The following is a 43,550-nucleotide window of genomic DNA, read 5'->3' as shown; positions in this document are numbered from 1 at the left end:
GGAATGACCTGCATGCAAGCGGCCCTTATCGCATGGATTACGATTAGGCTCTGGACACACTTTCTTGCCTATAACCCACGATGCCGCGTAGCGCGAGCTGCAGGCATAAAAAAATGGGACGCGAACGTCCCAAAGAAAGACAAAGGGTTCTGCCCCCTCCAAAAAACAGAACCCTTATCTTTACCGAAGCATCAAAGCCTCTGTAAATGCACGGATTATTATACCACCCCTCTTCACGAAATCACAACATATATTTTCGGCGAGCAACGAGTGGGGAACTGAGCTGGGGCGACGATGCCGACGAGCTCGTATTCGGCTTGGTGTGACCGAGATCAACCCTTCGTCAGGCGCAGGATGTCCTCGCGCGAGGAGACGTCGAGCTTGCGATAGATGTTGTGGATGTGGGTGCGCACCGTGTTCGGCGAGATGAACAGCACGTCGGAGATGTAGGCGCCGCTGTGGCCTTCGGCGAGGTAGGCGAGGATTTCCTGCTCGCGCGCCGTGAGGTTGTGCGCGTCCGCCAGCTGGGCGCAGCGGTCGGGCGAGCTTGCGGGCGTCGCCTCGTCCTCGGCGTGCTCGGCGGCGCGCTGTTCGTCGTGCGCATCGCGGGTGCGGCGCATGTACGACGAGAGCACCATGACGAACGCGTACAGCGTGGTGGTGACCGTCACCGCCACATGGACGAGGTCGTCGTCGAGCACGCTCGCGAAGCTCTGGCCGGCGAACGAGGCTGCGCAGAACAGCAGCACGGCGGTGGAGAACACGAGGTCGGCCGAGAACTCGCCCGCGTTCGCGATGGCGCATAGCGTGGCCAGCGTGAGGATGGCCGCCAGCGCGTACAGCGCGTAGGTCAGAAACGACACGAGTCCCGACCCGCTGCCCACCGATGCCGAGATGCTGGTGGCCGCCAGCAGCACCATGGCCATGAGCGGCAGGAACGTCTGGTGCATGCCGCCTCGCAGCGCGAAGCGCTTTTTGCGAAGGGTCGTGTACGCCAGCAGCGTCGCGGCATCGAGCGCGAGCGCGGCCAGGTAGGCGTTCTGGCTCTCGTTGAACGCGGTGCGCATGACGGCCATCGCGAACGCGAACACGAGCGGCCCCAGCCCGGGCGCGACGACCACGTCGGCCAGCGAGGCCAGGGTGGCGCCCGTCGTGCGGCCCTCGGCGCGTTCGGGGGCGGTCTGCTCGGTGCTGTCCGCCGTTCCCGAGAACGCGAGAGGGACGATGACGGCCGCGATGGAGCTGAGCACGAACAGCACCGTCACGCCCGGCAGGGGCAGCACGGCGTACAGAAAGCAGATCCCGGCCGACAGCATGCTGGCAAGGGAAACGGCGACGAGCGCGCGCTTGATTTTGAAACGCGCGCAGATGCGCCCCCACGTGAGCGCCAAGCACACGTCGCCGAGGGTGGCGGCCACGGCAAGCGCGATGAGCAGCGCCGTACCCAAGCTGCCGAACCAGGAGAAGTACGCGAACGCGAGCGCGCAGCACAGGCACAGCATGCCGCCCCCGGCGCCCAGCAGCATGGACGGCAGGCGCTTTCCCGCCAGCGACAAGCCGAGGAACAGCGCGCCGAACAGCGTGGCCGCCAACAGGGTGGTTTCGGCGAAGGTGCCCACGAACAGCAACGTATGCTCGAAGCGCAGAAACGAGATGACCGTTCCCGAATAGATGAGCAGCGTGGAGAACAGGCAGGCGACGCCAACGATGAGCGCTGTCATCGCAGGCAAGGAGAGCCCTTCGCCCGCTCGCCCGCGTTCGAGCTTGCCCGTTGTTTCGCGTTGCGTCTCGATAGCCGCCTCCTTCCCTCGCCGTGCGTCGCATTATAGCATTCGCGCGTCTCACCTGCGTAAACAATCGACGTTGAGGCGTCTACGTAAAATCGTTGAGAAGCATTCGCCATCTGCGGAAACGCAAATCAACGTTTTTTCGGATGGAAGCGTGCGTCGGTTCGGGCAAAGATGGGGTCGCAGGGTACGAAGCACAACGCAAAGGAGATGGGGAACATGGAACTTTCTCGCAGGAACTTCTTGGTGGGCGCCGCCAGCGCCGGCGTCCTCGGCGCGATGGCCGGGCTGACCGGATGCGCGCCGCAGGCGTCGTCCGCGTCGGCTAAGAACGGCGACGCGTCGTCCGCCGACGCGGCGGTCGCGCGTCCGACCTATTACATGTGCGACGAGGATTGGCTGGGAAGCGCGCCCGAGATCGCCGACGCCGACATCAAAGAGACGAAGAGCTTCGACGTCGTGGTGGTGGGCGGCGGCCATGCCGGCACGCAGGCGGCGCTTGCGGCGGCGCAGGAGGGCGCGAAGGTCGCCGTCATCGAGAAGCACAACGACGGCGAGATCGTTTACCGCGGCGACGACATCTGCTCGTACAACTCCAAGATGCTGGAGGCGTGGGGCTTCGGCCCGTACGACCTCGACGAGATCGTCAACGAGTACGTGCGCCGCGCCAACGGCCGCTGCAACACCGAAGTCATCCGCTCGTTCGTGTACAACTCCGGCGAGATGATGGACAACCTGGCCTCGCTGATCCCCGACACGTCGGACGTGTTCGACTACGAGGGCGGCCAGTGCATCGTGCAGATCGCCTACGACAAGCCCAGCGGTGCCGATTACCCCGTGGAGGTTTCGGGCTACAAGATGTGGGCGTCCACGGTGCAGACGGTGGGCACGAAGAACGAGCAGCCCGTGGGCAAGAAGCAGAAGACGGGCATCTCGCGCCTGTCCGAAATCGAGGAATACTGCCGCGACGCGGCCGAGGATCTGGGCGCCGAATGGTTCTGCGGGCAGACCGCGGCGCGCTGCGTGCAGGATGCCGACGGCGCTGTTAAGGGCATCATCGCCGAGGACGCCGACGGTAACTACGTGAAGTTCGAGGCGGCCAAGGGCGTCATCCTGGCCACGGGCGACTTCGGTGGCAACACCGACATGGTGTGGGAGCTGTGCTCCGAATGCGCCGAGAACGCCGAGCGCCACGGCGTGGACCGCGCCGAGCTCATGGGCATGACCGACTGCGACGGATCCGGTCATAAGATCGGGTGCTGGGCGGGCGGCGCCATCGAGAGCCATCCCCGCCCGGTTGCGGGCGACGCGCCCTCCATCTCGTTCGGCCCTTGGGGCTCCACGCCGTGTCTGTGGATGAACTGCAACGGCCAGCGCTTCATGAACGAATCGTTCGCGGGCCTCGTGCTGGCGCAGTCGTGCCGCCAGCCTATCAACCCGGAGGCCAAGATGGTGGGCAACTTCGCCATCATGGACAGCAAGTACATGAGCTACATCCAGGCGGGCGGCCTCGATCACGGCGCTCCCAACTGGGGCTTCCCCGAGGGCATTGAGGAGTTCCAGGCGCAGATGGCGGCGGCGGATCCCGCTGCCGGCACGGTGGAAGTGCGCGGTTTGGAGATCGCGAACCGCACGAGCCCGTTCGTGAACGAGATATTCGTGGGAGCCACGCTCGAAGACGCGCTGAAGAACGCCGGTCTCGAAGGCGAGGCGCTCGAGAACGCCAAGGCCAGCGTCGAGCGCTACAACGAGCTGTGCGCCGCAGGCAAGGACACCGACTTCGGCAAGCCGGAGAACCTGCTGATCCCCATCGACGAAGGTCCGTTCTTCGTTGCCACGCAGGGCACGAACAAGCTGTACGGCCCCGGCCTGAACACCCTGGCGGGCTTGTGCGTGAACGGCGATTACCAGGTGCTGACCGCTTCGAAGAACGAGGTGATCAAGGGTCTGTATGCCGTGGGCAACACGATGGGCGAGCGCTACGGCAACGCCTACAACTGCCCCTCGGCCGGCAACAACATGGGCAACGCTATGACCAGCGGCCGCGTGGCCGGCAAGCACGCCGCAACCGCGTAGCTCTTCAACCTGCCATACCCTCCCTCCCTCGGAAGCCGCGCCTTTTGGCGCGGCTTCCGGCGTGTTTGCGTGCGGGGGTTCAGTGGCAGTCGCCGTCGAGCTCGATCATGTCGAGGAGCGCCTGCTGGGAGTGCACGCCGAACTTGCGGTAGATACGCTTGATGTGGGTTTTCGCCGTTTCCTCCGAGATGACCAGCTGGGTGCTGATGAAGCTGCAGTTGCGTCCTTTCGCCAGCAGTTCGAGCACCTCGGTCTCGCGCGGCGACAGTCCTCTCATCTCGGCCAGCTTCTTGAGCGAGCGCCTGAACCGCGGGGCTGGTCCATCCTGGCCAGGCGGATCGAACATGCTCCATCCCGATTCGGGGAAAGGGCTTTCGAAGGCGAACAGCGACACGAGCAGGATCACGAACACCGAGCATGCGGCCACGACGGCCATCGTGTAGGGGTCGTCGGCAAGCAGCACGAGCTGGGCGCCTGCAATAGAGCCGGCCAGCTGGCCGGCCATGAGCATCATCATCGACAACGATGCGAAACGGGCCACCGGCTTGTCCAGCTTGCGCGCCAGCAGCGCCCATAGCGCCCAGATGATGATGTAGAAGTACTGGTAGCCCATCTGATGCAGCGCGAACCCGATGAGGTCGAGCGGATAAGTGAGCGAGAAGAAGATGAAGCCCGCCGCCATGAGCGGCAAGGCGACCTGGTAAGTCATGTGCCGGAAATCCATTCGGAACACGCTGGTGGTGACGAGGATGGCGGTAGCCCCCAGGATGAGCGCCACGATGTTGAGGTAGTCTCGCACGGTGATAAGGTTGTCGCTGCTCAGCGCGAAGAAGCCTTTCATGAGTCCGTATGAAAGGCCGAAGAACAGCGATATGCCCGCGATCTCCAGCAGCGCCTTGCGCGTCGTGGTGAGGCGGGGCTTGCGGCCGGATGGGGGCGCGTCGGGACCGGCGACTTCGTCGGAGGGCTGGCGCGCGGTCCGCACGATGCTCTGCTTGCGCGTGAACAGCCACATTTCCGCAGCGGGAAGTCCTACCGTCAGAAAGCGCGCAACCTGATCGGGCAGAAACGACAGCAGCAGGTAGAACGCGCTGCCGATGACGGTTGCCAGCATGCTGTACACGATGGTCTGGCGTGCGCCGAGTATGGTGAGAAGCTCGCCCCAGAGGATCACCTCGACGGCGCTTCCGACTCCGGTGATCAGCGCTCCGAACAAGTAGGCGAACGAGCTCGCTTCGTTGAACGAAGCGGCCGACGGATACGAAACGAGCAGCGTCCCCATAAGCGTAAGGGCTCCGGCTACGAGGGGGACGGCCGAGCTGCGTCCGAATACCGGCCGCTTGCGGCTCATGACGAACAGGGCGCCGTAGCCTAGCACGTTCGTTAAAAGCGAAAGCAGCCAGAGCGGTTCGAGGGGCACGCCTACCGTGGCCGGCCCTGGCGCGGGCGAGATGGAGTAGAAGGTCGAGCTCCAAAACGTTACCCAAACCCACGTCCAGTGCAGCGCGAAACCTAACGCGATGGTCGGCTGGACGTCGAAGCTGAACACGGAGAGCTTGATGCGCTTGCCCAGCGCAGCAAAGCCGAACTTTCCCATGCTTCCCCCTTCCCCCGTTCTCTATTGTATCGGGTTTGCCGGGGAAAGGCTGCAAGCGCAGGGGGCGATCCCCGCAAAACGTATCCCCCTGACAGGGGTATTTTCGGGTTGCCCCCGTTCCGTCGCGGTGAAACGGGTGTAAGGGCTGCTAGATTTCGACCAGAGCCAACGGAGAGGCCGGCCGCGCGAAACGGCGGCCGCCAGGGGACGGGGGAAGTTATGGAACGTATGCATGCAGATGAGAGCTCAGCGCATGGAGGCGCTGAAGTTTATTTGGACAACGCGGCGACCGCGCCTATGCATCCGCGCGTGATCGAGGCGGTTTCCGCCGTCATGCGCGATGCGTACGGAAATCCGTCGTCCCAGCATGCGAAAGGGCGTGCAGCAAGGGCGTTGCTCGACGAGAGCCGCGCGGTCGTGGCTGAGGCGGTGGGCGCGTTTCCCGACGAGATCTATTTCACCTCGGGCGGCACGGAGGCGAACAACCTCGCCATCACGGGATCGTGCTCTGCGTACGCTCGCGATCATGGCCGTGCGGGGGCGGTGGTCACGTCCGCGCTCGAACACCCTTCGGTCACGAAAACGGTGCGCGGCCTCAAGCGCGACGGCTGGACGGTGTTTTACTTGGACGCTCGCGACGGCGAGCTCGATCTTTCCGGACTTGATCGCATATTGGACGAGGTTCCCGACGTAGTGTTGGCCACGGTGATGAGCGTGCAGAGCGAATTGGGGTACCGCTTCCCGATCGAAGACGTCGTCCGGCGTTGCCGCGCCGTCGGCTGCGCGAGAAAAACGCGCGGGCCGCTCGTGCACACCGACGCGGTGCAGGCGTTCGGGAAGCTGCCCCTCGACGTGCACGAGCTGGACGCCGACCTGCTGTCGTTCTGCGCGCACAAGGTGGGCGGTCCGAAGGGCGTCGGCGCGTTGTACGTGCGGCGCGGCACCCGGCTGTTCACCACGGCGTTCGGCGGCGGACAGGAGCGCGGGCTGCGCTCGGGCACCGAGGCGCTGCCCCTTATCGCCGGCTTCGCCGAGGCCGCGCGCATCGCGCATGCCGAGCAAGCGGCAGCATTCGAGCGCGCTTCGACCTTGCGCGCGCATGTGGTCGGCGCGCTGCGCCACCGCTACGCCGACGTCATCGTGAACTCGCGCGACGGCGGGTCTCCCTTCATCGTGAACTTCTCGCTGCCGGGCACCGACAACCGCGCGGTGCTTGCGGATCTGAGCGACGCGGGCGTGTTTCTCTCGGCATCCATGGCGTGCAGCTCCAACCACACCACGGTGCCTCCCGGCACCTGGCGCGAGAAGCATCCGCTGGCATTGCAGCTGGCGGGCGTGCCCGCCTCGCTCACTCGGTGCACCTATCGCCTCAGCTTCAGCGACCGAACCACGGTTGCCGAGGTCGATCGGTTCCTGGAAGAACTCGAGGAGGTGGTGCCCGCCGATCAGGTTGCACGTTCTGCATAGTCATCGTACGAGGAGGAGGAAACCAATGGAGAACCGCTCCAATATCGCTGCACCGGGCGGCATCACCCGCCGCAGCTTCGTCAAGGGGGGTGCGGCGGCAGCCGCTATAGGCGCGACCGGCGCGCTCGTCGGGTGCGCCCCGCAGGGGGACGGCAAGGCGTCGGACGCCGCGGCGCCGGCCGAGGACGAGGGCGTGTGGCTGCCCTCGCAATGCAACATGTGCTTCAACGCTTGCAGCATCCTGGGCCATGTGGTGGACGGAAAGCTTGTGGAGATCAAGGGCGACGACCGCAGTCCTGCCGGCTGGGGCCATCTGTGCGGCAAGGGCACGGCGGGCATCATGCAGCTCTACGACGAGAACCGCATCACGAAGCCCATGAAGCGCACGAACCCGAAGAAGGGCGTCGGCATCGACCCGGGGTGGGAGGAGATCAGCTGGGATGAGGCGTACGATCTCATCTTGGAGAAGCTGGACGAGCAGAAGCAGAAGAACAAGCCCGTCATCGTGTTCGCGCTGATCACGAGCATCATCTCGTGGATCGACTCCATGAACTGGCTGGGCAGCAACGGCAACATTCCTATCCCGTTCAAGGCCGATATCTGCGGAGCGCCCACGCATCCCATTTCGGCTCTGCTGACCGGTTGCGGCAACGCGCTTCCCGACTACGCGCACTGCAAGTACCTCATGCAGTTCGGCACGCAAGCGGGCGTGGCCACGCGTCATGGCACCAGCATCACGGCGAAGGTGTTCGCCGACGCGCGCGCGAACGGCTGCAAGCTGGTGAACTTCGACCCGCATATGTCGGGCGCGGCCGAGAAGGCCGACGAGTGGGTGCCCATTCGCCCCGGAACCGATGCCGCGGTGGCGCTCGCCATGGCGAACCTGCTGGTGAACGAGTACGACCTATACGACAAGGAGTTCCTTGCCGCGCGCACGAACGGGCCGTCGCTGGTTGATCCGGCCACGCAGCGCATCGTGCGCGACGCGTCGAAGGGCAACAAGGCGCTGTACTGGGATCTGTCCGACAACACGGCAAAGCCCTACGACGAAGTCAAAGAGCCCGCGCTCGAAGGCGATTTCGAGGTGGACGGCATTCCGGTGCGCACGGCGTTCAGCATCTTCAAGGACTCCGTCGCGAAGTACACGCCCGAATACGCTGAAGAGGTCACGACGATCCCTGCCGACACCACGCGCCGCCTGGCCAAGGAGTTCGGCGAAGCGGCCTGTATCGGCCAGACCGTCGAGGTGGACGGGCTCACGGTGCCCTACCGCCCCGTGGCCGTGGACACGTTCTCTGGCATTGCGCGGCACAAGCATGGCTTCATCACGCACTGGGCCATCCTGCAGCTGAACACGCTCGTGGGCTCGACGTTCTCGCGCGGCGGCTACCTGGGCTTCTACACGCGTAACAAGTACGGGTTCTACGAGGGCGACAAGGATCACGCCTGGGAGTTCACCATTTGGGAAGAGGACGGCCTCATCGAGGACCTCAACATGGCGCACGGCTGGCCGTCGAACGGCTCGCATTACAAGCATATCCGCGAGGCCAGCTACACGCCCACGTCCGAGGCGATGGAGGAGCTGCAGCCCCTCACGATGGATCAGCATTTCGGCTACATCGCCCAGGTGCAGCCGGAGGTGTACGGCACCGAGCCGTCCGAGGTGGCGTTCTGCATGGCGTCGAACCCGCTGAAGAACTGGTGCAACCACGACTACCAGGCCAAGGTGCTGGAATCGTTCGACTGGATCTTCGGCATGGACATCTATCTGAACGATTCCTCCTACTACTACGACCTCATCATCCCCGAGCCGTGCTACCTCGAGCGCTTTGACCCGCTGCCGTTGTCGTTCAACAACCACCGCGTGCCCGGCCTGCCCGAGGTGCCCTATATCGTTGCCGGTCGCATGCCCATCGTTGAGGCCAAGGACAACTGCCCGTCGGCGCTGGACACGTTCGGCGCGCTCGCGGCGAAGGCAGGCAAGACCGCCGAGTACTCTGCAGCGCTCAACGACTACTACAAGCTTGCCGACGAGTACAAGCTTGACGGCAAGGAGCAGATCACGGCTGAGCGCGTGTGCGACGCCGCGCTCAAGTCGTTGGCGGGCAAGGATCGCGGCATCGACTGGTTCCGCGAGAACGGCGTGCTGACGCGCGAGCGCAAGGCCGACGAGGTGTACGTGTTCGCGGCGGGCATGGAAGGGCGCATCCCGCTGTACTTCGACTTCATGCTTGAAGCGAAGGAGAAGATCGAGGCCGAGGTTGACAAGCTGGGCATCTACTGGGAGACGGACGATTACATCCCGCTGCCCGAATTCATGCCGTGCCTCGACCACGAGGTGGAGGAGGAAGGCTTCGACCTGTTCCCCGTGTACTGGACGAACGCCATCAACACCGATACCTGGCAGGTGGAGAACGCCTGGATCAACGAGATCAACGAGCTGGACGATACCACGTACTTCTTGGAGATCAACGCGGCGACCGGTGCCGCCAAGGGCATCAAATCGGGTGACAAGGTGCGCCTGTCGAACCGCGACGGCGATGTGGTGGAAGGCGTGGCCGTGCTCACCGAGTTCGTGCATCCCGAATGCGTGGCGTCGGTGGGCGGCCATCTGAACGCGAAATCCGACTACCAGCCCATCGGCAAGACGAAGGGCACGGCGGTGAACCACTTGGTGCCCGCAGGCGATCCGAAGCGCATGGAGTACGTCGGATCCGGCGTGGACCAGTGCGTGCGCTGCAAGCTCGAGAAGATTTCCTAATCCCCGGAAAGGAGGATGAGTTTCATGGCCTATGGGTTCGTTATCGACCTTGAGAAATGCGTTGGCTGCCACGGATGCTCGGTGGCGTGCAAGGGCGCGAACGGCACGCCCCCGACGGTGACTCGCTCGCGCGTGGACCGCGGCACCGAAGGCTCCTATCCGAACGCGGTGCGCACCATCCGCCCCATGCTGTGCATGATGTGCGAGAACCCGCCGTGCGTGGCGGTGTGCCCGCAGGGCGCCACCACCATCCGCGACGAGGACGGCATCGTGGTCATCGACAAGGAGAAGTGCATCGGCTGCAAGAGCTGCATGGAGGCTTGCCCTTACGGCGCGCGTTACCTCGTTCAGAGCGAGGATGGCTATTTCGGCTCCGAGTTGAACGAATACGAGAGCGTCGCCTATGAGAACATGCCGAAGATGACGGTGGACAAGTGCGACTTCTGCATCGAGCATTCCGGCGACGGAAAGCCCGATCCCGTATGCGTGAAGGCGTGCATGGCGGAGGCGCGCTTGTTCGGCGACCTCGACGAGATGAAGAAGCTCGTGGCCGAGCGCGGCGGCGAGGCGTACCTGCCCGAAGAGGGCACGGAGCCCCGTGTGTTCTACCTGCCGACGATCACTGCGTAAGCGTTTCGCGTTTCCCTCCCTCCATTGGAAGCCGCGCCTTTTGGCGCGGCTTCCGGCATGTTTCGTTATGCAACGCAAACGGTTTCGTTGTGTTGCTAAAAACAACGATTGCGGGATCGGCGCGGCTCTGCGCAGCGTTTTATCGACCTGGCGCTTCTGCGTGCGTCCTGCCTCTCCTTCCCGGTGCGGGCGGCGCTTCGTGCTATACTGTGCGCCGAACGAACGGGGGAGCGCATGGTCAACATACCGAGCCCCGCCCTGGCTATCGTCGGGCGGCATAATTCAGGCAAGACGACGCTCATTGAGCAGCTTATCGCCGAGCTGGTGCGACGCGGGCGCGACGTGGGCAGCGTGAAGCATCACAGCCACGTGGGTTTCGACATCGACTATCCCGGGAAGGATTCGTACCGCCACCGCGCCGCTGGCGCGCGCGAGACGGTGATCGCCGCGCCCGGGCAGATCGCCCGCATCAAGTCCGTGGAGGGCGAGATCGAGTGCTCGGACATCGTGCGCAGCATGCCCGGCCACGACATCGTGGTGGTGGAGGGGTACCGCAAAAGCGGGCTGCCCACCATCGAGATCATGCGCTCGGGCAACGACGCCGACGCGCGGGTGGCCGACGTGTTCGCCGAGGGCGCGCGCTGCGGCTGGCCGTTGGGCACCGACTTCACCCAGTTCACCCGCGGCACCGTGCCTCCGGCCGACGACGATGCGGCGCGCGAGGAGCTGAGCCGTGCCGCGCAGCGGGTCGAGAGGGCTTCAGGAGACCATTTCAAGACGCAGCATCCCGACTACGCCGACATATCGAACAAGCTGCCGACGTCGGACACGGTGGCCGTCGTCACCGACATCGAGGAGGCGCGCCATGCCGCCGAGCTGTACCACGTGCCGGCGTTCGCGCTCGACGACATTGCTGGCCTCGCCGACTTCGTGGAGCAGCGTTTCGTGCGGCCGCGCGTGACCGTGGTCATCCAGGCGGGCGGCGAGAGCAGGCGCATGGGGCAGAGCAAGGCGACCGTGCCGTTCGCGGGCCGGCCGCTGATCTGCCGACTGGTGGAGCGCCTGGGGCCGGTTGCCGACGACCTCGTGATCACCACGAACGAGCCGGAGCGCCTGGCCTTCCTGCACGCCGAGTTCCCGCAGTACCGCATCCAGCTGGTGTGCGACGCGTTCAACGTGCGCGGCGCGCTGCCGGGCCTGTACACGGCGCTGGAGGCTGCGCGCAACCCGTATGTGGCCGTGGTTGCCTGCGACATGGTGTTCGCTTCCCCGTCGCTCGTGGTGGCCGAGGCGCTGGCCATGAACGAGACGGGCGCCGATGTGGTGGTGCCGGTGAACAAGCACGGGTTCGAGCCGTTCCATGCGATGTACCGCCGCGCGGGCTGCCTGCCGGCCGTGAGCGCCGCGCTCGACCGCGGCGAGAAGCGCGCTCAAGGGTTCTTCGCGGACGTAGAGGTGTGCGAGTTCCCGCAGGAGCGCGTGCTGGAGGCCGAGCCCATGGGCGGCTGCTTCATCAACGCGAACACGCCCGAGGAGCTGCGCGCCATCGAGGAGACGTTTCTCGAGAAGTAGCGGAAGACGAGACGAGGAATTGGCATGCCGAACCTGGTAGACATCGTGGAAGTGGCCGAGGCGCTGGAGTCGAAGGCCGTGTACCTGGCGAGCGATCGCTGCGTGGTGGTGCGCAACCGCCATGCGTCGTGCGCGAAATGCGCGGACGCCTGTCCGACGGGCTCGGTGTTCGCGGCCAACAACGTGTTGGAGCTTGACGGCGAGGGATGCGTGGCGTGCGGCGCCTGCACCACGGTATGCCCGGTGGAGGCGCTCATCCCGTTGCGCCCGCTGGACGAGGACCTCGCCTCCAGCGTGGCGTCCGCCGTGGCGGCAACCGGCGGGAAGGCCGTGTTCGCATGCGCGCGCATAGCGTCGAAGCGCCTGGCCGACCCGGCGAAGTACGCCGAAGTGCCCTGCCTCGCGCGCATGGAGGAAAGCGTGCTGCTGGGTCTTGCGGCGCGCGGCGTGGAGGATATCGTGCTGGTGGACGGCACGTGCGCCACGTGCAAGTTCCGCTCGAACGTGCCGGGCATCGACGCCACGGTGGCTTCGGCGAACGAGCTCATGGCTGCGCAGGGCTCGGACGTCCGCGTGCGGCGCGCGTCGGCGTTTCCCGACGAGGTGCTGCTCGAAGACAAGCGCACGCTGCTGGGCGAGTCGCGCCGCGGCTTCTTCACGAGCGCGCGCACGCGGGCGAAGGACGCCGCGGGCAAGACGGCCGAGGTGATGGTGTTCAAGAACGACAACGCTGCGCCGTCGCTGCGCGAGCGGCTGCGCATGTCCGACGCTGGCACGCTGCCGCAGTTCAACCCGCAGCGACGCATGCTGGTGCTGGATGCGATGGACCGGTTGGGCGCGCCGACGGTTCCCGAGATCGACACGCGGCTGTTCGGCTCGGTATCCATCGACACGCAGGCGTGCAGCTCGTGCAACATGTGCACGGTGTTCTGCCCGACGGGCGCGCTGCGCAAAAGCGAGCTGGTGCCTGCGGAGGGGGAGGGCAGCTTCCTGGAGTTCTCGGCGGCCGACTGCGTGCAGTGCAACCTGTGCGCCGACGCGTGCTTGAAGAGCTGCCTGACGGTGAACTCGACGGTGTCCACCGAGGAGCTGTTCGACTTCGAACCGCGGCTGATCCATCTGCCGAACCCGCCCGCGCGGCCCGGAATATTGTCGAGCTTGAGGCGATAGCGGTCGGAAGGGCTCATCATCGGCCCAAAGACACGGAATTCGGCTCGGAAGCGTGTTTTCGGGCCGATGATTCGCCCTCGCCTGTTCTTTGCGGGTTTTTCGGCTCGATTTCTCAACTGTATCTTTCTTTTGTACAAAAGTTACTGTATAAAGAAGTGAAACAGTTGATTTGTCATAGACGGAGCAGCATCATGAACAGCGATTTCATTGTTGCGGTGCACGCGCTGGTGTATCTGAACCATAAGGCGGACATCGTTTCCAGCGAGGCTTTGGCCAAGAATATCTGTACGAACGCGGCGCGTGTGCGCAAGGTGATGGCTCCGCTCAAGCGCGCCGGGTTCGTGACCACGCGCGAAGGCAACGTGGGCGGCTACCGTTTTGCAGGGGACGCTTCGGCGGTCGACCTGCACATGGTGGCCGATGCGCTCAACATCAGATTTGTGCAATCCGGTTGGCATAGCGGCGATATGGACATGAAATGCCTTGTGGCATCCGGTATGGCGGGCATCATGGACGACATATTCCTCGATTTAGACGAGCGTTGCCGTGAACGTCTTGCGCAAATATCGATCGCCGACATCGACGACCGCATATTCGGCTCCGACGGCGTCGTGCCTTTCGATGGTCGGCCGGCATCGTCCGGCGCAGAGGGCTAGGAGGAGATCATGGGCTTCTCCCTCGAAACGAGCATTCCCGTGCTCACCGTGTTCGTGCAAGGCCTGCTGAGCTTCTTCTCGCCGTGCGTGCTGCCTCTGATTCCTCTGTACGTGGGCTATCTGGCAGGCGGCGCGGCGAAGACGAACGATGACGGGACCGTCGAGTACCCGCGTAAGAAGGTGTTCGTGAACACGCTGTTCTTCGTCGTGGGCGTGAGCTTTGCGTTCTTCCTGCTGGGCTTCGGATTCACGGCGCTCGGCCAGTTCTTCACCGGAAACCAGCGCGTGTTCTCGATCGTCGCCGGCGTCATCATGGCGGCGTTCGGCCTGTACATGCTGGGCGCGTTCGGCAAGACGAAGGCGGTGGAGAAGGAGCGTCGTCTGCCGTTTCGGCTGAATAGGTTCGCGATGAACCCGCTGGTGGCGCTGGTGCTGGGCTTCACGTTCAGCTTCGCGTGGACGCCGTGCGTGGGTCCGGTGCTGGCCAGCGTGCTGCTGATGGCGTCGTCGAGCGCTTCGGCCGCGGCAGGCTTCGGGCTGGTGGCCGTGTACACGATCGGCTTCGTGCTGCCGTTTTTGGCGGTGGGTCTGTTCACGGGCGAGGTGCTGCGCTTTTTCCGTACGCACGGCAACGTGGTGAAGTATACGGTGAAGGTGGGCGGCGCGCTGCTCATCGTCATGGGCGTGATGACCGTGACCGGGTGGATGAACGGCGTGACCAGCTATCTGTCGTCGTTCGGCGGCGCGCCCGCTGCGCAGGAGCAGCCGGCCGACCAGGGCGCGGATGAGGCGAAGGGCGACGGGGCGAACGGCGGTTCGTCCGATGCTTCCGATGCGGGCAAGGATGCCGGCTCGGGCGATGGCGCTGCGAGCAAGGCCGATGCGCAGGCGGCGCCGCTGGCCGACCTCAAGCTGGTCGACCAGAACGGCGAAGAGCACTCGCTGGACGAGTACCGCGGCAAGACGGTGTTCCTCAACTTCTGGGCCACCTGGTGCGGGCCGTGCCAGCGCGAGATCCCCGACATCGAGAAGCTGTACCGGGATCGTGGCGAGAACGAGGGCGACCTCGTGGTGCTGGGCGTGGCGAATCCTAAAACCGACAGCCGTCCCAACAACAGCGACGTGTCCGAAGCCGACGTGAAGGCGTTCATCGACGAGCGGGGCATTACGTATCCCGTGCTCATGGACACGACGGGCGAGATGTTCAGCGGCTATCGCATCTTGTCGTTCCCCACGACGTTCATGATCGACAAGGACGGCAACATCTTCGGCTATATCAGCGGCATGCTGACCCCCGACATGATGGACAGCATCGTCGAGCAAACCATGTCCGGTGTGAGGAAGTAGCGCTACGCCGCCCGCCCGCCGCTTCGCGCGGCGCCTCCGTAACGCGGATGTTTCACGTGAAACATCTGTTCGTAAAAGGGATCCTGCGGGATCCCTTTTCGCGCTCTGCTGCTCGACGCGGCGTATTCGCAAGCTCTTACTTTACAACGTAAATAAAACACGTTACCATTCACTTTACGTTGTAAAGAAAAACGAACAAGGAGGGACTATGGGAGAGTACGACGTATCGCGTCGCTCGTTCCTGAAGGGGATCGGCTTGGCGGGCCTTTCTGCTGGTACGCTGGGGACGCTGGGCGCGACGGGCATCGCCTTCGCCGACGATGCGCCCGTCGCCGAATCGGTGGACGCGTATCGGCAGCTTGCGTGCGAGACGGCGCTTGTGCCGGTGAAGAAGGCGGCATGCCCGGGGCCGCGCGGGCCGGTCGGCTTCGAAGACCGCGACATCGCCGCGAGCGACATCGCTTCGACCGAGGATTGCGACATCGTGGTGGTGGGCGCAGGTATCGCCGGGCTCATGGCCAGCCTCAAGGCAGCCGAAGAGGGCGCGAAAGTCATCTGCATCGAGAAGATGACGAAGGGCCGCGGCTGCTTCGAGTGCTTCGGCGCCGTGGGGGCGAAGTGCCAGGAGGGCACCGAGATCGACAAGGTGGCGCTGTTGGACGAGATGTACCGCAGCGCGTACTGGCGCGTGCGCCCCGAACCCATACGCACCTACGTCGACCGTTCGGGCGAGGCTACCGATTTCTGGCAGGCCGAACTCGACAAGGGACAGAACGGCTTCGTCATCTCGAAGGTGGAGCAGGCTCCCTCCACCTGCGGCATGCCGGCGCTGACCCCGCTCATCGACACGGAGCTGGGCTTCTACGACAGCCCCTCGCTGCCGCCCGACGCCGGAGTGCGCTCCGGCTATTCGGGCATCTACGTGTGCCTCGAGATGCAAGAGGTGGCGAAGGCCTACGACAACCTCGACCTGCGCTTCAGCACGCCGGGCGTGCAGCTGGTGCGCGACGGTTCGGGACGCGTGGGCGGCGTCATCGCCAAGAGCGGCGACGAGTACGTGCAGATCAACGCCGGAAAAGGCGTGATCCTGGCCACGGGCGGCTACGATGCGAACCCTGAGCTCATGGAAGCGTGGACGCGTCCGGAGGATTATGCCTCGTCGAGTTGGTGGAACCCCGGTTGGGGCACCACGGGCGACGGGCATCTCATGGGCATCAAAGCAGGCGCGCAGATGGATCCGTGCCCTCAGCCGGTGATGAACTTCCGCTGGGGCAATCCCGATTCGTTCTACGACGCGCGCACGTGGAACGCCGTGTACTTCGCCCTCATGGTGAACGGCGACGGCAAGCGCTTCGTGCGCGAGGATCTGCCCTTCCAAAGCGTGTCGAACGCGCAGAACGCCCAGCCCGACTTCGGGAAGAGCTGCTGGCAGGTGTTCGACGATACCATGTTCGAGGGCATGGAGGACGCGGTTGAGGAGTTCAAGCAGAAGGGCTGGCTGTTCGAGGGATCAACGCCCGAAGAGCTGGCCGCCGCCTGCGGCGTCGACCCGCAGGGCCTCGCCGACACCATCGCGCGGTACAACGGGTTTTTCGAGGCCGGCGTGGACGAGGACTTCGGACGCGACCTGGCGGGAACCATCCCGTTCACGGGCACGCGCTTCTTCGCGCTGACCACGAACAGCTGCGTGCTCGCCACGGTGGGCGGGCTCACCATCGACGGTTCGTGCCGCGTGCTCGATACCGACGACCGGGTGATCGAGGGGCTGTACGCCGTGGGCAACGCGTCGGGCAACTTCTTCGCCGGCAACTACCCCCGTCATATCCCTGGAACGTCCATCGGACGCGCCGTCACGTTCGGCTACGTTGCCGCCGAGCATGCGGTGAAAGGAGCGTAAAGCCATGTTGAACGTCAAACGATCCACGGTAGGCGCGTTGTCGACGGTTGCGCTTGTCCTTTGCCTGACCTTGGGGTTGGCGGCATGTGCGCCGCAGACATCAGAACCCGGCGCCGATGCGGACGGCTCGTCGGCCAAGACGACGCAGACCGCTGCCGGCGACGGCACCGGTGCGTATGTGTCCGACGAGCAGTGCTTGAGCTGCCATGGAGGCTCGTACGAGGCGCTGGCCGAGACCACTTCGTCCTACGAGCAGAGCAACCCGCACGACTCCCTCCACGGAGGGTACAACTCCTGCGTGAACTGCCATGCGCGCGACAAGGAGATCACCGACAACCAGTGCATGCACTGCCACGATTGGCCGCATAATCCCGCGGCGTAACGCCGATCGGCCTGTTCGGAAGAGGAGCCGGAGCGAGCGCGCTTCGGCTCCTCTTGGTTTTCGCATGCGAAGGAGGCGGGAGGGCTCGCGGCCGGGCATGCTCATGCTATGCTGGGCGAAACGAGGTGCTGGCAGGAGGGACGCGGCGTGGATGCGGAAACCGAAAAGAAGCGGAAGAGCGGGCTGACCCGGGACGTCATCGTGGATACCGCGTATCGCATGATCGATCGCGACGGCATGGGCGCATTCACGATGCGTGCCCTCGGCGCGGAGCTGGGCGTGTCGGCCATGGCGTTCTACGCGCACTTTTCCTCGCGCGAGGAGGTGCTGGTGGCGGTGCTCACGCGCTTCATGGAAACGCTCGACACCGATCCGGTGCCGGGAGAGCGGTGGGACGACACGCTGCGGCGCACGATGACCTCCATCCATCGGGAGTACTGCGCGCATCCGCACATGAACGATATCGACCTCGATCCGAACATCTCTTACGCGGGTTTGGCGGCCCACACCGAGAAGATCGTGTCGCTGCATCTCGACCAGGGTATGCCCGAGCCCGTGCTCACGAAGGCGTGGGCCATGGTGGACGCCTTTCTCACCGGGTTCAACGGAAGCGCGATCGCCGCCCAGAAGCGACGGCTGGCAGACGAGGCGGCGGGTGGCGCGACGCGCGACATGCCCGTGTGGCAGCGCATCGTGGATTCGGCGTACTCGGAAGAGTCGTTCGCGAACGGCGTGGAGATGATCATCATGGGTGTGCGTGGCTTGGCGGCACCCGACCCGTGCGAGTGGCATACCCCGAAATAATGCCGCGCCCCGGGGAGGTCGGGGCGCGGGTAGGATGCTGCGCGCGGGAGGGGAGGGCGCGCAGCTTATGAGGGGAACGCGTTACTTGGCGGCCACGAGCTTGACCACGTGCAGGGCCTCGGTCATCGTGCGGCCGCAGGCGACGCCGTGCATCTGGTCGGGGTAGTTGCCGCTGAAGAGCGACCCCGAGCAGTCGCCGGCGCAGTACAGGCCCTCGATGGGCTCGAAGTCGGTGTTGAGCGCCTGGCAGTCGGCGTTGATGCGGACGCCGTCGATGGTGGTGAGCAGCGTGCCGCCCAGCGTGGCGCCGAAGAACGGCGGGGTGCGCAGCTCGGAAAGGCGGTAGGGCTCCTTGCCGAAGTCGACGTCTTCCTGGTTGTCGTACAGCTCGTTGTAGCGCTCGCAGGTGGCGAGGAACGTCTTCTTGGCGTCGGCGTCGAAGCCAAGCTTGTCGGCAAGCTCGTCGAGCGTGTCGGCCTTCTGCAGGCGACCGTCGGCCAGCTCCTTCTCGAAGTACTTGTCCAGGTCGTACGTGCCGTCTTCCTTCTTCACGCCCAGCACGCCCGTGCGGGTGCCGGCCGAGCAGCCGAGGGTGTGGAAGCGCTGCACGTCGTCGCCGAAGTTGCCGTCCCAGACGCTGATGTACACGCCGCCGGGCTGCTGCGCGGCCGCATGGGGCAAGTAGTCGTAGTCGGCGGACTCGAGGGCGAAGCGCTCGCCGCGCAGGTTCACCTTGAGGAAGGGCTGCGTGCCGGGGTTGAACTGGCCGTTGCCCGGCCACTGCGGATTGCCGGCCTTGACGGACTCCTCGGTGTAGCCCGCGGTGGTGCCGGGCGCGACGAGGCCGCGGTCGAAGATCATCGTGGCGCTGGTGATGTCTTTCACCGCGCCTGCCCACAGCGCCGCCTTGATGCCGTCGCCCGTGTTGTTCTGGTTGTAGCCCAGCGCGGTCACCGACGCGGTGGTGATGGGGGACAGCGACGAGAGCATGGCGGGGTTCGCGGAGTAGCCGCCCGTGGTCAGCAGCACGCCCTTCTTGGCGTTGATCTGCGTGTAGCCGTTGTCAGTCTTGAAGATGGCGCCGGTAACCTTGCCGGAATCCTCGGTGACCAGCTTCACCAGCTCGTGCTTGTAGGAGATCTCGTAGCCGTTGTCGTTCATGACCTTCTCGAACAGCTCGTTGCGCACGGGGACGCCGTCGCGGCCGCCCTCGGCGTTGCCGTAGTGGTGCTCGCCGCAGGGGGTGTAGAAGGGGGTGGCGCCCATGCCGCCCGGCATCTCGAACTCGTCGGCGATGACCACGGCGCCGGCTTCGCTCATGTACTTGTCGACGTACTCGAACATGTCGTTGCTCTCGTTCATCCACATGTTGATGAGGTTGTGGTCGCACGTGCCGCTGGAATAGCGAGCCCACTCGCCGTGCAGGCGGGCGCGGTCGGTGTGGTAGCCCTGGTCGGTGAAGGGCTTGGTGTCGACGGCGTTGAACCAGTGGCGCGTGGCGCCCACCTCGGTGCCCTTCTCGCATAGGATGAAGTCCATCTTCTGGTCGGATGCGTACGCGCCGGCGATCATGCCGCCGTTGCCTGCGCCCACGATGAGCAGGTCGGTGTCCTTCGTCTCGGTGATGTCGCCGATCTCCGGCGGGGCGCCCAGCCAGTCGACCGTGATGGCGGCGCTGCCGTCGTCCACGGCCACCGCGTTGTTGTCGGCCACGCCCGTGGCTGCGCTGGCAGAGCTGGAAGCGCTCTCGGCTCCGGTTGTACCCGCGGCCTTGGGCGAGCAGCCGGCCAGGCCCATGGCGGCAAGCGCGCCGACGCCTGCGACGCCGCCCAGGAAGCTGCGGCGGGAGATGCCGCCTTCGTTCGTTACGTTCGTTCCCATGATGATCCTCCTAATGGTGCGATTTGTTTTGCGGCTCCGGATGAGGAGCCGCTTCCCTCGACGTGCACTCTACGGCGTTCGGCGAGGCTTGAAACCACCCCGTCGGGGGTGTTTCGGCTGGCGAAAGGCGAGTTGGCGCGCTCCCCCTGCGAGGGTGATTTGAGGGCGATAAGGCTGATGAACGTGGTGGATGCGGGGTGCCGTGATCGGATGGCGCAGGTTTCGCTTACAATGGGAGCAAGCGATGAGGGGGAGGGAGCCTTGCAAGCGATGGTGGAACGTATGCGCGATTCGAAGCACGGCGAAAGCGCGGCTATAGTGGTGTGCGTGATCGCCTTTGCGATCATGGGCTGTGTCGGCGGCATTCTGAACGCGAGCGTGTATTCTCGCGTGGCCGAATACTACGGCATCGCTCGGGAGATTTCCACGATGACGTCGGGCTTTCTGTTCTTGATCTTGTTTCTGATCGCCACGCGCAAGCCTTCGCTGCTCGATCGGCGCTTATTAACCGTGGTGGCGCTGGGCTGTGCGATCACGGCGGCGTTCGTGCTGGAGTTCGCTCTGCAGATGGCGAACGGTCCGCTGACGGTGGCGGGCTTCCTGTTCTACAACACGGCCTCCGCGTGGGCGTCGATCATGATGGTTTCCGCGTTCTCGTCGTTGCGTTCGTCGAAGGCGGCGCTTGCGGGGGTGGTGTGCGGCATGGCGTTGGGCGAAGTGGTGCGCGTGGCGCATCCTCCGGTTTCGTTCGAGCTGGGCATTGTCGAGGCGACGTGCTCGTACGCGCTGATCATCGTGATGCTGTATCATCGAGGCGGGCGACAGCTGGACGCGATCGCGCGCGAAGCGTCCCCGGCCAGCCTCGAACTGTCCAATCCGGAATCGTTCTTGCGGCCTGCTCACGCACTGTTTTTATGCGTAGGATTGTTCAGCGTTGCGACGGGTTACGGACTCACGCTCAACGAAGTGTCCCATGCTCCTATCAGCGTCGATGTTTCGGCGGTCGTGCTGGTGGGGGTGGCCGCATGGATGCTGCTGTCGCGCAGCGAGAGCAAGGAGGACATGCTGTTCTCGTTCGCGATGCTGCTGGTGGTGGCCGGCTTCATCATCGCGCCGTTCACATTTTTGACGGATCTGCCCTCGGCGAACGCGCTTTTGCGCATCGGCGTGCGCAGCTTTGACATGCTGGTGTGGCTTGTGGTGTTGGCAGTGGGGCGGCAAAACCTGTTGGCTTTGTTGCCGACGTTCGCGCTTGTGCGTTTCATGAGCGCGGTTGGAACCGACGTGGGCGCGATTGCCGGGCATACCACGAACGATATCGTGGGTACGAATGACGATGCAGCCATGCTCATCGCCGAGGTCGTTTTGTTCGCGTTCGTCGCGTTTCTGTGGTTGGGATTCAGGAAGTTCAGTTTCGCCGACACGATCCGAGGCGTGGTGAACGTGGGTGAGCGCGAGGCTGGGCCGGTTGGGGCTGCTGCTGCCGAGGCAGTCGGCGAGGTGAGGTTTGGCGGCGCTGGCGAGACGGTGCGGCAGCTCAGCATCGAGGAGCGGTGCGTTGAGCTGGGTGCGCAGCACGGCTTGACCGAGCGCGAGACGGAGATCTTCGCCATGTTGGCCCGCGGGCGCAACGGGCAGTTCGTCATGGAACACTACGTGGTGTCGCGCAACACGGTGAAGAGCCATGTCAAACATATCTACGCGAAGTTGGATGTGCATTCCCAGCAGGAGTTGATCGACCTGGTGGAGCGCGCGGGGGAGTAGTGCGGGGTAACGCTGTACTGATAGTGGTACATGCTGCAAGCGTTGTGCGCCGTCGCGAAGAAGCCTGTACGTTGTTTGCGGGGTCATGGTGACCCCGTAAGAATCAAGAGGTTAGCTAACCGCCCAATCGAGGTGTTGTCGGCAACATTGCTCGATAAGCGCGGTTATGTAAAGTCGAGCGCGGGGGTCGGGGATGCCGAGCCTTTACACGATGGGCGTGATGGAGACGATCTCCCATTTCTTTCCCTGCTTCGGCAAAGGTTGGTGCAGCATCATCGCCACCACATGCTCGGTGCCCTCTCTGTCTGAAAGCGTTTGCTTGCAGATGATCATGTGGTTCGTGCCTGCCACGATCTGCTTGCCGCAGTACAGAACCGGGCGGTATTTCGCGCCCTTGAGGTTCTTCGTGGCCTCGCTGAAGCCGTTGGCAACCTTTTCAGGCAGGCTTGACTTTTTCATTTTCGCGATTTCCCATGTTCCGAGCATCGTGCTCTCCTTTCGCTCCGTCGTTTCGAGACCCTCGGCCTCGACTTGTTCAGCAATCGTGTCGCGCGGAACCCCGTTGACACCTTTCTCGAAAGAATGCGCCTACCCGCGCCAAATGTCGGCAACGGCATCGTCGACTTCGTTGGCCGGATAGCCTACGGCCTTCATCTTGTCGATGATCACCTGGCGATGCGTGTACTCGCTTTCGCCCGGATGCAGGGACGTAGAATACTGGGTAGCGCCCATGATGGTGTCGCGCGGAGGGAATCCGGCGAAGGCCAGAGCCTCCACCACATCCTCGAGCGGACCGTTGGGCGAGAGAGCGAAAAGATCCCTGCCCGTCTGCTCGCCGCTAACGCCGTTTTGCCTGTTGCGAACCGCTATTTCTTTGAAATCCGACATGGTGCCTCCTTTGAGACGATCGGTGCGTGCCGCCCGGCAACTTAATTATGAGTTGCCTAGTTCGCATTATAGAAAGTTTTTTATCGTTTTCCATTAATATCCGGGGCGTCGTCACGAACGACGCGTTTGACAAAACGAACGGGAAGGTCGATCGGCAAGCGGCGATATTTTGATTGCGAAAAGCGTTTGAAACGTCGGCAGGAAAAACGATCGGGTTTGCCATCGAGGCGTAAACCGCTTATGCTGGAAGCTGCGATTTCGAAACTCACGATCCACGGGAAGACGGTATGGCGGATCTGCGCAAGAGGTTTGGAGAAACGGAGGCTATTGCCGAAAAGCTAGATAGCCTATAATGAAGTATATTCAATTTAAGATATTGTGCTATTCAATAGTAGTGTTGATATATACAAAAAATTGCATAAATACGAAATAATATGCAAAGGAGATAATCCCGATGACCACTCCCTACCAAACGCTCGCTCTTCCTGTCGACAGCATCCAGTCGCACCCGGAGAACGACTTCACCATGGATGAAAGCGAGATGCAGGAGCTCGTCGCGTCCATCCGCTCCGAGGGCCTCGGGCAGCTGCCGCTCGTGCGCAAGCTGCCGGATGGCGCCTATCAGATGATTGCCGGGCACCGCCGACTCGAGGCGTACAGGCGCCTTGCCCGCGAGGACGCGGCCTTCCGAACCATCCCGGTCACGCTCGTCGATGACTTGGACGACGCCCGCGCCCGCGTGCTGCTCAACGTTACCAACCTCGTGACGCGCCGGCTTTCGCAGGAAGAGCGCGGCGCGCGCTACGCGGCCATCGGCAGGGAGGTGCCGGCTTTGCGCGAGGCAGACCCGTCGCTCAAGGGCGTGCGCACGAACGACATCATCGCACGCATCGTGACCGAGGAAACGGGGCAGTCGGTGTCGCCCGCCACGGTCAAGCGCGCTATCGCGGCCGAGAAGCGTCTGCGCGAAACGCGCGAGCAGGCGGAGCTCCTCACCGGCGACCTGAACGAGAACTGGCAGGTGGAGGCGCAAGCCGGGGTCGTCGACCCGCTCACGTTGCGCGCCATCTCGCAGCTTCCGAACCAGAAACAGCTGGATCTGTTCGTCGAGTACCAGCGCCAGGAGATGACCCTCGGCCAGCTGAAAGCCCACCTCAAAGCGTCGCGGCCCAAGACGACGGCCGATGCGTCCCGCGCGTTGCAGGCGGCTATCCGCAGCGTCGAGGAAGCTCGTCGAATGGATCGCGAGGGCGTGCCGCTCTCGCAGGGGCTCATTCGCAAGCTGAAGAGCCTGGTGGACCAGCTGTAGGATTGGCGGGGCGCGGGGGAGGGGCGTAAAGCCGTGCATGGCCCTGCTGGCGTTCGGGGAAATCGGAGAGCTTGAACGCGGCGGTGTCGACGAGTTCGACGGGGTCGGCCTCGAGCGCCCGGCAAAGCTTGATCATGTCGGGAACGCTCGGAACCACGCGGCCTCGTTCGATGTTGCTGATCCGAGAATGCCCGGTGCCTATCATCAGCCCAAGCCGCTCCTGCGTCAAGCCCTGCGCCTTGCGCAACTGACGAAGGTTCTCGCCGAGGATGAAGGCGTATTGCTGCACAAGGGGGTCGTGATATGCCGGCGTGTTCTTTTCGGAGGATTTTCCCATGTCGCAAGCGTAACCGGTTGAATACGCACCCTTGTATCCACCAGAGTACATATGGACGATTTCTTGGAAAGATGACGCATCTTGCACGTTTCCGCCGACGTCGGTGCGTCTTCGGTATAATCAAACCTTGCTTTCAAAGCAGATCGATGAATCCCTGCAGCGAGGAGGCCCTATCGCTCGACGGTCGACACGAATGAGAAATGCGGCTCGCGCCCTCGTCACGTTGGGTTTCGTCGGCATCTGCGCGGCAATCTTCTACCTTACCGCGCAAGGCCCGACGGAAAGCGTAGCGCTGTCGAGCCGCTTCGACGCGTTCTTGAAATCCGTTGTCGCGCATACAGGGTCGGATGGTTTGCTTGCGCAGCTCGTCCAACAGATACCCGTGCGCAGGATAGGGCATACAGGCGAGTTCTTCGCGTTCGGCGCGCTCGCCTCTATGCTGGTCATTGTCTGGTTTTCGCAAAGAATGAGCGTGGGAGCCATGATGCTCGCCTCGTTGGGAGCGTGCATGGCGGGGTCGCTTTTCGACCAGACGCACAAGCTGTTCGTTCCGGTTCGGCACTTCGATTGGAAGGATCTCCCGTTCGACGCCTTCGGATACCTTGCGGCCGTCGTCGTGGTCTTCGCCGCTTACGGAATGGCGAAAGCGTTGGCGAGGCGGAGGGAAGGTTAGAAGCCGCCCGCAATGGCGAGGCCGCCTAGTTGTCCCAACCGCGTCTCCCGTCCGGTGATCCTTGGCGGCGCTTTCCCTCCCGCGGCGCAGGGATCCCGGCTCGGGTGCGGTATGCTATGCATCATCTTGGTTCACGTTGCGCGTCCTGCGCTGAAAGGAGCTTTTCGCCATGGCCAAGGAGATTCCCTGGAAGACCCTGTCCGAAGCCTATGCGTTCATCGGCAACTCGCTGCTCAAGCCGATGACGATGACGTCGACGGTGGGGTTGGATCCGGCGTTTTGGGAAGCGTTTCCCTCGTTCGACGACGAGGCCGTGGCGGAGGCCGTCGCGGCATGCGCGCGCTATGCCGAAGGAGCCGTCCAGCGCGCGGAAGCAGGCGAAGACGAGCCTCAGCGCGCGGCCGTCGAATACACGAAGCTGTTCGTAGGCCCGCCGTCGCCCGCGGCTGCTCCATGGGAGACGATGTACCGCGGCAAGAACGTGACGGTGGGGTTCGGTCAGGCCACGTTCGAGATGCGCGAGCTGCTGCGCGAAGCGGGGCTTGAAGTGCGGAACGTCAACAACCAGTACGAAGACCACCTGGGCATCGAGCTGCTGTACCTCTCGTCGCTGTGCGCCCGCGCAGACGCGGACGCCGCCGATGCCCCCGTGCCCGAATCCGTGGCGGACTTCATCGAGAAGCATCCGCTCAGCTGGGTCGACGCGTTCCGCGCGCGCATCGCCGAGGCGGCACCCGACGGCTACTTCGTCTCGCTTGCGGGGTTGGCTCGAGCTCTGCTCGCCTGGCATGCCGAAGCGCTGCGCGTGTAGGAGGCTCGCATGGATTACCTTGCAACGATCGATTCGCCCGTGGGTTCGGTCACCGTCGCCAGCGACGGTGAGGCGATCGTCGGGTTGTGGCTTGAGGGGCAGAAGCACTTCGAAGCGACGCTCGAAGCTGCCGAGGATCGTCCCGAGCTGCCGGTACTCGTCGAGGCGCGCGCATGGCTCGAACGCTACTTCGCAGGCGACGACCCCGGCGCGCTTCCGCCCGTGAACCCGCGCGGCACCGCGTTCCAGCAGCGTGTGTGGGCGCTGCTCGCCGAGATCCCGTACGGCCAGCTGACCACGTACGGCTGGATCGCGCGTCGCATCGAAGAGCAGACGGGAGCTCGTACGTCGGCGCGCGCCGTGGGCAGCGCCGTCGGCCGCAACCCCATCTCCATCATCCTGCCGTGCCATCGCGTGGTGGGGTCGACCGGCAGTCTCACCGGCTACGCCGGCGGCCTGGACAAGAAGATCGCCCTGTTGGGAATCGAGGGCATCGATGTAGATGCCCTCAGTATGCCGAAGAAAGGCGTGGCGCTGTAGCCGTCCGCCGCCTGCGCTCAGGATGACGGGCGAAGCGTCTTAGAAAAGCAGCGCTCCGTCGATGGTCATCGACGTCACGTTGCCGTCGGCATCGCAAACGAGCAGCACGTTCGTCACGGTCGCATTGCCTTCGCCGTCGAGGATCGAAACGTCGTTGGCGTACTGATAGCCGCCCTCCGTCGGCGTGACGCTCGCCGTGGTGGGGTCGAAGCTCTGGTACGTGTAGTACGTGTTGTCGGCGATGAGCCCCGGCAGTGCCGCTTCCACGGCGGCGACGGCCTTGGCCTGCGGATCCTCGGCGGGCTCGGGCGTTGCGGGCTCTGCCGGGGGCTCGGGCTGCGGCTCCGGCTCTGCGGTTACCGGGGTTTGATCGAGCAGCCAGGTAGCTTCGGTGGCGCCGTCGTTCCAGAACAAACGCTGCGAGGAGTAGCGGTCGTCGAACGTGAGCGTGCCGGAGGCCGTCTCTCCCGCGGGCACCGAGATGGTGTTGTTTGCGAACGTCGAGCTGACGGGAGGCATGCCGAACGAAAGAAGGCATTCGGTGGAAAGCTCTTGCGCGCTCGAATGCGCCTTGACCTCGATCTGAACATTGAGCTGGTCGTTTGCGCGATCGATCGACTTCACGGCCACTTCGTAGTCGCGCCACACGGCCGATTCGCCAACCGAAAGCGACTTGAGTTTGGACGCGTCGGTAACGGTGTAGCCGCTGTTCGACGCGCTGGCGTTCGGGTTCGGCAGGTTCGGTTCTTCGGCCTTCGAGCCGCATCCGGTCAGCGCGAGCGCAAGAACCGCGCAGGCGGCGGTCGCAATGATCTTCTTGTTCAAAGTGGATCCCTCCATACGGTGCGCGGGCGCGCGAACGCGACCCGATAGCGTTTGGGTAGTATCATACCAGTTCGGTCAACATGTGTGAGCATCCTGTTGCGACATGCGTCGAACATTCGCCCTAGCGCAAAACCTGCAGGTGTGGTTTCATAAGCGCAGATTCCGAAAGGGGCGTATGGACACCACATTTCTGCAGCAAGCGTTCTCCGATTCGCAGGTGCTCACGGTGCCGTGGAGCATCGATTATTTCTCCGTCGTCGTTGGCGTGTTGACGGGCGCTCTGTTCGCGTGCGACCGCAAGCTCGACATCATCGGCACGGTGGTGCTGGGCTTGGTCACCGGGTACGGTGGCGGCATCATCCGCGACATGCTGCTGCAGACCCACGGGGTGTACTTCACCTCGCACCCCGATCTCATCCTCATCTGCATCGCCATCTGCGCGTTCGTGTTCTACTTCCGCGGGCTGTTCCGCCATCTCGATGCCACGGTGTTCTTCGCCGACGCGCTGTCGGTGGGATTGTTCGCGCTGGCCGGCGCCAGCAAGGCGTTCTCGCTCGAGCAGGGTTTCGTGTTGTCGGTCATCCTCGGCGCCATCACGGCGGTGGGCGGCGGCGCGGTGCGCGACATCTGCGTGGGGGAGACGCCCGGCATTTTCCAGCAGTCGAACTTCTACGCGGTGGCAGGCCTCGGCGGATCGTTCGCGTTCGTGGCCCTGGCCTATGCGGGAAGCCCGTTGCCGCTTGCGGGTGTGGCCTGCGTGTTCGTCGTCGTGTTCCTGCGCTATTGGAGCGTGTACTTCGACTGGAAGACCAGCAACGAGGCCGACCTCACCCCCCATGTGGCGCGCGGCGTGGGCAAGGTGCGGCGCGTCGTGTCCGGTGTGTTCCTGCACGGCGGCGATGCCACCGTGGCGCAGAAGGAGCGTCGCCGCCGCGGCCGCTGGCGCCGCAACCACGAGAAACGCGACTGAGGCAACGTGTTCGAAGCCGTGTGGCGCTCGCGCTCCCTCCTTCACGTGGCGATACGCTGAAGATGCGCGCGGGGGCTTCCCCGGGCGCGTTCCTATCTGCCATACTGTCCGAATTAACAATGTGCCGTGCGATGCCATGCCAGGATCGACGCGGAAGAATACGAAGGATCGTGGAACATGGCTGATTTCATCGAGGGCAAGCGCCCCGTCATCGAGGCGCTGCGCACGGGCGTGCCCATTAAGAGCATTCTCATGGCCGACAACGTGCAGCGCGATGGCCTCATCGAGGACATCCTGCGCAAGGCGAAGCGCGCCGGCGCCACCGTGGAGATGGTGCCGCGCAAGGTGCTGGACGGCAAGTCCGACCGCGGCAGCCATCAGGGCGTCATGGCGAAGGCCGCGCCGTTCCCGTACGTGGGCATCGGCGACGTGATCGACGCGGCGGGCAAGTCGGCCGAGCAGCACGACGGCCGCGCGCTCGTGATCATCCTCGACCACATCACCGACGCGGGCAACCTGGGCGCCGTGTCGCGCAGCGCCGAAGCGGTGGGCGCGTGCGGCATCGTGATCCCCAACAAGCGCAGCGCGCACGTGGAGGCGTCCACGTACAAGAGCTCGGCCGGCGCCATCGCGCACGTGCCCGTGGCTCAGGTGTCGAACCTCGTGCAGACCATGAGCCGCCTCAAGGAGGAGGGCTTCTGGATCGCCGGGGCCACCGAGCATGCGAAGGACCTCATCTGGAAGTCGAACCTCAAGGGCAAGATCGCACTGGTGATGGGCAACGAGCAGGAGGGCATCTCGCGCCTCGTGATGGAGCACTGCGACTTCCTGGTGAAGCTGCCCATCGAGGGCGAAGTGGCGTCCCTCAACGTGGCGCAAGCCGCCACCGCCTGCATGTACGAGTGGCTTCGCCAGAACCAGTAGGACAACGGCGGACGCGCAGGTTGACGTAGGTGGATCATGGCCAAGCAACGTAAGAAACTCCTGATCGTTGATGGATACAACGTGCTGCGCTCCGGCAGCCGCTACCGCAACGCGCCCGATGAGGACTACACCGACGACACGTTCAACGCCGCGCGCGAGATGCTCATCAACGACGTGGTGAACTACGCCGGAGGCGACTACAAGGCCGTCATCGTGTTCGATGGCGCGAAGAACGCGTTCTCGGACGGCGAGGCGGAAACCGTCGGCGGCGTGCGCATCGTGTTCTCGCCGGCGGGCCAGTCGGCCGACAAGGTCATCGAGAAGCTGGCTCACGACGCGCGCGAGCGCCAGGTGGAAACCCTCGTGGTTACCAGCGACGCCACCATCCAGGACACCACGTTCGGCTTCGGGGTGGACCGCATGAGTGCCGACGGCTTCTCGCGCGAGGTGGGGATGTACTACGAGGAGGCGCGCCTCGACGAAACCCCGAAGGTGGCTCAGAAGAATACGGTGGCCTCCCGCATCGACCCCGTCACCCTCGCCAAGCTCAAAGCTCTCCGCGACGGAGCGGGCCGGTAACCGGACGGCATACTCGAAGGTGACGGTTTCGTGAATCTCCGACACTTGGTCAACCGTGTGTCGGGTTACGGGCAGTTCTGGCATCCCTTGTTGGTTGTTTCGCTACACGGTGTTGGTTATCATGCATGATGTAGGGTAACCAAGCGCGCGTATACGCGCAGGCGAAGCGGACAGGCGGGCGGGTATGGATCGCATCATCGACGGCATCATCGCGCGACGCAAAGCCGTCGTGGCGGCGTTTTTGACCGTCGCCGTCGTGTGTGCCGCGATGATCCCGTTCGTGGGAGTCAACTACGACATGGTGGACTACCTGCCCGACGAAGCGCAATCCACCACGGCCGTCTCCATCATGAACGACGAGTTCGCCCAGGCCGTCCCCAACGCCAATGTGCTCGTCCACGACGTGGGCATTGCCCAGGCGCTTGCGCTCAAGCATAAGATCGCCGAAGTGGAAGGCGTCGAGGGCGTCATGTGGCTCGACGGCGTCGTCGACGTCACCGTGCCCCTCGAGATGGCCGACGCCTCCACCGTCGAGACGTACTATCGCGATGGCGATGCGCTGTTCCAGGTCACCGTGGCCGAAGGCTCCGAAAGCACGGCCGTCCCCGCGCTGCGCGCCCTCGTGGACGAGGCGGGCTCGGGCAACGCCGTGTCGGGCGAGGCCGCCGATACCGCGCAGACCACGGCCAGCACGTCGAAGGAGGCCGGCGGCGCGGCGCTCATCCTCGTGCCCGTCATCATCCTGTTGCTCGTGCTGTCCACCACGTCGTGGATCGAGCCTCTGCTGTTCATCGCCGCCATCGGCGTTTCCATTCTCATCAACATGGGTACGAACATCGTGCTGGGGCAGGTTTCGTTCATCACGTTCTCGGTGAGCCCCATCCTGCAATTGGCGGTGTCGCTGGACTACGCCATCTTCCTGCTGCACGCGTTCGCGGCCGAGCGTCAGCGCACGCCGAACGTGGAGCGTGCCATGGCCTTGGCTATGCGCAGGTCGCTGTCCACCATCGCCGCCAGCGCCGTCACCACGCTGTTCGGTTTCGCCGCTCTTGCGTTCATGCAGTTCCAAATCGGCGCCGATCTTGGCATCAACCTGGTGAAGGGCATCGTGTTCAGCTTCTTCACCGTCATGGTGTTCCTGCCGGCGGTCACGCTTTCGCTGTACAAGCTCATCGACAAGACGCGGCATCGGCTGCTCATGCCCTCGTTCAAGAACGTGGGCAAGGTGCTGTCGAAGGTGCGCGTCCCGGCTCTCGTCCTCGTGTTGGCGCTCGTCGTTCCCGCGTTTTTGGGTCAGAGCCACACCGTGTTCACCTACCAGAACAGCGAGCCCGACCCGAACCTGCGCGCCGCCGCCGACACGCTTATGATCCAAGACGAGTTCGGCCAGCAGAACGCCGTGGTGGTGCTGGTGCCGCGCGGTGACGTGGCCGCCGAGGCTGCGCTTTCACGCGACCTGGCCGAGGTCGATCATGTAACGGGCGTCATCTCGTACGCGTCCACCGTGGGCGCCGCCATCCCGCAGGGCTTCCTCGACCAGAGCGTGATCGACCAGTTCTATTCGCCGAACTACGCGCGCATCATCGCCTACACCAGCACCGATGTGGAAAGCGACGAGGCGTTCTCCACGGTGGAAGCCGTGCAGCAGGCGGCTGCGCGCCATTACGACACGTACTACACCGCCGGCCAGTCCGCGAATCTCTACGACATGAAGAACATCGTGGCGGTGGACAACGTGGTGGTCAGCGCCGTAGCCATCATCGCCATCCTCATCGTGTTGCTGGTGACGTTCCGCTCGCTCACGCTGCCGCTCGTGCTGCTGCTCACCATCGAGTCGGGCATCTGGATCAACCTGTCTATCCCGTACTTCATGGGCGAGTCGGTGAACTTCATCGGCTACCTCGTCATCAACACGGTGCAGCTGGGCGCCACCATCGACTACGGCATCCTGCTGACCACGCATTACCTGCGTCACCGTCGACGCGTCCCGGCGCGCAAGGCCGCGCACCTTGCGCTGGGCGAAACGTTCCCGTCGCTGCTCGTGTCGGCCGGCATCCTGGCTACTGCGGGCTTCGCGCTGGGATTCTCGTCCAGCATGTCGGCGGTGTCCAGCCTGGGCTTCCTGCTCGCCCGCGGAGCGCTGCTGTCGCTGACGCTGGTCACGTGCTTCCTGCCGGCGCTGCTCGTGCTGCTTGATCGCGTTATCCGGCGCACCACCTGGCATGCGAACTTCGCGCCTGTCGCGGCTGCCGAGCCCGCGGTGCCCGCAGCGTCTGAGGTTGTCGACGCCGCATCTCCCGTAGCGGCCGAGGGATCCGAACCCGCCCCGCTCCCCGCGTCCGAAGGAGACGAATCATGAAAAAGCACCCTTGTCTGCGCACCTGCGTCGTCGCGCTGCTCACCGTGACGCTGTCCGTCGCCTGCGTGCCGAGCGCGCTCGCGCTGGCCGAGGGCGATGCGGCGAGCTCTTCCTCTGCATCTGCCGCTTCCGCCTCGTCCGCGGCGACGTACGAGAAGTCCGAAGTGGTGTACGCGACCTTGGCGGCGAGCGGCGCGCCGAAAGCGGTGTACGTGGTCAACCGCTTCGACGTGGAGGTGCCGGGCACCGTCGTCGACCACGGCGACTACACGTCCGTGCAGAACCTCACGAACGAGACCGAGCTGGCGCGCATCGGCGACGCCACCACGTTCGAGGCCGAAGAGGGCACGCTGTACTACCAGGGAGACGCCGCAAACGCCGCATTGCCGTGGAATGTGTCGCTGTCCTACGAACTGGACGGTAAGAAGGTGGAGGCCGACCAGCTGGCCGGCGCTTCGGGCAACTTGGCCGTCCATGTGACCACCGCGCGCAACGAGGCCATCGATCCCGCGTTCTACGACAGCTTCATGCTGCAGATCACGTTCACGCTGCCGGGCGACGTCGCCTCCGACGTGGAGGGCGAGGGAGCCACCATCGCGCAATCCGGCGAAGACGCTACAGCTGCCTTCACCGTCCTGCCCGGTCAGGATGCCGATTTCACGCTCACGGCCAAGGTGCGGAACTTCAAGATGCCGGGCGCGCAGATCGCCGCGCTGCCGTACTCGTCGGTCGTCGAGATGCCCGACACCTCAAGCATGGTCAGCGGCATGACGAACCTATCGGACGCGGTCGGCGCGCTGGCGGAGGGCACGTCGTCGCTCGCCTCGGGCGTAGACGAGCTGACCAGCGGCGCACAGGATCTGTCGTCGGGCGCTGCGGCGTTCGGCCAGGGGTTGAACAGGCTCAACGGCTCGTCCGGTCAGTTGGTGAGCGCGTCGAGCCAGATCAACGCTGCGCTGTCGGCTGTCGCGAGCGGTTTGCAGGGTGCTGATTTGTCGCAGCTCGACCAGCTGAGGCAGCTGCCGGGCGGGCTGAACGCGCTCGCGGACGGGCTTGCGGAGCTGCGTCAACAGGTCGTTCGCGTCCAGCAGGGCTACGCGCAGGCGCTCCCGGCGCTCGAGGGCGCTATCGAAGGCATTCCCGCCGGCACGTTGACAGAAGAGCAGATCGGAAGCTTGATGGCCCTTGCAAGCACGTCGCAAAACCCCGACGACCTCGTCACGGTGAATCAGCTTATCGCGAACTACCAGGCCGCCCAAACCGTCAAGGGCACGTACGCCGCGACGAAGGACGCCTTCTCCGGCGCCGACCAGCTGTTGGGCGCGTTGGCGGCCGATGCGCAAAGCGGCGGCGCCCTCGCCCAGCAAGAAGCCGCTCTCCGCTCCATGGCGTCCGCACTCGAAACGGCCGTGGGCGGCGGCCAGCTCGACCAACTCTCCCAGCTCGTCGAAGGCATCGCGCAGCTATCTGGCGAGTATGGCCGGTTCCACGAAGGTCTTGCGCAGTACGCGTCGGGTCTGTCGGCGCTCGCCGAGAACTACGGCCAGCTCGAGTCCGGCGCGAACCAGCTTGCCGGCGGCGCGGGCCAGCTGGCCGGCGGGGCGGGCGAGCTCAGCAGCGGCATGAACCAGCTCAACGCGTCCACCATCACGCTGCCCGAAACCATGAAGCGGCAGATCGCCGACATGACTGCCGAGTTCGACTTCCCGAAGTTCGACCCGGTGTCGTTCGTGTCGCCGCAGAACGCCAACGTGGAAGCCGTGCAGTTCGTCATGACCACGGCCGCAATCGAGCAGCCCGAAACGCCCGAGCCGGAAGAGCCCGAGCAAGAGCAAACCATCTGGGATCGCTTCCTCGCCCTGTTCCAGGGGTAGCGCGAACGGGCGCGCATCGGCCCCGTTCGTCACCTCTCGCGTATCCCGATCGCCTCGAACAGCTCGGCGCGCAGCTCGAGGTGCGCGCGCGTGAAGCCCGGGTCGACGTAGCGCAGGCGCTTTCCCAGGCGCTTCGCCAGCTGATGCGCCAGCCGGTTGAACGCCCCGCTGTCCATGACCTGCCCCTTCGACACGGTGACCACGGTGAAGCCGAGCGTGATAAGGGTGCTGCGTCGTCGCGCATCGCTTTCCCGCCGTTCGGGGTCGGCATGGTGCAGCTCGCTGTCGTACTCCGCGGCCAGCTTCGATTCGGGCCAGCACAGGTCGCATACGCAATGTTTCCGGTCGGCCATGGCGCGGAAGCTGGGCGGCACGTCGACGTGGTAGTTAAGTCGCGGTTCGGGTAATCCGTACCCGCCCAAGCCGTACGGCAGGCACAGCAGCATGGCCAGCGCAGACTCCATCGGCGAGGCCGATCGGTCCAACACGTAGCGCAAAGCCCGCAGCGCCTTCTTCCTCCCGCGAGCGTTCGAGGCGCCTTCGACGAACGTTCGCAGCTTGGCGACCGTCGTCAGCGGCGCGTCGCGACGCGGTGCCGGCCCCTTGTCTACCAGGACGTACGTTCCGCACAACTCGTATCCCAGCATTATGAGCCGTGCGAGCGACAGCCGGTTCGCCATCTGCAAGAAGCAGAACTCCGGCGTGCTCATCAAAAAGCCCTCGCCCGCGTCGACGAACGACCTCTCGGGGAGGACGGAGCAAAAGCTGCTGAGCACGGCAGGCGTTCTCGTCCGGACGTCGACGCTGCCCACCAGTGTGCACAGGGGCAGGGTGCATCCGGCAGGACGCCGATTTCCCTCGGAAAGGGTCGGTCGCTCGCTTGAAGCGAGCGCACGCCGCGCACGTCTTGTCGCCGCTTGCCGCGCATCGTAGCCGCGCAAGTAATTCGGCCCCACCGTTCTCCAGTAGTCGAGCGCCGATTCGTATCCAATGAGTATATCCATAAGGTCATCGTAACATAATCTGGCAGAGAATCACGGTTTAGGCGCAGCTGCATCGCGATTCCTGCATCTGTGTTGGCTGCCGAAAAACCTGAACTGGGGTTTCTTCTGGTGTCTAGGCGTCTGGTTGGAGGGAAGACGTTGATTTTGCGCCCAAACCGTGAATCTCTGCCAGAATGCGAAACCGCGGCCGAAAATCCGTGTGCAATCCGGTCTCGCGAACAATGGCGCTCCGGTTGGCGAGGGTGCTTCGGGCGAAACTCGGAAACGAGGCGGGCGCGTCGGCGAAACGACTCGCACCTTCGCAGTGGGCGCGCGGCGCCGTTGCCCGATGCTCGCTCGCTTCAGGCGCGCTCCTCCACGCCGTGCTGGATCATGCTCATCAGCAGCTCGGACATCTCGGCGGGGGATTGCGGCGTGCCCTTCTTCAGCCAGTGCGACAGCATGCCCAACGCGCCCGATACGGCGAACAGGTACATGTACTCCAGATCGTCGGCGTCCACCGCCGCATCCTGGTCGGACATTTGCAGGTCCACCAGATGCGCCAGCTCCATGATCTGCCGCTGGAAGCCGCCCTCGCTTTCGTCCAGCAGCATGAGGAACACGTCGGCGTTCTCCTTGGCGTATTCCAGGATCTTCTCCACGTTGCGCGTGCGCGGCTCGCCGTCGGCCAGGAGGCGCGCCTTGAGATCTTCGAGCGCCTCGGCTTCGATGTACGCCAGCAGGTCGTATTGGTTGCGGAAATGGGCGTAGAACGTACTGCGGTTCACGTCGGCGGCGGCGCACAGCGCCTTCACGGATATTTTCGAGATGTGGTTCTCGCGCATGAGGTCGATGAGGGCGCTCGTGAGGGCGCGCTTCGTGTACTGCACGCGTCGATCGGTCTTTCCGGTTTCCATGGACGCCTCCTTCGGCTCGATCGTTCCAGTATAGGACATGCGGGACGCATCGGCGCCGGCCGGTAGCCGTTGCTTGTCGAAGCGCGCGGGGAGGGCCGGCGCGTTGCGCAGACGGCGATGCGCGAGGTCCGAACGCGCAGCCGTTTTGGAACGCCGGTATCGGGGGATTCGTCCGCCGCTTCGCCGCAGCCAAGCGCATCGAAGGACGACCGCATAAAAGTCGGCATGACCGATGTCATGAAATCCCACTTCGCAGGCGTATGCAACCGCCGGTTGCGTAAAATGATAACCAGACATGCTGGTGCAACGTGCCGGGCAACCGTAGGCTGGTAATCGAGAAGGAGCGGACGCCATGTCCCCAACGTCGAAGAAGGGATCGTTCATGAACGTCGAGATTGCCCAGCGCTTAGCAGCCATGCGACGCGAGCAAGGATACAGCCAGGAGGAGCTGGCCGAACGGCTCGGCCTGTCGCGGCAGGCGGTGTCGAAGTGGGAGCGCGCCGAGTCGTCGCCCGATACGGGAAACCTCATCGCGCTCGCGAAGCTGTACGGTGTGTCCCTCGACGACCTGCTGCGCATCGACGACGACGTGGTGGACGACGTGGCGTTCGAGGAAAAGGACAAGGACGCCACCGCCGAGGCGCAGGCGCAGGAGGCCGCCGTGCGCGCCAACGAGGCCGCCGTCCGCGCGGCGCAGGCGGCCGTGGCCGCGGCGCAGGCTCGCGCGACGGCCGAACAGGCGCACCAGGCCCCTCCGGCGCAGCCCCAACCGCAGCCCCAGCCCGTGCAGCAGCCCTACTACGGCGCGGCCCCCATGCCCCAGCAGCCTGCGCAACCCGCGCAGCCGCAAGCGCCTTACGCTCCGCAAGCCCCCGAGCCCTACGACGCCCAGTTGCGCCGCCCGCGCGGCCCCTGGTCGACGTTCCCGTACCCCGTGCTTTGCGTGCTCGTGTTCCTCGGGGGCGGCTTCCTCTTCGGGTGGTGGCATCCCGGCTGGTTCGTCTTCCTGACCATCCCGCTGTACTATTGGATCGCCCACATCATCGAAAACGACCCGAACTATCGGGCGAACCGACGCTAGCGGAAGGGCCGTATCATGACGAAACTCACGACGGCGTCGTACGTCAAAATCACGCTCATCATCGCGCTCGGCTTGCTCATCCTGGGGTCCATCGGATTCGGCGGATGCTCGGCCATGCGCTTCGGAATGCGGGGAGGAACGGAAATGGGATCGGCGAACGTGGACGCGGCCAGCGTCAAGAACCTCAGCGTCAAGTGGGCCTCCGGCGCGGTGAACATCGACGTCGTGGACGAGGGCGACGCCATCGAGCTTGTCGAGACGGCGCCGCGCGGCATGACGAAGGCGCAGCAGATGCGCTGGTCCGTGAACGGCGACACGCTGTCCATCGACTACGGCACCTGGTTCTCGTGCTTCGCGCTGGGCCGCAAGGACCTGCAGGTGCGCATTCCGAAAAGCTACGCCCAGAACCTGGGCGCCGTCGAGATCGACGGCGCGTCGGGCGACTACGACGTGAACGGCCTGGGCTGCGAAACGCTCAAGCTCAAGCTGGCCTCGGGCGATGTGGACGGGCAGCACCTGCAAGCCGACGAGCTGCGCGTCGACGTGGCCAGCGGGCAGCTCGACGTCGAGGGCCGCTTCGCCGACCGCGTGGACGTGCGCACCGCGTCGGGCCAGACGCGCATCGTGTGCCGGGAGGCGTGTCCGAAAACAATCGACGCGGATATCGCCAGCGGCTCGGTGAGCGTGGCCGTTCCCGAGAGCAGCGGCTTCACCGCTCGCATCGAGAAAGCGTCTGGTCGGTTCAGCAGCTCCTTCTCACTTTCGCAGAACGGCAACGTGTACACGAGCGGCGACGGAAGCGCCAGCATCAACGCGCGCCTGGCCAGCGGCGAGTTCCGCATCGACGCCGACGACTAGGAAGCTCCTCCCTTGCCATCCTGAGCGAGCGAAGCGAGTCGAAGGATCCCGTGCGGCGATAGCCGTGAGACTTCCAGCTGACGTTGCGCGGGATCCTTCGACTCCGCACCTTCGGCGCTGCGTTCAGGATGACGACGGCATGCTTCGACTCGGTGTGTCGAAGCATGCCAAGCCCTCGCCCCTTTGCCGTCCGTTTTGCGCGAGCGGTGCTATAATACCAATGAATTGCTGCATTGCGACAATGGGGAGTTGCGGGCGAGGACGAGGGGCGGGGCGGCGCGTGTTCAACGTGCTCACGACAAGCTATCTTTTCCTGGGAGGAACGGGAGCGGGCGCCCTCGCCGTCCTGTGCGTGCTCGAGTGCGCCCGCGTGCTGCGGTGGCGCGCGCTGGCCATGCCGGAGGAGTTCTTCGCCCGGGCATGGCCGATGTGCACGGTGACGCTGGCGACGGGCATGCTGTGCCTGCTGGTCGACCTGGGGCGCCCTGACCGCCTGCTCGGCCTGTTCGCCTCGCCTGCGCCGTCGGTCATGGCGGCGGGGTCGTTCGCGCTGGTCGCGGCGTTGGCCTGTGCGGCGGCGTTCTCGTTGGGCGCGCTGCTGGACACCGTGCGCCTGCCGCGTGCGGCGGTTCTGGCGCTTGCGGCGGCGGGCGCGCTGTCGGCGGCGGTGACCGCGACGTACACCGGCGTGCTGCTGGAAAGCCTCGCGTCGGTGCTGCTGTGGCGCACGCCGCTCGTGCCGGTGCTGTTCGTGCTGTCGTCGGCATCGTGCGGCATCGCGACGGCGTTCCTGGCAGCCTCGTTCGTGGAGACGCGGCACCCGCACCGCGGGCCGCTCGTGTGGCTCGCGCGGATTGACGGCGGTATCGTGGTCGTCGAGGCTGGCTGCCTGGCTGCGTTCGTGCTGCTCGCGTTCGCGGGCGAGGAGACGGCCGCGGCTGCTCGGGCGCTCGCGTTCGGCGAGCTGGCGCCCGTGTTCTGGGGCGTGCTCGCGGTGTGCGGGCTGGCCGTGCCGCTGGTGCTGGAGCGCTTCCTCACGCATGGGAACAGCCGCACGCAGCTTCTGTGGATAGCGGCGCTGCTGCTGGTGGGAGGGTTCGCGCTGCGCTGGTGCATCGTCGGCGCGGGCGCATACGATGTGACGCAGATGCCGGAAGCGCTGTACGGGCTTTCGACGTTCGGGCTTACGGGATAAGGAGCGAGTGCGATGGCGAGACGACGGGCAGGCGAGCGGTTCGTGAAGGACGCCCCCTACGACGTGCGCGACAAGGATGCCGAGATCAGGGCGGCCACGTCCTACGTGCCGCGCAAATCGTCGCGCAACGGCGCGGTCATCTTCAACATCGCGACGTTCATCGCCACCTGCGCCGCGGTGCTGGGCATCGCGTTTGCGGCGACGGGAGGCGTGGGAATCGAGGCGATCGTTGCCATGCTGCTGGCGGCGCTGCTGGTGCTGTCGTCCACACACATCGCGCTGAGCTGGGAGAAGGTGGTGGTGCTGCGGTTCGGCAAGCTGAACCGCGTCGTGGGGCCGGGTTTGTACTTCACCATCCCCGTCATCGAGCACGGCACCATCCGCGTGGACCAGCGCACCATCGCCACGCCCTTCTATGCCGAGAAGACGCTCACGGCCGACCTCGTGCCCGTCACGGTAGACGCCGTGCTGTTCTGGGTGGTGTGGGACGCCGAGAAGGCGTGCACCGAGGTGGAGGACTACTACGCGGCCGTGTCGTTCCTCGCCCAGACGGCGCTGCGCGAGGCGGTGGGCCGCTCCACGGTGGCCGAGGTGGCGCTGCGCCGCGACCAGCTGGACGCCGAGATCAAGGACGACATCGAGAAGGAGGCCGCCGGCTGGGGCGTGGACATCATCTCGGTGAAGGTGCGCGACATCGTGATCCCCGACGAGCTGCAGGAGGTCATGAGCCTGGAAGCGCAGGCCGACCGCGAGAAGAACGCGCGCATGACCGTGGCCGGCGTGGAAGCCGAGCTGGCCGAGATGCTGGCCGAGGCCGCGCGCGTCTACGGCGACCCGGAGGCGGCGCTCAAGCTGCGCACCATGCTCATGCAGTACGACACGGTGAAGAAATCCAAGGGCACCGTGGTAACCGTGCCCACCGCGATGAGCGACGGCTTCACGGATAGTGCTATGATGAACGGCGACCGAACTACTGAGAGATAGGCTTCCATGAACCCGCTCGCCTCATTCGAACTCGACTACAACAGCGGCCTGCCGGTGTGGATCCAGGTGAAGAACCGCATCGCGTACCTCATCGGCTCAGGCGAGTACAAAGCGGGCGACCAGCTTCCCACGGTGCGCTCGCTGGCCGTCGACCTCGATATCAGCTACAACACCGTGAACCGCGCCTACATGGATTTGGAACGAGAGGGGTACATCTCCACGCGCAAGGGGAGGGGCACGTTCGTGGCCGAGCGCCACGCCGTGGGCGCCGCCCTCGCCGCCGACAACCCCGTCGAGCTGTTGGCGGACGACCTGATCCGCACCTGCGCCAACGCCGGCATGGCCGATGACGACATCCTGGCCCTGGTCCAAGCCCGGCTGGCCCAGAAAAGCCTGACGCGGGCGTAGGCGACCCGCGCGCCGAGCGGGCGCTGTCTCCCTCTCGGGCGCGAGCTTTCGCTTGCGGGCGAGGAAACTTGTGTCGCGGCGATTCGCGATGCCCGCGGTATGCGACCGGTGCGGTTTCGGCGTGCGGATCGGCGCGTCTCTGTCGCGCCTAGAGAGAGCGGGGGAGGGCGTCCGCGAAGCGCCCTGCACGGCGTCAGCCGATTCGTCCCGCTGCCTCTCTTCGCATTGTCGATCCGCAAGGTGTCGCAACGCCCGTTTCTTCGCAATCCGAATGTTTCACGTGAAACATTCGTGCTGTATCCCTAGATAAACCAGAGATTCTTCCAACGTTTCCAACGCTGGTTATCCTCGAAGTAGGCATGTCCATTAGATTGATTGTCGCAATGCATTGTGATAATGTGACAGTCACAAGGATTTGGCCAATTCTTATCAGGAGCAACAGGGGGATATCCGATAAGAGTGCGCTTGGGGACGAGGGGTTCGAAGGCGCCGCATGCTTGGGCGCCTGCTCGACGGACCGTTTTCCCGACGCCATCCGCAAAGGGGATATCCTGACACGATCTTTGAGGAGGAAAGATGTCAGGAGCAATCAGCTCGCACGGCGGGCTCACGCGCAGAAGCTTCCTGAAAGCAACCGGCGCCGTCGCAGGCGCGGCTGCCGTGACGGGCGTCGCGACGCCGACGCTGCAGGCGTTGGCGGCCGATTACGAATCAGGTCAAAAAGAGAGCGAGCAGGAACGGATCTTCCGCGGAGTATGCCGTCCCAACTGTTTCGCGTTCTGCCACTTGAACGTGCATGTGAGAGACGGAAAAGTGGTCAAAACCTCGCGTGCTCCGTACAACGAGAAATGCTACGATCGCATTTGCCAGCGAGGACTTTCGCATGTGCATAGAATCTACGATCCGGCGCGCTTGCAGTATCCAATGCGACGCGTGGAGGGAACCGAACGTGGTGCAGGCGAGTGGGAACGTGTGAGTTGGGACGAAGCACTTGACGAGATCGCCGGGAAGATCAAGTCTATCCAGACCGAATTTGGCGAGAGCGCCGTGGCGTTCCTTACCGCTTCAGGCAATCAGTCGTGCGCGATCACGAGCGCGTACGGCCGACTTTCCTCTCTTATGAATGCTAGCAGCATCGGCGCTTGCCTCGATATGGGCAGTTATTACGGCATGCAGGCGGTTGCCGGCTTGTACATCAGCCCTTTGATGGGTCTGCAGATGTGGGAAGGCAATGAGCCGACCGATGCCAAGAACGCGAAGACCATAGTGGTGTGGGGCGCCAATATTACCGACGCGCAGGTTCAGAACTGGCACCTGGTCAAGGAGGCCATGCAGGGCGGCACCAAGCTGGTGGTTATCGATCCGGTGTACACGCAGATCGCCTCAAAAGCCGACAGGTGGATTCCCATTCGCCCCGGTAGCGACACGCTGCTGAAGTACGCTCTCATGAACGTGGTTTTGGAAAAGGACGCGCAGGATGTGGCGTATTTGCAACAGCATACCGTCGCACCGTTCTTGGTGCGCAGCGATACGGGCATGTTCGTGCGCAGAAGCGACACCGGCATCGCCCCGGTTCCCACCGGCGTGATGAATCCTACCACGGGCAAGGAGGTCATGGACGATCCGTACATGGTTCTCTCGAACGGCGAACTCGTTTCTGTCGACGAAACGTCTGCGCCCGACATCGAAGGATCGTACGAGCTCGACGGTGTGAAGTGTCGCACGGCGTATGCGCTGCTGAAAGAGGAGATCCTCGATCATTCGCCCGAGAAGGTTTCGGAGCTTACCGAAGTATCGGTCGATGACATTTACGAGCTGGCCGAAATCTGCATGGACACCCCGGTGTACCACTATGAAGGCTATGGTCCCCAGGCGTACAACAACGGCGGCCATACCACGATGGCGGGTCTTACCCTTTGCGCCCTGTTGGGCAATTTGGGCAAGCCGGGAGCTTCTTACGGTGCGTTCTGGGGCGTCCATATGGGGGTCAATCCCGCGTATGCTGCCCCTAACGGTCCCAGCACGGGTTTTGCCATTCCCAGCGTCGACCTGAAGAACGTGGTGGAAACCGGCAAGTTCGGCGGCAAGCCCGCGCAGATCAAAATGCTGTGGATGTATTCGGCCAATCCGCTGAACACCCACACCGACACGCATGCGTGGACCGATGTCATTATTCCGGCTATGGAATACGTCGTGGTGGCGGATTCGGCCATGACCGATTCCGCACGCTACGCCGACATGGTGCTTCCCATCGCCCAGTGGTTCGAACTGGAGGAGGTTGCGAATGCGGGTCAGTGCTCCTCGCTGCACTACAGCGAGAAGGCTATCGATCCGCTTTACGAGAGCAAGCCCGATCCGCAAATCGTGACGGAGCTTGCGCAGAAGCTGGGGCTCGGCGATTATTTCAAGCTTGACAACGGTGGAATCCTCGAAGAAATGTACGACACCGATATGGGCAAGGCCCTGGGTATGGACATGGGCAACCTGCGTGAAAAAAAGCAGATACGCTTCATTCCCGGAGATGCGGAGACGGATCCTCATATCGCGTATGCGGATGGGAAATTCGGCACGGCATCGGGTCGCTTCGAGTTCTATCGCGAGATGCCGATGCCTCGCGCGGCCACTACCAAGACGCCTACTCCTGAAGAGATCGATCGCGAGCGTATGGCTCGCTGGTTCCCGCCGCTCGAGGCGTGGCCGGAAAACGAGTTGTACAAAAAGTACCCGCTTGTTCTCATGAGCGAGCGTCCCCGATACCGCGTTCACTCCCAATGGTTCAGCACGCCGCTGTTGCGCGAGCTTGATCCCGAGCCGTACGTGAAGATCAACCCCGCCGATGCTGAGGCGCGCGGCATTTCCGACGGAGATTACGTCGAGTGCTACAACGATCGCGGCTTCGCTGTTGCCAAGGCGGTGTATTCGCAAGCTATTCGACCTGGCATGTTGGTGTATCCCAAGGGATGGCAGCTGTCGCAGCATAAGGCGGGCGGTTGGTCGGAGCTGAGCTCCACGGAGTTCGATGTGTTCGCGGTGAACAACAACTTCATGGACGTGCTTTGCGAGATTCGCGTGTGGAATGAAGGGGGTGCTCGATAATGGCCGAGCGGCTGGGTATGGTCATAGATATGAAAGGGTGCGTTGCCTGCGCTTCGTGTGCGGTGGCGTGCAAAGTGGAGAACAACTTGCCTGACGGTGTTTGGTGGAACCGCATCTTGACGGATGGCGGGGACAATCCCGACACTCC

General features: G+C 64.2%; 37 protein-coding genes (1 of these 37 running past the window's edge). 28 read left to right on the top strand and 9 right to left on the bottom strand.

The features are described from left to right. Positions 1 to 332: 332 nt before the first annotated feature. On the bottom strand, positions 333 to 1,721 hold the full coding sequence (locus GT590_RS07930) for a LuxR C-terminal-related transcriptional regulator (protein ID WP_009305153.1): 1,389 nt from the start codon (positions 1,719 to 1,721) through the stop codon (positions 333 to 335). A 285-nt stretch (positions 1,722 to 2,006) separates the two neighbouring features. Between GT590_RS07930 and GT590_RS07925 the strand changes: the two genes are divergently transcribed. Further along, the gene (locus tag GT590_RS07925) at positions 2,007 to 3,863 is read left to right on the top strand and encodes an FAD-binding protein (RefSeq protein ID WP_009305152.1); all 1,857 of its coding nucleotides are present in this window, start codon (positions 2,007 to 2,009) and stop codon (positions 3,861 to 3,863) included. A gap of 79 nt (positions 3,864 to 3,942) precedes the next feature. On the opposite strand, the gene GT590_RS07920 is transcribed toward GT590_RS07925, so the two are convergent. Next, a complete protein-coding gene (locus tag GT590_RS07920; protein WP_009305151.1) occupies positions 3,943 to 5,460 on the bottom strand; it encodes a helix-turn-helix transcriptional regulator in 1,518 nt (505 codons plus the stop codon). Between the two features lie 273 nt (positions 5,461 to 5,733). On the opposite strand from GT590_RS07920, the gene GT590_RS07915 reads away from it, so the two are divergent. The 10 genes from GT590_RS07915 (at position 5,734) to GT590_RS07870 (ending at position 18,146) form a co-directional block, all read left to right on the top strand. Beyond that, complete coding sequence (locus GT590_RS07915) at positions 5,734 to 6,927, top strand: cysteine desulfurase family protein (protein WP_009305150.1); 1,194 nt, start codon at positions 5,734 to 5,736, stop codon at positions 6,925 to 6,927. 25 nt (positions 6,928 to 6,952) lie between these two features. Next, the gene (locus GT590_RS07910) at positions 6,953 to 9,688 is read left to right on the top strand and encodes a molybdopterin-dependent oxidoreductase (protein WP_015760060.1); all 2,736 of its coding nucleotides are present in this window, start codon (positions 6,953 to 6,955) and stop codon (positions 9,686 to 9,688) included. Between the two features lie 24 nt (positions 9,689 to 9,712). Continuing rightward, the gene (locus tag GT590_RS07905) at positions 9,713 to 10,318 is read left to right on the top strand and encodes a 4Fe-4S dicluster domain-containing protein (RefSeq protein ID WP_009305148.1); all 606 of its coding nucleotides are present in this window, start codon (positions 9,713 to 9,715) and stop codon (positions 10,316 to 10,318) included. 234 nt (positions 10,319 to 10,552) lie between these two features. Next, positions 10,553 to 11,890, top strand: coding sequence for a molybdopterin-guanine dinucleotide biosynthesis protein B (gene mobB, locus GT590_RS07900; RefSeq protein WP_114518504.1), 1,338 nt, complete (start codon positions 10,553 to 10,555; stop codon positions 11,888 to 11,890). Between the two features lie 24 nt (positions 11,891 to 11,914). Continuing rightward, positions 11,915 to 13,060: a 4Fe-4S binding protein gene (locus tag GT590_RS07895; RefSeq protein ID WP_114518505.1), complete on the top strand. Its 1,146-nt coding sequence runs from the start codon at positions 11,915 to 11,917 to the stop codon at positions 13,058 to 13,060. 191 nt (positions 13,061 to 13,251) lie between these two features. Next, positions 13,252 to 13,716, top strand: a complete 465-nt coding sequence (locus GT590_RS07890) for an Rrf2 family transcriptional regulator (protein WP_009305145.1) — start codon at positions 13,252 to 13,254, stop codon at positions 13,714 to 13,716. Between the two features lie 9 nt (positions 13,717 to 13,725). Further along, the gene (locus tag GT590_RS07885) at positions 13,726 to 15,063 is read left to right on the top strand and encodes a cytochrome c biogenesis protein CcdA (RefSeq protein WP_035586339.1); all 1,338 of its coding nucleotides are present in this window, start codon (positions 13,726 to 13,728) and stop codon (positions 15,061 to 15,063) included. 208 nt (positions 15,064 to 15,271) lie between these two features. Next, positions 15,272 to 16,960, top strand: coding sequence for an FAD-binding protein (locus GT590_RS07880; protein WP_035586342.1), 1,689 nt, complete (start codon positions 15,272 to 15,274; stop codon positions 16,958 to 16,960). Positions 16,961 to 16,964: 4 nt separating this feature from the next. Next, positions 16,965 to 17,342 (top strand): cytochrome c3 family protein, encoded by a 378-nt coding sequence (locus GT590_RS07875; RefSeq protein ID WP_035586345.1) that lies wholly within the window; start codon positions 16,965 to 16,967, stop codon positions 17,340 to 17,342. Between the two features lie 147 nt (positions 17,343 to 17,489). Beyond that, entirely contained in the window at positions 17,490 to 18,146 is a 657-nt protein-coding gene (locus GT590_RS07870) for a TetR/AcrR family transcriptional regulator (protein ID WP_009609474.1), read from the top strand. 81 nt (positions 18,147 to 18,227) lie between these two features. Here GT590_RS07870 and GT590_RS07865 read toward each other — a convergent pair whose 3' ends face one another. Continuing rightward, a complete protein-coding gene (locus GT590_RS07865) occupies positions 18,228 to 20,027 on the bottom strand; it encodes an FAD-binding protein (RefSeq protein WP_015760067.1) in 1,800 nt (599 codons plus the stop codon). 282 nt (positions 20,028 to 20,309) lie between these two features. Between GT590_RS07865 and GT590_RS07860 the strand changes: the two genes are divergently transcribed. Then, complete coding sequence (locus GT590_RS07860; RefSeq protein ID WP_227110638.1) at positions 20,310 to 21,791, top strand: helix-turn-helix transcriptional regulator; 1,482 nt, start codon at positions 20,310 to 20,312, stop codon at positions 21,789 to 21,791. Positions 21,792 to 21,995: 204 nt separating this feature from the next. Here the strand turns inward: GT590_RS07860 and GT590_RS07855 are convergent, their stop codons facing one another. Next, positions 21,996 to 22,277, bottom strand: a complete 282-nt coding sequence (locus GT590_RS07855) for a hypothetical protein (protein ID WP_086414951.1) — start codon at positions 22,275 to 22,277, stop codon at positions 21,996 to 21,998. A 102-nt stretch (positions 22,278 to 22,379) separates the two neighbouring features. Further along, positions 22,380 to 22,679, bottom strand: coding sequence for a protein kinase (locus GT590_RS07850; protein ID WP_086414950.1), 300 nt, complete (start codon positions 22,677 to 22,679; stop codon positions 22,380 to 22,382). Positions 22,680 to 23,133: 454 nt separating this feature from the next. Here GT590_RS07850 and GT590_RS07845 point away from each other — a divergent pair, with 454 nt between their 5' ends. Beyond that, positions 23,134 to 23,988, top strand: coding sequence for a ParB N-terminal domain-containing protein (locus tag GT590_RS07845; RefSeq protein WP_086414949.1), 855 nt, complete (start codon positions 23,134 to 23,136; stop codon positions 23,986 to 23,988). Here GT590_RS07845 and GT590_RS07840 read toward each other — a convergent pair. Beyond that, the gene (locus GT590_RS07840; protein WP_227111497.1) at positions 23,951 to 24,325 is read right to left on the bottom strand and encodes a helix-turn-helix domain-containing protein; all 375 of its coding nucleotides are present in this window, start codon (positions 24,323 to 24,325) and stop codon (positions 23,951 to 23,953) included. The two genes, GT590_RS07845 and GT590_RS07840, sit on opposite strands and share 38 nt — an antisense overlap. Positions 24,326 to 24,518: 193 nt before the next feature. On the opposite strand from GT590_RS07840, the gene GT590_RS07835 reads away from it, so the two are divergent. From GT590_RS07835 to GT590_RS07825, 3 genes are all read left to right on the top strand, one after another. Beyond that, positions 24,519 to 24,998, top strand: coding sequence for a VanZ family protein (locus tag GT590_RS07835; RefSeq protein WP_114538132.1), 480 nt, complete (start codon positions 24,519 to 24,521; stop codon positions 24,996 to 24,998). A gap of 169 nt (positions 24,999 to 25,167) precedes the next feature. Next, entirely contained in the window at positions 25,168 to 25,809 is a 642-nt protein-coding gene (locus tag GT590_RS07830) for a molecular chaperone (RefSeq protein ID WP_021409548.1), read from the top strand. Between the two features lie 9 nt (positions 25,810 to 25,818). Next, positions 25,819 to 26,349, top strand: a complete 531-nt coding sequence (locus tag GT590_RS07825; protein ID WP_009305101.1) for a methylated-DNA--[protein]-cysteine S-methyltransferase — start codon at positions 25,819 to 25,821, stop codon at positions 26,347 to 26,349. Positions 26,350 to 26,388: 39 nt separating this feature from the next. Here GT590_RS07825 and GT590_RS07820 read toward each other — a convergent pair whose 3' ends face one another. Beyond that, complete coding sequence (locus GT590_RS07820; protein WP_009305100.1) at positions 26,389 to 27,174, bottom strand: hypothetical protein; 786 nt, start codon at positions 27,172 to 27,174, stop codon at positions 26,389 to 26,391. A 175-nt stretch (positions 27,175 to 27,349) separates the two neighbouring features. On the opposite strand from GT590_RS07820, the gene GT590_RS07815 reads away from it, so the two are divergent. The 5 genes from GT590_RS07815 (at position 27,350) to GT590_RS07795 (ending at position 33,880) form a co-directional block, all read left to right on the top strand. Then, a complete protein-coding gene (locus tag GT590_RS07815; RefSeq protein ID WP_009305099.1) occupies positions 27,350 to 28,144 on the top strand; it encodes a trimeric intracellular cation channel family protein in 795 nt (264 codons plus the stop codon). Positions 28,145 to 28,321: 177 nt separating this feature from the next. Continuing rightward, a complete protein-coding gene (gene rlmB, locus GT590_RS07810) occupies positions 28,322 to 29,068 on the top strand; it encodes a 23S rRNA (guanosine(2251)-2'-O)-methyltransferase RlmB (protein WP_009609159.1) in 747 nt (248 codons plus the stop codon). Positions 29,069 to 29,104: 36 nt separating this feature from the next. After that, entirely contained in the window at positions 29,105 to 29,647 is a 543-nt protein-coding gene (locus GT590_RS07805) for an NYN domain-containing protein (RefSeq protein ID WP_114551275.1), read from the top strand. Between the two features lie 184 nt (positions 29,648 to 29,831). After that, complete coding sequence (locus GT590_RS07800; RefSeq protein WP_161170992.1) at positions 29,832 to 32,006, top strand: RND family transporter; 2,175 nt, start codon at positions 29,832 to 29,834, stop codon at positions 32,004 to 32,006. Continuing rightward, positions 32,003 to 33,880: a hypothetical protein gene (locus GT590_RS07795; RefSeq protein WP_015761144.1), complete on the top strand. Its 1,878-nt coding sequence runs from the start codon at positions 32,003 to 32,005 to the stop codon at positions 33,878 to 33,880. Before GT590_RS07800 ends, GT590_RS07795 begins: the two co-directional genes overlap by 4 nt. Before the next feature lie 29 nt (positions 33,881 to 33,909). Here the strand turns inward: GT590_RS07795 and GT590_RS07790 are convergent, their stop codons facing one another. Together GT590_RS07790 and GT590_RS07785 are read right to left on the bottom strand one after the other, a co-directional pair. Continuing rightward, entirely contained in the window at positions 33,910 to 34,884 is a 975-nt protein-coding gene (locus GT590_RS07790; RefSeq protein ID WP_227791176.1) for an endonuclease domain-containing protein, read from the bottom strand. A 341-nt stretch (positions 34,885 to 35,225) separates the two neighbouring features. After that, on the bottom strand, positions 35,226 to 35,780 hold the full coding sequence (locus GT590_RS07785) for a TetR/AcrR family transcriptional regulator (RefSeq protein WP_015761141.1): 555 nt from the start codon (positions 35,778 to 35,780) through the stop codon (positions 35,226 to 35,228). A 352-nt stretch (positions 35,781 to 36,132) separates the two neighbouring features. On the opposite strand from GT590_RS07785, the gene GT590_RS07780 reads away from it, so the two are divergent. From GT590_RS07780 to GT590_RS07750, 7 genes are all read left to right on the top strand, one after another. Further along, positions 36,133 to 36,861 (top strand): helix-turn-helix domain-containing protein, encoded by a 729-nt coding sequence (locus tag GT590_RS07780; protein ID WP_086414851.1) that lies wholly within the window; start codon positions 36,133 to 36,135, stop codon positions 36,859 to 36,861. Between the two features lie 15 nt (positions 36,862 to 36,876). After that, the gene (locus tag GT590_RS07775; RefSeq protein ID WP_009305090.1) at positions 36,877 to 37,719 is read left to right on the top strand and encodes a DUF4097 family beta strand repeat-containing protein; all 843 of its coding nucleotides are present in this window, start codon (positions 36,877 to 36,879) and stop codon (positions 37,717 to 37,719) included. 280 nt (positions 37,720 to 37,999) lie between these two features. Next, the gene (gene nrfD, locus GT590_RS07770; protein ID WP_009305089.1) at positions 38,000 to 38,914 is read left to right on the top strand and encodes an NrfD/PsrC family molybdoenzyme membrane anchor subunit; all 915 of its coding nucleotides are present in this window, start codon (positions 38,000 to 38,002) and stop codon (positions 38,912 to 38,914) included. Between the two features lie 12 nt (positions 38,915 to 38,926). Next, positions 38,927 to 39,898, top strand: a complete 972-nt coding sequence (locus GT590_RS07765; protein WP_009305088.1) for a slipin family protein — start codon at positions 38,927 to 38,929, stop codon at positions 39,896 to 39,898. Between the two features lie 6 nt (positions 39,899 to 39,904). Then, positions 39,905 to 40,306 carry a GntR family transcriptional regulator gene (locus GT590_RS07760; protein WP_009305087.1) on the top strand — a complete coding sequence of 134 codons (402 nt, stop codon included), beginning with the start codon at positions 39,905 to 39,907 and terminating at the stop codon, positions 40,304 to 40,306. Between the two features lie 576 nt (positions 40,307 to 40,882). Continuing rightward, complete coding sequence (locus GT590_RS07755; RefSeq protein ID WP_114551521.1) at positions 40,883 to 43,402, top strand: molybdopterin-dependent oxidoreductase; 2,520 nt, start codon at positions 40,883 to 40,885, stop codon at positions 43,400 to 43,402. Beyond that, positions 43,402 to 43,550: the 5' portion of a 4Fe-4S dicluster domain-containing protein gene (locus tag GT590_RS07750; RefSeq protein WP_009305085.1), read on the top strand. 478 nt of this gene lie beyond the right edge of the window; only the first 149 of its 627 coding nucleotides appear in the window; it begins with the start codon at positions 43,402 to 43,404; its stop codon lies off the right edge, out of view. The genes GT590_RS07755 and GT590_RS07750 overlap by 1 nt, the downstream gene beginning before the upstream one ends.

The sequence above is a fragment of the Eggerthella sp. BIOML-A1 genome (assembly GCF_009875595.1).
Lineage (GTDB): Bacteria > Actinomycetota > Coriobacteriia > Coriobacteriales > Eggerthellaceae > Eggerthella > Eggerthella lenta.
The sequence above is the reverse complement of the archived record's forward strand: the minus strand, read 5'-3'. Positions and strand labels throughout refer to the sequence as shown.

Excerpts from the sequence above, each read along its gene's own strand:
- GT590_RS07800 (WP_161170992.1), top strand. The coding sequence starts at position 29,832 with ATGGATCGCATCATCGACGGCATCATCGCGCGACGCAAAGCCGTCGTG.
- GT590_RS07795 (WP_015761144.1), top strand. The coding sequence starts at position 32,003 with ATGAAAAAGCACCCTTGTCTGCGCACCTGCGTCGTCGCGCTGCTCACC.
- GT590_RS07860 (WP_227110638.1), top strand. The coding sequence starts at position 20,310 with ATGCGCGATTCGAAGCACGGCGAAAGCGCGGCTATAGTGGTGTGCGTG.
- GT590_RS07890 (WP_009305145.1), top strand. The coding sequence starts at position 13,252 with ATGAACAGCGATTTCATTGTTGCGGTGCACGCGCTGGTGTATCTGAAC.
- GT590_RS07830 (WP_021409548.1), top strand. The coding sequence starts at position 25,168 with ATGGCCAAGGAGATTCCCTGGAAGACCCTGTCCGAAGCCTATGCGTTC.
- GT590_RS07930 (WP_009305153.1), bottom strand. The coding sequence starts at position 1,721 with ATGACAGCGCTCATCGTTGGCGTCGCCTGCCTGTTCTCCACGCTGCTC.
- GT590_RS07880 (WP_035586342.1), top strand. The coding sequence starts at position 15,272 with ATGGGAGAGTACGACGTATCGCGTCGCTCGTTCCTGAAGGGGATCGGC.
- GT590_RS07885 (WP_035586339.1), top strand. The coding sequence starts at position 13,726 with ATGGGCTTCTCCCTCGAAACGAGCATTCCCGTGCTCACCGTGTTCGTG.
- GT590_RS07790 (WP_227791176.1), bottom strand. The coding sequence starts at position 34,884 with ATGGATATACTCATTGGATACGAATCGGCGCTCGACTACTGGAGAACG.
- GT590_RS07805 (WP_114551275.1), top strand. The coding sequence starts at position 29,105 with ATGGCCAAGCAACGTAAGAAACTCCTGATCGTTGATGGATACAACGTG.
- GT590_RS07895 (WP_114518505.1), top strand. The coding sequence starts at position 11,915 with ATGCCGAACCTGGTAGACATCGTGGAAGTGGCCGAGGCGCTGGAGTCG.
- GT590_RS07785 (WP_015761141.1), bottom strand. The coding sequence starts at position 35,780 with ATGGAAACCGGAAAGACCGATCGACGCGTGCAGTACACGAAGCGCGCC.
- rlmB (WP_009609159.1), top strand. The coding sequence starts at position 28,322 with ATGGCTGATTTCATCGAGGGCAAGCGCCCCGTCATCGAGGCGCTGCGC.
- GT590_RS07920 (WP_009305151.1), bottom strand. The coding sequence starts at position 5,460 with ATGGGAAAGTTCGGCTTTGCTGCGCTGGGCAAGCGCATCAAGCTCTCC.
- GT590_RS07850 (WP_086414950.1), bottom strand. The coding sequence starts at position 22,679 with ATGTCGGATTTCAAAGAAATAGCGGTTCGCAACAGGCAAAACGGCGTT.
- GT590_RS07855 (WP_086414951.1), bottom strand. The coding sequence starts at position 22,277 with ATGCTCGGAACATGGGAAATCGCGAAAATGAAAAAGTCAAGCCTGCCT.
- GT590_RS07905 (WP_009305148.1), top strand. The coding sequence starts at position 9,713 with ATGGCCTATGGGTTCGTTATCGACCTTGAGAAATGCGTTGGCTGCCAC.
- GT590_RS07845 (WP_086414949.1), top strand. The coding sequence starts at position 23,134 with ATGACCACTCCCTACCAAACGCTCGCTCTTCCTGTCGACAGCATCCAG.
- GT590_RS07765 (WP_009305088.1), top strand. The coding sequence starts at position 38,927 with ATGGCGAGACGACGGGCAGGCGAGCGGTTCGTGAAGGACGCCCCCTAC.
- GT590_RS07865 (WP_015760067.1), bottom strand. The coding sequence starts at position 20,027 with ATGGGAACGAACGTAACGAACGAAGGCGGCATCTCCCGCCGCAGCTTC.
- GT590_RS07840 (WP_227111497.1), bottom strand. The coding sequence starts at position 24,325 with ATGGGAAAATCCTCCGAAAAGAACACGCCGGCATATCACGACCCCCTT.
- GT590_RS07925 (WP_009305152.1), top strand. The coding sequence starts at position 2,007 with ATGGAACTTTCTCGCAGGAACTTCTTGGTGGGCGCCGCCAGCGCCGGC.
- GT590_RS07780 (WP_086414851.1), top strand. The coding sequence starts at position 36,133 with ATGTCCCCAACGTCGAAGAAGGGATCGTTCATGAACGTCGAGATTGCC.
- GT590_RS07910 (WP_015760060.1), top strand. The coding sequence starts at position 6,953 with ATGGAGAACCGCTCCAATATCGCTGCACCGGGCGGCATCACCCGCCGC.
- GT590_RS07775 (WP_009305090.1), top strand. The coding sequence starts at position 36,877 with ATGACGAAACTCACGACGGCGTCGTACGTCAAAATCACGCTCATCATC.
- GT590_RS07835 (WP_114538132.1), top strand. The coding sequence starts at position 24,519 with ATGAGAAATGCGGCTCGCGCCCTCGTCACGTTGGGTTTCGTCGGCATC.
- GT590_RS07815 (WP_009305099.1), top strand. The coding sequence starts at position 27,350 with ATGGACACCACATTTCTGCAGCAAGCGTTCTCCGATTCGCAGGTGCTC.
- GT590_RS07760 (WP_009305087.1), top strand. The coding sequence starts at position 39,905 with ATGAACCCGCTCGCCTCATTCGAACTCGACTACAACAGCGGCCTGCCG.
- GT590_RS07755 (WP_114551521.1), top strand. The coding sequence starts at position 40,883 with ATGTCAGGAGCAATCAGCTCGCACGGCGGGCTCACGCGCAGAAGCTTC.
- GT590_RS07875 (WP_035586345.1), top strand. The coding sequence starts at position 16,965 with ATGTTGAACGTCAAACGATCCACGGTAGGCGCGTTGTCGACGGTTGCG.
- GT590_RS07825 (WP_009305101.1), top strand. The coding sequence starts at position 25,819 with ATGGATTACCTTGCAACGATCGATTCGCCCGTGGGTTCGGTCACCGTC.
- mobB (WP_114518504.1), top strand. The coding sequence starts at position 10,553 with ATGGTCAACATACCGAGCCCCGCCCTGGCTATCGTCGGGCGGCATAAT.